At 68.3% G+C, this 57,671-nt stretch carries 44 protein-coding genes and 1 pseudogene (1 of these 45 running past the window's edge); 26 read left to right on the forward strand and 19 right to left on the reverse strand.

All coding sequences use genetic code 11. The features are described from left to right. A pseudogene (locus tag C3Y15_RS18515) lies at positions 1 to 209 on the forward strand (phosphomannomutase/phosphoglucomutase); the annotation flags it as partial. Between the two features lie 151 nt (positions 210 to 360). Continuing rightward, entirely contained in the window at positions 361 to 669 is a 309-nt protein-coding gene (locus C3Y15_RS18520; protein WP_011880553.1) for an H-NS histone family protein, read from the forward strand. A gap of 135 nt (positions 670 to 804) precedes the next feature. On the opposite strand, the gene C3Y15_RS18525 is transcribed toward C3Y15_RS18520, so the two are convergent. Next, positions 805 to 1,275, reverse strand: a complete 471-nt coding sequence (locus C3Y15_RS18525) for a MaoC family dehydratase (protein WP_045579865.1) — start codon at positions 1,273 to 1,275, stop codon at positions 805 to 807. A gap of 62 nt (positions 1,276 to 1,337) precedes the next feature. After that, a complete protein-coding gene (locus tag C3Y15_RS18530; RefSeq protein WP_045579864.1) occupies positions 1,338 to 2,420 on the reverse strand; it encodes a carboxymuconolactone decarboxylase family protein in 1,083 nt (360 codons plus the stop codon). Between the two features lie 216 nt (positions 2,421 to 2,636). Between C3Y15_RS18530 and C3Y15_RS18535 the strand changes: the two genes are divergently transcribed. From C3Y15_RS18535 to C3Y15_RS18555, 5 genes are all read left to right on the forward strand, one after another. Beyond that, positions 2,637 to 3,395: a glucose 1-dehydrogenase gene (locus tag C3Y15_RS18535; protein ID WP_045579863.1), complete on the forward strand. Its 759-nt coding sequence runs from the start codon at positions 2,637 to 2,639 to the stop codon at positions 3,393 to 3,395. 74 nt (positions 3,396 to 3,469) lie between these two features. Further along, positions 3,470 to 4,747 (forward strand): crotonyl-CoA carboxylase/reductase, encoded by a 1,278-nt coding sequence (gene ccrA, locus C3Y15_RS18540; protein WP_045579862.1) that lies wholly within the window; start codon positions 3,470 to 3,472, stop codon positions 4,745 to 4,747. 32 nt (positions 4,748 to 4,779) lie between these two features. Beyond that, positions 4,780 to 8,676 (forward strand): type I polyketide synthase, encoded by a 3,897-nt coding sequence (locus tag C3Y15_RS18545; protein ID WP_124260138.1) that lies wholly within the window; start codon positions 4,780 to 4,782, stop codon positions 8,674 to 8,676. Positions 8,677 to 8,745: 69 nt separating this feature from the next. Beyond that, complete coding sequence (locus tag C3Y15_RS18550) at positions 8,746 to 9,075, forward strand: acyl carrier protein (RefSeq protein WP_224019924.1); 330 nt, start codon at positions 8,746 to 8,748, stop codon at positions 9,073 to 9,075. Positions 9,076 to 9,145: 70 nt separating this feature from the next. Further along, positions 9,146 to 10,138 (forward strand): beta-ketoacyl-ACP synthase III, encoded by a 993-nt coding sequence (locus tag C3Y15_RS18555; RefSeq protein ID WP_124260139.1) that lies wholly within the window; start codon positions 9,146 to 9,148, stop codon positions 10,136 to 10,138. Between the two features lie 68 nt (positions 10,139 to 10,206). Here the strand turns inward: C3Y15_RS18555 and C3Y15_RS18560 are convergent, their stop codons facing one another. Next, on the reverse strand, positions 10,207 to 11,007 hold the full coding sequence (locus tag C3Y15_RS18560; RefSeq protein WP_045579858.1) for an EAL domain-containing protein: 801 nt from the start codon (positions 11,005 to 11,007) through the stop codon (positions 10,207 to 10,209). 684 nt (positions 11,008 to 11,691) lie between these two features. On the opposite strand from C3Y15_RS18560, the gene C3Y15_RS18565 reads away from it, so the two are divergent. Then, complete coding sequence (locus C3Y15_RS18565) at positions 11,692 to 13,374, forward strand: HAMP domain-containing sensor histidine kinase (RefSeq protein ID WP_224019923.1); 1,683 nt, start codon at positions 11,692 to 11,694, stop codon at positions 13,372 to 13,374. A gap of 72 nt (positions 13,375 to 13,446) precedes the next feature. Here the strand turns inward: C3Y15_RS18565 and C3Y15_RS18570 are convergent, their stop codons facing one another. The 4 genes from C3Y15_RS18570 to C3Y15_RS18585 form a co-directional block, all read right to left on the reverse strand. After that, on the reverse strand, positions 13,447 to 14,256 hold the full coding sequence (locus tag C3Y15_RS18570) for an NYN domain-containing protein (protein ID WP_166677056.1): 810 nt from the start codon (positions 14,254 to 14,256) through the stop codon (positions 13,447 to 13,449). A 261-nt stretch (positions 14,257 to 14,517) separates the two neighbouring features. Then, a complete protein-coding gene (locus tag C3Y15_RS18575) occupies positions 14,518 to 15,312 on the reverse strand; it encodes an OmpA family protein (protein ID WP_059494738.1) in 795 nt (264 codons plus the stop codon). A gap of 109 nt (positions 15,313 to 15,421) precedes the next feature. Beyond that, positions 15,422 to 18,997: a YadA-like family protein gene (locus C3Y15_RS18580; protein WP_124260141.1), complete on the reverse strand. Its 3,576-nt coding sequence runs from the start codon at positions 18,995 to 18,997 to the stop codon at positions 15,422 to 15,424. A gap of 1,036 nt (positions 18,998 to 20,033) precedes the next feature. Next, on the reverse strand, positions 20,034 to 20,771 hold the full coding sequence (locus C3Y15_RS18585; RefSeq protein ID WP_045579855.1) for a response regulator transcription factor: 738 nt from the start codon (positions 20,769 to 20,771) through the stop codon (positions 20,034 to 20,036). A gap of 461 nt (positions 20,772 to 21,232) precedes the next feature. Here C3Y15_RS18585 and uvrA point away from each other — a divergent pair, with 461 nt between their 5' ends. Next, positions 21,233 to 27,127, forward strand: a complete 5,895-nt coding sequence (gene uvrA, locus C3Y15_RS18590; RefSeq protein ID WP_034193663.1) for an excinuclease ABC subunit UvrA — start codon at positions 21,233 to 21,235, stop codon at positions 27,125 to 27,127. Between the two features lie 207 nt (positions 27,128 to 27,334). Here uvrA and C3Y15_RS18595 read toward each other — a convergent pair whose 3' ends face one another. The 5 genes from C3Y15_RS18595 to C3Y15_RS18615 all read right to left on the reverse strand — a co-directional run bounded on the left by C3Y15_RS18595 (position 27,335) and on the right by C3Y15_RS18615 (position 33,292). Further along, positions 27,335 to 27,784, reverse strand: a complete 450-nt coding sequence (locus C3Y15_RS18595; protein WP_124260142.1) for a GtrA family protein — start codon at positions 27,782 to 27,784, stop codon at positions 27,335 to 27,337. Next, positions 27,781 to 29,289: an NAD(P)/FAD-dependent oxidoreductase gene (locus C3Y15_RS18600; RefSeq protein WP_124260143.1), complete on the reverse strand. Its 1,509-nt coding sequence runs from the start codon at positions 29,287 to 29,289 to the stop codon at positions 27,781 to 27,783. The genes C3Y15_RS18595 and C3Y15_RS18600 overlap by 4 nt, the downstream gene beginning before the upstream one ends. A gap of 101 nt (positions 29,290 to 29,390) precedes the next feature. Beyond that, the gene (locus C3Y15_RS18605; protein ID WP_059461684.1) at positions 29,391 to 31,427 is read right to left on the reverse strand and encodes a hypothetical protein; all 2,037 of its coding nucleotides are present in this window, start codon (positions 31,425 to 31,427) and stop codon (positions 29,391 to 29,393) included. A gap of 182 nt (positions 31,428 to 31,609) precedes the next feature. Continuing rightward, a complete protein-coding gene (locus tag C3Y15_RS18610) occupies positions 31,610 to 32,218 on the reverse strand; it encodes a hypothetical protein (protein WP_124260144.1) in 609 nt (202 codons plus the stop codon). A gap of 168 nt (positions 32,219 to 32,386) precedes the next feature. Further along, positions 32,387 to 33,292, reverse strand: a complete 906-nt coding sequence (locus C3Y15_RS18615; RefSeq protein WP_011880547.1) for a LysR family transcriptional regulator — start codon at positions 33,290 to 33,292, stop codon at positions 32,387 to 32,389. Positions 33,293 to 33,412: 120 nt separating this feature from the next. Here C3Y15_RS18615 and C3Y15_RS18620 point away from each other — a divergent pair, with 120 nt between their 5' ends. Further along, positions 33,413 to 34,006, forward strand: coding sequence for a flavodoxin family protein (locus C3Y15_RS18620; protein WP_059461681.1), 594 nt, complete (start codon positions 33,413 to 33,415; stop codon positions 34,004 to 34,006). Between the two features lie 72 nt (positions 34,007 to 34,078). Then, positions 34,079 to 35,134, forward strand: coding sequence for an aldo/keto reductase (locus C3Y15_RS18625; RefSeq protein ID WP_059461680.1), 1,056 nt, complete (start codon positions 34,079 to 34,081; stop codon positions 35,132 to 35,134). A gap of 69 nt (positions 35,135 to 35,203) precedes the next feature. Here the strand turns inward: C3Y15_RS18625 and C3Y15_RS18630 are convergent, their stop codons facing one another. Together C3Y15_RS18630 and C3Y15_RS18635 are read right to left on the reverse strand one after the other, a co-directional pair. Further along, positions 35,204 to 35,932, reverse strand: coding sequence for an ABC transporter substrate-binding protein (locus C3Y15_RS18630; protein WP_011880544.1), 729 nt, complete (start codon positions 35,930 to 35,932; stop codon positions 35,204 to 35,206). 145 nt (positions 35,933 to 36,077) lie between these two features. Next, positions 36,078 to 36,371 (reverse strand): antibiotic biosynthesis monooxygenase family protein, encoded by a 294-nt coding sequence (locus C3Y15_RS18635; RefSeq protein ID WP_011880543.1) that lies wholly within the window; start codon positions 36,369 to 36,371, stop codon positions 36,078 to 36,080. Between the two features lie 205 nt (positions 36,372 to 36,576). Between C3Y15_RS18635 and C3Y15_RS18640 the strand changes: the two genes are divergently transcribed. Continuing rightward, positions 36,577 to 38,022, forward strand: coding sequence for an HD domain-containing phosphohydrolase (locus C3Y15_RS18640; RefSeq protein WP_059461679.1), 1,446 nt, complete (start codon positions 36,577 to 36,579; stop codon positions 38,020 to 38,022). 66 nt (positions 38,023 to 38,088) lie between these two features. Beyond that, entirely contained in the window at positions 38,089 to 39,861 is a 1,773-nt protein-coding gene (locus C3Y15_RS18645) for a histidine kinase (RefSeq protein WP_124260145.1), read from the forward strand. Between the two features lie 22 nt (positions 39,862 to 39,883). Here C3Y15_RS18645 and C3Y15_RS18650 read toward each other — a convergent pair whose 3' ends face one another. The 5 genes from C3Y15_RS18650 to C3Y15_RS18670 form a co-directional block, all read right to left on the reverse strand. Continuing rightward, complete coding sequence (locus C3Y15_RS18650) at positions 39,884 to 40,960, reverse strand: alpha/beta fold hydrolase (protein WP_059461678.1); 1,077 nt, start codon at positions 40,958 to 40,960, stop codon at positions 39,884 to 39,886. 338 nt (positions 40,961 to 41,298) lie between these two features. Then, positions 41,299 to 41,682, reverse strand: a complete 384-nt coding sequence (locus C3Y15_RS18655; protein ID WP_011880539.1) for a GtrA family protein — start codon at positions 41,680 to 41,682, stop codon at positions 41,299 to 41,301. Between the two features lie 16 nt (positions 41,683 to 41,698). After that, on the reverse strand, positions 41,699 to 42,742 hold the full coding sequence (locus tag C3Y15_RS18660) for a glycosyltransferase family 2 protein (protein WP_059461677.1): 1,044 nt from the start codon (positions 42,740 to 42,742) through the stop codon (positions 41,699 to 41,701). Positions 42,743 to 42,766: 24 nt separating this feature from the next. Further along, positions 42,767 to 44,146, reverse strand: a complete 1,380-nt coding sequence (locus tag C3Y15_RS18665) for a glycosyltransferase family 87 protein (RefSeq protein WP_059461676.1) — start codon at positions 44,144 to 44,146, stop codon at positions 42,767 to 42,769. Next, a complete protein-coding gene (locus C3Y15_RS18670) occupies positions 44,143 to 45,381 on the reverse strand; it encodes a glycosyltransferase family 87 protein (protein ID WP_059461675.1) in 1,239 nt (412 codons plus the stop codon). The genes C3Y15_RS18665 and C3Y15_RS18670 overlap by 4 nt, the downstream gene beginning before the upstream one ends. 1,039 nt (positions 45,382 to 46,420) lie before the next feature. Between C3Y15_RS18670 and C3Y15_RS18675 the strand changes: the two genes are divergently transcribed. The 13 genes from C3Y15_RS18675 to C3Y15_RS18735 all read left to right on the forward strand — a co-directional run. Next, positions 46,421 to 46,603, forward strand: coding sequence for a Flp family type IVb pilin (locus C3Y15_RS18675; protein ID WP_011880534.1), 183 nt, complete (start codon positions 46,421 to 46,423; stop codon positions 46,601 to 46,603). Positions 46,604 to 46,773: 170 nt separating this feature from the next. Next, the gene (locus C3Y15_RS18680) at positions 46,774 to 46,980 is read left to right on the forward strand and encodes a Flp family type IVb pilin (protein WP_011880533.1); all 207 of its coding nucleotides are present in this window, start codon (positions 46,774 to 46,776) and stop codon (positions 46,978 to 46,980) included. A gap of 31 nt (positions 46,981 to 47,011) precedes the next feature. Further along, the gene (locus C3Y15_RS18685) at positions 47,012 to 47,551 is read left to right on the forward strand and encodes a prepilin peptidase (protein ID WP_014726178.1); all 540 of its coding nucleotides are present in this window, start codon (positions 47,012 to 47,014) and stop codon (positions 47,549 to 47,551) included. A gap of 32 nt (positions 47,552 to 47,583) precedes the next feature. Further along, on the forward strand, positions 47,584 to 48,984 hold the full coding sequence (locus C3Y15_RS18690; protein WP_011880531.1) for an ATP-binding protein: 1,401 nt from the start codon (positions 47,584 to 47,586) through the stop codon (positions 48,982 to 48,984). Between the two features lie 35 nt (positions 48,985 to 49,019). After that, positions 49,020 to 49,865: a Flp pilus assembly protein CpaB gene (cpaB, locus tag C3Y15_RS18695; protein ID WP_011880530.1), complete on the forward strand. Its 846-nt coding sequence runs from the start codon at positions 49,020 to 49,022 to the stop codon at positions 49,863 to 49,865. 112 nt (positions 49,866 to 49,977) lie between these two features. Beyond that, positions 49,978 to 51,912, forward strand: coding sequence for a type II and III secretion system protein family protein (locus C3Y15_RS18700; RefSeq protein WP_034193650.1), 1,935 nt, complete (start codon positions 49,978 to 49,980; stop codon positions 51,910 to 51,912). A 20-nt stretch (positions 51,913 to 51,932) separates the two neighbouring features. Continuing rightward, the gene (locus C3Y15_RS18705) at positions 51,933 to 52,226 is read left to right on the forward strand and encodes a hypothetical protein (protein ID WP_034193649.1); all 294 of its coding nucleotides are present in this window, start codon (positions 51,933 to 51,935) and stop codon (positions 52,224 to 52,226) included. A gap of 26 nt (positions 52,227 to 52,252) precedes the next feature. Beyond that, positions 52,253 to 53,524 carry a TadE/TadG family type IV pilus assembly protein gene (locus tag C3Y15_RS18710; RefSeq protein ID WP_124260146.1) on the forward strand — a complete coding sequence of 424 codons (1,272 nt, stop codon included), beginning with the start codon at positions 52,253 to 52,255 and terminating at the stop codon, positions 53,522 to 53,524. Positions 53,525 to 53,567: 43 nt separating this feature from the next. Beyond that, positions 53,568 to 54,071 (forward strand): TadE/TadG family type IV pilus assembly protein, encoded by a 504-nt coding sequence (locus C3Y15_RS18715; RefSeq protein WP_174479799.1) that lies wholly within the window; start codon positions 53,568 to 53,570, stop codon positions 54,069 to 54,071. Then, entirely contained in the window at positions 54,068 to 54,511 is a 444-nt protein-coding gene (locus tag C3Y15_RS18720; RefSeq protein WP_011880525.1) for a TadE/TadG family type IV pilus assembly protein, read from the forward strand. The genes C3Y15_RS18715 and C3Y15_RS18720 overlap by 4 nt, the downstream gene beginning before the upstream one ends. Positions 54,512 to 54,531: 20 nt before the next feature. Beyond that, positions 54,532 to 55,740: an AAA family ATPase gene (locus tag C3Y15_RS18725; RefSeq protein ID WP_011880524.1), complete on the forward strand. Its 1,209-nt coding sequence runs from the start codon at positions 54,532 to 54,534 to the stop codon at positions 55,738 to 55,740. Positions 55,741 to 55,759: 19 nt separating this feature from the next. Next, a complete protein-coding gene (locus C3Y15_RS18730; RefSeq protein WP_124260147.1) occupies positions 55,760 to 57,127 on the forward strand; it encodes a CpaF family protein in 1,368 nt (455 codons plus the stop codon). A gap of 17 nt (positions 57,128 to 57,144) precedes the next feature. Then, positions 57,145 to 57,671, forward strand: the 5' portion of a protein-coding gene (locus C3Y15_RS18735; protein WP_045579836.1) for a type II secretion system F family protein. 451 nt of this gene lie beyond the right edge of the window; 527 of the gene's 978 nt are visible here — the first part of the coding sequence; its start codon is at positions 57,145 to 57,147; the stop codon falls past the right edge of the window.

Consider the following 57,671-nt stretch of genomic DNA (forward strand, 5'->3'; position numbering starts at 1 on the left):
CGAAGTTCGACGGCGCGGACGAGGTCGTGACGATCGACGGGCTGCGCGTCGAGTATCCGGACGGCTTCGGCCTCGCGCGCTCGTCGAACACGACGCCGGTGGTCGTGCTGCGCTTCGAGGCGGAGACGCAGGAAGGGCTCGAGCGTATCCAGGCGGACTTCCGCCGCGTGCTGACGGCTGCGAAGCCGGACGTCGGCCTGCCGTTCTGACGAGCACGAGCGTGCTCGTCAGCGGCACTTCGGACAGGCGCGAACGGCGCCGCGCCGCGAGCGGCACGATCGTTCATCGAGCACACGACGAACCGCTCGCGGCGCGCGCGGTTCGGATTTTCATCGCATCGGAACACTTTGGAGAAAAAGGATGTCGGGTTACCTGGAACTGAAGGCGCAAGCCGATGAACTGATGCTGCGTGCCGAGGAGGCGCGGCAGGCCGAGCTCGAGACCGTTCTGCAGGAGGTGCGCGCCCGTATCGCCGAATACGGGCTGACGGCCCGGCAGATCTTCGGGCGTCCGGGCCGTGCCGTCAGGGCATCGACGCGCACGCCGACCGGCGCGCCGAAGTATCGGGACCCGAGCACCGGGCGCACGTGGACAGGGCGCGGGCGTGAACCCGCGTGGATCAAGGGCAAGCGCCGCGAGCGTTTCCTGATCGAGCGCCAGGAAGGCTGATTGCCGGTCCCGCGCACGCGCCGGGCAGGACATTTCGAGCATCTTGACGGCGTGTGCGCGGGCCACACCTCGCACCCGACGCGGCAGCGCTAGTCTTGTGCGGCACCGACGAACCCGGCGGCCGCGGGCCTGCGGTCAAGTCGTCTGTCCTTGCGGGATTGCCACTGCGTTTGCGCGTTCCGCAAGTGTCGTCGGCATGACGACAGCCGTCCCTTCCACCACGACGAGCCCGTCCACTTCGCAGCGGGTCTCCAGCACCACCCGCTTGCGGTTCGCGACGATCTCCTTGACGGTCACCGTCGCGCACACCGTTTCGCCGAGCTTGACCGGCCGCCTGAACTGCAGGTCCTGCGACAGATAGATCGAACCGGGGCCGGGCAGGCGCGTCGCGATCGCCGCCGAGATCACCGACGCCGACAGCATGCCGTGCGCGATGCGGCCACCGAAACGTGTACGCTTCGCGTAGGCCTCGTCCAGATGCACGGGATTGCGATCGCCGGACGCGCTCGCAAACAGGAAGATGTCGCGCTCCGACAGCGTCTTCCTGAAGTCCGCGCTCATGCCCGGCAACAGGTCTTCGAGATCGTAGCCGCCTTCGTGGTTCATGGTCTGCTCCTGATGGGTTCGTATCCGGGGGGCGTCGCGCATGCATCGAGCACGCTCGTCGGTCATGCCGCCGCGTTTTCGCGTTCGGCGGCGGGATGCGAGCCGGTCGACGCGAACAGTCGCTCCGCCTCGGCGAGCGCCGATTGCGCGGCCGGTACGCCGGCGTAGGGCAATGCGCCGGCGATCGCGTCGACGATCTCGTCTCGCGACGCACCGAGCGACAGCGCTTCGCGCATGTGCATGACGAGTGCGTCGGCATCCGCGTTGCGGGACAGGCAGGTCAGGCACGCGATGGCCGTCAGCAACCGCGCCTTCGCGCGATCAAGCGCTTCTTCATGCCGCGATGCCGGCGCGTGCGACGCGTCGAGATACCGCGCGAGTTCGGGCGGAATGCCGTCGAGGTCGTCCGGCGTATCCGGCGTGCAGCACATGCCTGCGTCGTTCGAGGCGGCGCGGCGCTCGATGTCGCCCAACACGTCGAGCGCGATGCGCGTCACGGGGAGCACGAGTGGCCAGCCCAGATAGCCGGTGAGCTGAATCAGCACTTCGGTCAGTTCGCTGCGCGTCCAGCCGAGTCTCAGGCACGCGTTCAAATGCCGCCGAACCGCATCGTGCCGATTTTCCAGCGCGATCACGATCGCCAGCGTTGCGAGCGCGCGCTCCTTCGGCGTCAGCGCATCGAGTGGCTGTTCCGGATCGTCGAGCATGCGCGCAACGGTCGCGTCGCACGATGCGGCGGTACACGCATCGAATCCGGCGTCGACGCCATGCGCGCGCAGCAACATGAACACGTTTCGCAAGCCGGCCATGGCCACCGGCATTCCCGCATATCGGCGCGTCAGCCACACCGTCGCGAGCACGGCTTGCGGCGCCCAGCCGGTATTCAGCATGCCGCCCGCATGGTATTTGAGCGTGGCTTCCGTATTGCCCATCACGGTCAGGACTGCGACGGTGATGAGCTCGCGGTGCTTCAGCGCGAGATTGGGCCGGGCAATGATGTCCGCGTACGCGCCCTCGATCAGCAGGCGCCTGAAGTCGGGATCGAGCATGTCGAGCGCCGCGCTGAGTTGCGCAAAGCCGTCGCTGCCGATCGCATGGATCACGGACATCCCGAGGTCATGTCTGGAGATCGCCTTGTCGCGCATGGTGTGTCGAATCAATCGAACAGGAGTATCGATGCTGTCGATGATATTCGCGCGATTGACGAGCAATTCTGAACTTTTATGAACTGTCATCGACACTCGATTCCCGCCGACTAGAATCGGCTCCATTACGCGATCACGACGACGTTCGCATGCATCGAGCGACGTCTGCGCATCGCCGAAAAGCATCCGTTCCATCAACGTAACCGGGAGAACGCTGTGCTGAAGCTTCAAGACAAGATCGCCCTCGTCACCGGCGGCAGCTCCGGTATCGGCCGGGCCGCGGCGTTGCTGTTTGCGCGAGAAGGCGCACGGGTCGCGGTCGCGTCGCGCCGCATCGAGGAAGGGCTCGCGGTCGTCGAGGAAATTCACGGTGCGGGCGGCCACGCCATGTTCGTGAAGACCGATGTGTCGATCGCCGACGATTGCAGAAATGCGGTGGCGCAAACCGTCAACACATTCGGCAGGCTGGATATCGCGTTCAACAACGCGGGCGTCGAGGCGTTCGGCAATCCGGTGGCCGATACCGACGAATCGACCTGGGATTTCGTCGTCGACATCAACCTGAAAGGCGTATTCCTATCGATGAAATACGAAATTCCGGAATTGCTGAAAGCGGGCGGCGGCTCGATCGTCAATATGGCGTCGGCCTATGGTCTCGTCGCTTCGGCATTCGGCGGCTGCAGCTATCACGCGTCGAAGGCCGGCATCCTCGGGCTGACGCGCGCCGCCGCGCTCGAATACGCGCAGCAGAACATTCGCGTCAATTCGATCTGCCCCGCGTTCGTTGCGACGGCGATGGTCGAGAAGTTTCTCGCCGAGACGAACATGACGGATCAGATCAAGCGTTTTCATCCGGTGGGCCGCCTCGGCACCGAGGAGGAGATCGCCCAGGCCGTCGTGTTTCTTGCAAGCGATGCGTCGTCGTTCATGACCGGCACGACGCTGACCGTGGACGGCGGCATGACCGCGGCCTGACGCCGCGTTCGTGTTCGCGTGGCGCCCGGCGCGAGCACCGGGCAGATCGAATCAGACACTGCATGGATATCAATATGGATGCCAAAACACTAGACGTCGTGGTCGAAGCGAGGCGGGAACCGGTTGAATTGTTCGACGTCGGCGCGCCGATTCCATTGGGGCTCGTGCCGAGCCGGATGCATGCGTGGACGATCCGCCGGGAAAACCACGGCGAACCCCATCAGGCGTTCACGAAGGAGATCGTCGACGTGCCGTCGATCGGCCCCGACGACGTGCTGATTCTCGTCATGGCGGCCGGCGTCAACTACAACGGCGTGTGGGCCGCGCTCGGGCAGCCGTTTTCGGTGCTCGACCTGCACGACGATCCGTATCACATCACCGGTTCGGATGCGGCAGGCGTCGTGTGGGCCGTCGGTTCGAACGTGAAGAAGTGGCAGGTCGGCGACGAGGTGGTCGCGCATTGCTCGCAGGTCGACGGCGACGACGAGGAATGCAACGGCGGCGACCCGATGCTGTCGCCCTCACAGCGGATCTGGGGTTACGAAACGTCCCACGGATCGTTCGCGCAATTCGCGCGCGTGCAGTCGACCCAGTTGATGCCGCGTCCGAAGCACCTTACGTGGGCCGCGAGCGCGTGCTACACGCTTACGCTCGCGACCGCGTACCGGATGCTGTTCGGCCACAAGCCGCACGTGCTGTCGCCGGGGCAGTCGGTGCTCGTGTGGGGCGCGGCGGGCGGGCTCGGGACGATGGCGATCCAGCTCGCCGCGCTGGCCGGCGCGCGCCCGGTTGCCGTGGTGTCCGACGACGCGAAGGTCGAGTTCGTCAAGCGTCTCGGCGCGGTGGGCGTGATCAACCGCGCGAACTTCTCGTGCTGGGGCGCGCCGCCGCCCGTCGATGCGAAGGTCGAATACGCGGCTTACGTCGACGGCGTCAAGAAGTTCGGCAAGGCGATCTGGGACGCGCTCGGCGAAAAGCGTGACGTCGACATGGTGTTCGAACATCCGGGCCGCAACACCTTCGCGCCGTCCTGCTACGTCGTGAAGCGCGGCGGGATGGTCGTGTTCTGCGCCGCGACCAGCGGCTATGACCTGACCTGCGATGCGCGCTACATCTGGATGCGGCAGAAGCGCATTCAGGGCAGTCACTTCGCGAGCCTGAAGGAAGCGGCGCAGGCGAACCGGCTCGTGGTGAGCGGCAAGATCGATCCGTGCCTGTCCGAAGTGTTCCCGTGGAACCGGCTGCCAGACGCGCACGAGAAGATCCGCACGAACCAGCACCTGCCGGGCAACATGGCCGTACTGGTCCAGGCGAGCAGCCGCGACGACCTCGACGCGGCGCGCCGCCACTAGGCATGAAGCCTTTTTCCATCTGCGAGAACGGTATGGACCGGTCAACACCACCTGCGCAACGGGTTGCCATCATCGGCATGTCGTGCCGCTTCCCGGGTGGCGCATCCTGTGCGTCGAGCTACTGGGCGCTGCTGAATTCGGGGCGCACGGCGATTCGGGAGACCCCGCGCGAGCGCTTCGACATCGACGCGTTCTATTCGCCGGATCCGGACGCGCCCGGCACCACGTATTCGCGCGTGGCAGGTTACGTCGACGATCCGTTCTGCTTCGACCGCGGGCTGTTCCGCACGTCGGCGGCCGAGGCGCTCGAGATGGACCCGCAGCAGCGCTGGATGCTCGAACTGGCGTGGCACGCGCTGGAGAATGCGGGCATCGCACCGGGACGCTTGCGCGGCAGGAACGTCGGCGTGTTCATGACGACCGGCGAAGCCGATTACGGCCGGCGCACCGTGTGGTCGGGCGACCCGACGAAGATCACCACCTATTCGAAGCTCGGCAATCTGCGCGCGATGGCGCCCGGACGCGTGGCGCACATCCTCGGCCTGAGCGGGCCGGCGATCTTCGTCGATACGACCTGCTCGTCGTCGCTGGTCGCGGTGCATCTTGCCGCGCAGAGCTTGCAGGCGGGCGAATGCGACGTCGCGATCGCCGCAGGTGCGAACCTGATCCTCGGGCCGGAGGAAACCATCGGCGTCGCGCGGCTCCAGGCCATGTCCGCATCGGGACAGTGCCGCCCGTTCGATGCAAACGCCGACGGTTATATCCGCGGCGAGGGCGGCGGCGCGCTCGTGATGAAACGGCTCGACGATGCGCTGTCCAACGGCGATCGCGTCGACGCGGTGCTGGTGGGCTCGGCCGTCAACAGCGACGGCGCGAGCAACGGCCTCACCGCGCCCAACGGGGCGGCGCAGGAAGCGGTGATCCGTCGTGCGATGGCGCGCGCGTGCGTGCGCCCGGAAGCGGTCGCCTATGTGGAAGCGCACGGCACCGGCACGGCGCTCGGCGATCCGATCGAGCTGTCCGCGCTGCGCAACGTCCATGCACGCGCCGGCTCGCGCGACAAGCCGGTCCTGGTCGGCTCCGTCAAATCGCAGCTGGGGCATCTGGAGGGCGCCGCGGGGATGGCGGGCATCATCAAGGCGATGTTGATTCTTCGGCATCGTCATGTCCCCGCACAGGTCAATTTCGCGACGCCGAATCCGCGCTTTCGCTGGGATGGCGCACCACTCGAGATTCCGCGCGTAGGCACGCCGCTCGGCGAGGGCGACCGGTTGGTCGGCGTCAGCGGCTTCGGCATCACCGGCACCAACGTACACGTGATTCTGGCTGCGCCCGCCCCGGCGCCCGACACCGCTGCGCCGGCGGCGCGCGAGCGCGTGTTGACGCTGTCGGGGCGCTCCGCGCAGGCGCGCCGACGCGTCGCGTCGGCGTGGCGCGCGTGGCTCGCCGATACGTCGACGCCGATGCGCGACGCCTGCCACACGGCCAGCGTGCGGCGCGATCACTTCGAGCACCGGGTCGCGCTGGTCGGCACCACGGCGGCCGATTTCGTCGCTGCGCTCGATGCGTTTCTCGCCGCGAATCCGACGGGGCAATGGCACGACGGCGCGCCGCCGAGAATGCCGCGGCTCGCGTTTCTGATCCCGGGGCAGGGCGCGTGGCAACCGGGCGTCGGGCGCACGCTCTACGACGAAAACGGCTTGTTCCGCACACACGCGGATGCATGCCTGGCGCGGCTCGACGCAGCGACGGCACGCGACGTGCTCGATGCGATTGCGGGACGCGGTGGCGAAAGCGTCAGCCATCATCCGGGGCAGCTCGCCCATTTCGTCGTGTGCTATGCGCTGGCGCGCACCTGGATGGAACTGGGCGTGCGGCCCGATGTGCTGATCGGGCATTCGCTCGGCGAGCACGTGGCCGCCGTGATCGGCGGCGTGATGTCGCTCGCGGACGGACTGAAAGCCGTCGAGGCGCGCGGCCGCCTGTTCGATACGGCGACGCCGGCGGGCGCGATGCTCGCCGTTGCCGCCGCGGCGCACGAACTCGAGGCGCGCTTCGCGTTCGGCACCGAGCTGTTCGTGGCGGGCATCAACGGACCGGAGCAGACCGCGGTTAGCGGCACGCCGGACGCGGTCGCGCGCGTTCATGACGCGATGGTCGCGGCCGGCAAGCGCGTGTCGATGCTCAAGACCTACGGCACGCCCGGCCATTCGCCGCTGCTGCGCCCGATGCGCGAAGCGTTCCGGCAGGCGCTCGCGCCGCTGACGTTCGCGCAGCCGGCGATTCCGATCGTCTCCACGCTGACGGGCGCGGTCGTGACCGCGGCGATCGCCGGCGTCGACCATTGGCTGGACCTCGTCGAGCAGCCGGTGCGCTTTCATCAGGCGCTGCTCGCCGCGTCCGACGGCAACACGCTGTTCGTCGAAGTGGGGCCGGGCGCGGCGCTGTCGAAGCTCGCGCGCGCCGCGGCGGGCGGCGACTGGCAACGGGCGGTTTCGTCGCTCGCGGACGGACCGGACGGCGACGAGGAGGCGGAAACGACCGGCTTCGCGCACGCGTGCGCGCGGCTGTACTGCGTCGGGCAGACCATCGCGTGGAACCGGCTCTACGGTCATGCGCCGCGTCCCGCCGAAGCGCCCGGCTATGCGTTCGACCGCGATCGCTTCGAATTGCCGTTCGCCAATAGCGTGCATGTGCCCGTTGCGCCCGGCGGCGTATCGCAGCGACACGACGGTGCGCGTGCCGACGCATCGGACCAGCCGGCTTCGCTCGTCGGGCATTCGAGCGCCGCAGTCGCCAAGCCAGATGCCCAGCACGTGCTCGCCGCGATGCGCACCATCGCGGCAACGGTCGCGCCGGACGGCATCGTGGTCACGGATGATCGCTCGCTCGTCAGCCAGGGTCTCGACTCGCTCGCATTGACCGAATTGCGCGTACGCATGCACCAGCACTTCGGCAGGATGCCGCCGATCTCGATGCTGGCGCGCGGTGCGTCGCTCGCGACGCTGGCGGAGTGGTTCGGGGCGTCGAGCGGCAGTACGCCGAGCGCATCGCGCGCATCGGCGGTCGCGCCGGACGCGGCGACGCCCGGCGGCCACGATCCTGAACTGGTCGTCACGTTGCGCCCGGGCACCGGGCCGTTGGTCGCACTCGTGCATCCGGTCGGCGGCAACGTGCTCTGCTATCAGGAGCTGGCGGACGCGTGGCCGGGCGACCCGACCGTCGTCGGGATCCGTCATCCGTATGCGGAGGAGGGCCATGCGCCCGCATACCTGTCGATCGAGCAACTGGCGTCACGCTATCGCGCGGCATTGCTCGCCGCGCATGGCCGGCTGCCAGACGTGCTCGGCGGCTGGTCGTTCGGCGGCATCGTCGCGCATGAAATGGCGGCACAGTGGGAAGCGGCGGACGCGAGCGCGCCGCCTTTGATGATGATCGACAGTCCGCTGCACGACGGCGACTTCACGACGCGATTGCGCGCGCTCGCGCGCGATTTCGTCGCGCTGGATCCGTCGCAGGCCGTCGAGTCATGGCTCGACGATCCCCGCTTCGATGCGATGCTCGATCGCGACTTCTACCTCGCCGACGTGCGACGCCGCGCGCCCCCCGACCTGTTCGCCCGTCTGTCGCAGCTGCATGCGATGAGCGCGGTCGCACTCGCGCGTCATCGGCCGCAACAGGTGCGCGCGCGCATCGCGTATGCACTGGCTACACGGACCGCGGGGGCCATGACGGACGCACAGGCCACGCGCGAGTTGCGGCTTCTGACGCGCGGCGGCATCGCGGTGAGCGTATTCGACGACGACCACAACTCCATCGTGCGTGGCGCGTCCGCGCGTCGCGTCGCGGGTTTGCTCGACGGCGGCGCCGAGGCCGCGGAGCCGCAGCCTCAGCCGCATTCGACGTCCGCGCAGGCGAAAGTGTGCTGATTCAGCCGTACCGTGCCCGGTGCTTGCGCCGGGTCATTTTCGTCCATCCGACTTTAGGGAATCGATGCCATGAGCGAACAACTTCAAGCTGCAACCGTGAACGGCTCCGCAGTCACTGCGCAAACCATCCTCGCATGGATCCAGGAGTGGGCCGAAGCGAACCATCTGAAGGTGCCGACTGATCTCGAACAGACCTTCGCCGACGCCGGCTTCGATTCGATGCATTCGGTGGAACTCGCGTTCTTCCTCGAGGAGCGCCTCAAGATCAAGATCGACGACACGGTGCTCTACGACCATCCGACTTTCATTTCGCTGGCCGAGCATCTCGTGTCGCTCGGCGGGCATGACGCGAGCGCAGCGGCGGCGTCGAACGATGCGGCCGGCACCGGCAACTGGTAATTCGCGCGCGCCGGCTTCGGAGCGGTTCGCCGTCCGGCGCGCGTCACCGATCTTCACCGGAGGACGAAAGATGGCGGACTACCTATGCGCCGGCGCCCGCATGTCGCGCGTCGTCGGTTGCGGCTCGGCCCTGCCCGAGCGGCGCATGACGAATCACGACATCGCCCGCATGGTCGACACCACGGACGAGTGGATCACGCAGCGCACCGGCATCGTGGAGCGCCGCATCGCGGCGGACGGCGAGCATACGTCCGACCTTGCGATCGGCGCGGCGCGCGCTGCACTCGGGCACGCCGGCATCGGCGGGGCCGACGTCGACCTGATCGTGCTCGCCACCTGCACGCCCGATCGCACGATGCCGGCAACGGCGGTACGCGTGCAGGAAGCCATCGGGATGCGCGGCGGCGCGGCGTTCGACGTGCAGGCCGTGTGCTCGGGCTTCGTGTTCGCGCTGTCGGTCGCGGACAACATGATCCGGCTGGGCCAGGCCCGCACCGCGATCGTGATCGGCGCCGAAACGATGTCACGCATCGTTGACTGGCAGGACCGCAATACCTGCGTGCTGTTCGGTGATGGCGCGGGCGCGGTGGTGCTGCGCGGCGATCGCAGCGACGGCGACACGCCGCGCGGCGTCCTCACCACGCATCTGCACTCCGACGGCCGGTATCACGACAAGATCCATACCGACGGCGGCGTATCGTCGACGCGCGATGCCGGCAAGATGCATCTGGAAGGACGCGACGTGTTCCTGCATGCGGTCGTCAATCTCGCCGAGGCATCGCAGGAAGCGCTCGCGTCGCAAGGTCTCAAGCAGGACGACGTCGACTGGATCGTGCCGCACCAGGCGAACCAGCGCATCGTGCAGACGCTCGGCGTAAAGCTGAACCTGCCGATGGAGAAGGTCGTGGTCACGGTCGACAGGCATGGCAACACGTCGGCCGCGTCGATTCCGCTTGCGCTCGCCGAAGCGGTGGCCGACGGGCGCATCAAGGAGAACGATCTCGTGCTGACGCCGGCGATGGGTTCGGGCTTCACGTGGGGATCGGCGCTGATCCGCTGGTAGCGCGCAGCGCGCGGATGTGCCGGCCGTGCGGGCTACACGCGCAGCGCCGAATGCGCGTCGGCCGACCGCTAGCCGCCGGGGTTGGGGGCGTGGCCGGCGATGAAGGCGTCGACTTCGGTCAGGCAAAGCGGCGCGCCGAGATAGAAACCCTGCGCTTCGATGCCGGCCAGTCCGCGGGCCCATTCGAACTGCTCGGCCGTTTCGATGCCCGTCACCACGGTCTGCTTGCGATGGACTTTTGCAAGATGCACGAGGGTCTCGAGCACACGCATCGCTTCGTCGTTCTGCGCGACGTCGCGCAGCAGCGATCGATCGAACTTGACGATGTCCACCGGCAACTGCTGCAGCAGCGTCAGCGCGTTGAAGCCCGCGCCGAAGTCATCGAGCGCGACGCGCACGCCGATCGCCTGCACCGCGTGAATGGCCTCGACCAGCCAGTCGAGCCGCGCAGGCGGCACGACGTCGGTCAGTTCGATTTCGAGGCGATGCGGGTCGACGTCGAGCGTATCGAACAGTGCGGCGAGGCGCGCGGGGAAATCCGCATGTCCGAGTTCGAGCGGCGACAGGTTGATGGAGATCGACAACGCGTGATGGCCGGACGCGGCCCACTGCGCGAGCATTCGGGTGGCCCGCTGGGTCAAGAGATCCGTGAATTGTCCGGCGAGCCGCGAATCCTCGACCATGCTGATGAACGCGCTCGGCTCCAGCACGCCGCGCGAGGGATGTCGCCAGCGCATCAGGTATTCGAAACCGCTGAGCGCGAGCGTCTGCAGCGTGAATTTCGGTTGCAGCAGGAAGAAGAATTCGTCCTCGCGAAGCCCGCGTTCGGCGTCATTGAGTGGATGGTTCATTGCGAGCGTGCGATTCATGAATATTCCATATCGGCTGAACCGAAGACGTGCTGGTTCGTGATGAGGGGATTTTATTGGCCGGATATGTGAATTACAACTTTCAAAAATAAACAAATGTAAAATTGTTTAATCGTTTGGTGGTTTTGCGGTGATATTTATTTCCTTAAAAAGGCGAGTCTTTCGTCGTTATGAAAAATTATGAAAGCTCGCACTTTCGAATCTGCCTGATTGGCTGTAATTGGCTTGTGTCGTGGATTTTGTTGGTTGTTCGTGGGGAGTTGACCGAGAGCGGATTCGCAATTTTCGAGACCGTAAGATTGTTTTGATACATGATTACAGTTCGAAAAAATGTGATATGTGGACGGTAACGGTTGATTTCAATGTCTAATGATTTACATGTATACTGGCGGCGCATGAGAGGATTTTTTTTGTGTGTTTTTCGTCAGAGCCTGCGTGAATGTTTCCAGATATCGTGTTTCCGGGTCGACGCTTGATGTTTCCACATATTGGGCAGGTCATGTTCGAGATTCGCGGGGCGAGTTCGCGGAATTCGAGTTCGTCGCTGCGAGCGACGTGTAGCGCGATAGCTTGAAGCATCGTCGAATCGGCATGATCGGAAAATTCTTCGCATCGAGATCGCGTCGCGCACCGGACGCGGGCTTCGATCTTGCGAGAGAGTGGGCGTACGTCACGATAGCGTTCATGCTGCTCGCCGCGGCGCTGACCGCGACACCGCTGCTGCATCGCATCGACCGGGCATTGTTCGACCTTGCAGCGCCATCTGTCGTTGGTGCGGCAGGCGGTTCACCGGCTGCGACCGTGACCGATGCCCGCAACGCGGCCGCCGGGCGCCCGGCGAACGACGACGCACGCATGCCTTCGCGAGCGGCCGCGATGCCGCCGATGATCGGTTTCGCCGGGCGGCTGCTGTTCAACGAGGCGGTCGTCGTGCTGATTGGCGTATTGCTCTACCGGCTCGGTCCGAGCGCGGGCGTGATCGTGTCCATCGCGTTGCCGGTTGCGATCGCGGCCGTCGCGGCTGCCCTGTTCCAGTATCAGCATCGCTGGTTGCCACCTGCTCCGGGCATGTTCGTTTGCGTGCTTGCCGGCCTGCTGTGGTCATGGCGACGTCTACGCGCGTTGCTGCGCTTCGTCGTTCGACTGGCCGACCGTCTCGCCGCCGAGCCGTCGCTGCACGCCGAGACGCGCGCCGTTTCGCATGGCGCCGACCCGGTTCGGCGCGCACTCCAGCGGGCCGCCGCGCTGGACGCACAGGTGCGCGGGTATCGCGCGTTGATCGACGCATGGGTCGACAGTCTGCCGGAGGCAACGCTGATTGCGTCGGCCACCGGCACCGTGCTGCTGGCGAACCAGCGTGTCGCCGCGTTGTGTGCGGACCCCGACGCGGCCGCGCCGCCTTCGCCGGCCGGGCGCTCTGTGTCCGACGTGTTGTTTCAGATCACCGCATCGCATCGCGCGATCGAGTTTGCCGCTCAGGCGCTGACGAGTCTCAATCACCCGTCGGAAGGGCACGATCTGACGGCGCAGACGAAATCGCGGCTGGACCAGGGCATCGAGATCGCCAATTCGCGAGGCGGCCGCTCGCTGCTGATCAAGTGCGCGCCGATCCAGCCATCTGCTTTTGGCGAGCGCGCGCTCGTATTCCATGTGGCGGACGTTTCATCGGTGCGGCTCGCCGAGCGACAGCGGGACATGGCGTTGCGTTTCCTGTCGCACGACATGCGCTCGCCGCAGGCGTCCATACTCGCGCTGGCGTCGCAGATCCGGCGCGATCCGTCACGCTACACGCCGCAGCGCTTCGCCGAACTGGTTTCGCAGTATGCGACGCGCGCGCTCAGCCTGTCCGACGACTTCCTGTTTCTCGCCAAGGCCGAGAGCCTGCCGCCGAAGCTGGCCGCGGTGGATCCGGCGCTGGTGCTCGGCGATGCGGTCGACGATCTGCTGCCGCAGGCGAGTGCGCGCTCGACCACGGTCAACCTGATGGCCGAGCCCGGTCTCAGCACCATCGCGGACGTGCAATTGCTGCGCCGCGCGTTCGTCAATCTGATCGGCAACGCGATCAAGTTCGGTCGCGAGGCGTCCACGGTCGATGTGGAACTGTCGGCCACGGAGCGGCACGTGAAGATCGCCGTGACCGATTACGGCATCGGCATCTCGGAGCAGGATCGGGAAAAACTGTTCCGGGAATTCACGCAACTGGACGGCCATGCCGGATCGTCCGGACACGGTCTCGGCCTGGCATTCGTGAAGACCGTCGTGGATTCGCTTGGCGGCAAGCTGCAGGTGCGATCGACGCTCGGTGAGGGCACGACGTTCTTCATGTTCCTGTCGCGCCACCATCACGACGCCGCGTTGGGCGGTTGAGCGCGCTCGATGCGGTGACGCGCGCCGGCGCGGCGTTGCGCGAACGCAGCTGCGGCTGCCGCGGCAGTCGCGCTATGCGCCCGAAACGATCTGGATCCGGCGCGCTTCGGGCGCGCCGTTCTGTTTGGCCGGCGTGGCCAGCTCGAATTCGAGGACCGTACTTCTGGACGGCAGCCGCAACAGCACCGACGGATCCTGAACGCTGCTGCTGCGGAAATAGGCGGGGCTGGTCTCCGCTGCGGCGAGCAGCGGCGTGTCGGGCAGCGACGGCCAGAACGCGATGAAGCCGTAGCCGTCGTCCGGCTCGAAGCGATTGCAGATGCCACGCACGCGCGAGCCGACTTGCCCCCACGCCGGCCCGCCCGCACCCCAATCGCGCACCGGCAGAAGCCCGGGCACCAGATAGCCGCTGATGAATTGATCGGCGGCGTCGCGCAGTTCGGCCGCGACGTTGTTGAATCCCAGCACCTCGACGCGGCAGCCTTTTTTCTGCAGCGCCCGCACGACTTCCGCGAAATCGCCGTCGCTGGTCGCGATCAGCACCGTGTCGAGCCGGTCCGATTCGGACAGCGCGTCGATCGCCATGCCGAGATCCGAATTCGATTTGATCGTTTCCGTGCCGTCTTCGTCGGCATAGTGCCTGAGCGCCTTGACCGTGACCCGGAAGCCCTTGTCGCGCAGCGCCGCCTGATAGGCTTTCATCCGCGTGTCGTAGTCGGGCGAGCGGGACGCGCGGCGTTCGTCGAAGCTCAGATACGCATGCAGTCGCTGGATCGTGGCGCCTGCGCGACCGGCCAGCGCGCGCAATACCTCGTAGCGCATCATGTGACCGCCGTTCGCGTCCATGCTGCTGCCATCCACGTACACGCCGACCCTTCTCATCGTCGTCATCCGGATTCCTGCTGGTTTCTCGATCAGGTGACGGATCGACGCCGCCGCACCACGTCACGGGGATAGAAGTATTGGCATGCGCCCGGCTCGCGCGCAGCGGGCGGCACGGGCGACCGGGCGCCGCATGGAGCGCCGCGAGCGCGCGCCGCGCGGCACCCGGTCGCCCGGAATTGCGGCGGCAGCGCCCATTGGCCGGCGGGCGACGCGCCTCACGCGGGCGAGGCGTGAAGCGCGTCGCCGGCTTCGCTGCCGTCAGTTGCGCCCGCTCACGGTGATCGCTACGCGGCGATCGGGCTGCAGGCATGCGATCACGGCGCTGCTGCGGCCCGGCGGGCAATGCGTGACCGGCTCGCTCGACCCGACGCCTCGCGCTTCGATCACGCTGCCGTCGAGGCCATGCGAGATCAGGTAAGCGCGTACCGTCTGCGCGCGGGCGCGCGACAGCGGCTCGTTGACCGAGGCCGGGCCGATACGGTCGGTGTGGCCGACCACGACGATCCGCGTGATCTCGTTGTGGCGCTTGATGCGCTCGACCGCGTCGTCGAGCTGCGCCTTGCCGGCCGGCAGCATCGAATCGAGGCTCGATTTGCCGAAGGCGAACAGCGCGTCGCTTTGCAGCGTGAACTGCTCGAGCGTCGCGGCCGGCGCGGCGGCTGCGGCCGCAGGCGCGGCGGCCGGTGCGCGGACGAAATCGGCGCATGCGGGATCGCGCCAGTAGGTGTTGCTCACCTTCATGTGCTCGTCGTATCGCACCTGATACTGGCAGGTGACGACTTCATTGCCGCGGCGGAAATCGAACAGGTAGTTCCACGTGTGGCTACCGACGAACCACTCGTTGAAGTGGGGCGGCCCCAGCAGGTCGAACATCTGGTCCTTGTTCAGGCCGGGGCCGACGTTACGCAGATTGGCTACGTTCACGAAGGTGCCGCCCTTCGGGCTGGCCGATTGCGGATCGGGGAATCGGGGCGGGCCGTCGACGGCGCAGCCTTCGAGGGAAACAACCGAGAGCAGGCTGACAGACAGCGCAAGTGCCCATTGGATTTTCATGATCAGTTTCTCGCATCGTATGAGGAGCGGCGCGCCGGGCAACCGCGGCAACGCTCGATGAAGCGTTGCGCAGCCCGGAGCGGCACGGTTGCATGTCGGGTTCTCGCGATCACCACTGATAGCCCGCGCCGATCACGGCACCGTAGTCGTTGCGCGTATTGGTCGTGACGGCGGCCTTGTAGATCCAGTGATTGTTTTCCGAGATCGTCGAGATGCCGAGGGCCTGGCCCGACTGGCTGTGGTAGTAGCTGCCGGCGATCGCCACCATGCTCTTGCCGGGCCCGGAAGGCTGCGGCAGACCGGCGACGGCCATTGCGCTCGCCGCACCGGCGTCCGCGTCGCGCCGCAGCCCCTGGATCTTCGCGTCGGTGTAGGCGTTCGCGTTGCCGACCGCGGCATTCAGCTGCTGCACGTTGACGCCGTCGGTCGGGGCGGTCCCTGCCGCGACGTTCGTGAGTTGGCGCGTCGAGTTGGCCGTGCCGATCGAGACGACGTTGTTGCGTCCTTCGTCGTTGCTGCCGGCGCCGATCGCGACCGAGCCGTTGCCGGAAGACGTCGAGCCTGCGCCGATCGTCGTCGAACCCGTGCCGGATGCCGTCGAACCGTTGCCGACCGCGGTGCTGTTCGAACCCGACGCGACGGCGCCGTTGCCGCCGGCCGACGAGTTCGAGCCGGTCGAGGCGGGCGGCGTGGACGAGCCGGGTGTCGACGGGAAGCCGCCGTTGGTGTTGCTGAGGTTCTGGATCAGCGTCGTCAGGTTCTGGTTGACCGCGTCGAGCTGGCTGACGTTGACCGCATCGGTGCCCGCGGAGCCGGCCGCGACGCCGGTGATCTTGCGGTTGCCGAGGTTCACTTCGCCTGCCGACGACTGTGGGCTGCTCAGTCCGTATGCGATGTAGTTGGACTGCGCGCCGACCGTCGTGACCGAACCCGCGCCGATCGCGACGCTGTTCGCGAAGGTCGCGCTCGCGCCGGCGCCGAGCGCGAGCGTATCGGCGGCGCTGCTGTTCGAACCCGAACCGATCGCGATGCCGCCCGACGCGCTGGCGACGGCGTTGGCGCCTTGCGCGATCGATTGCGGGCCGGTCGCGTTCGCGCCGCTGCCGAGCGCGATCGCATCGGCCTGCCCGGAATTCGCGGCCTGTCCGATAGCGACGCCGCCGGGCGCCGTCTGCTGGACGACCGCGCCGTTGCCGATCCCCACGCCGTTGTCGCCGTTGACGACGGTCGTCGGGCCGACCGCGACCGACTCCGCGCCGACGGCGAGCGAATCGGCCGCCGTCGAATTCGCGTGGAAGTACATCGTCGGCGTGACCGAGAACGATTGCAGCGCGCCGGTCAACTGCCGGACCGTCACCGCGTCGTGCGCGCTCGTGCCGTCGGCGACGTTGGTCAGCTGACGGTAGGTGTTCCCCGACGCGCTGCCGAACGACACGGAGCCGAGCAGCGTTGCGTCCGACGTGTTGAACGGCACGGTGTGGCTGCCGGCCGGAATGGTGCCGCTGCCCGCCGCGACGGCGCGGTCCGCCACCGAGCCCGAGCCGATCGCTACGCTGCCGGCGATCGACGCGGTCGTCTGCGCGCCGAGCGCCATGCCGTTTGCGGCAGTCGACTGCGCGCCGGTGCCGGCCGCGAAGCTGTCGGTCGCGCTGGCGAGTGCCTGAGGACCGACGGCAATGCTGTCCGTGCCGGTTGCCTGGCTGTCCGCAAGCGTCGAGTTCGCATGGAAGTATTTGATCCCTGCGCCGTTGTTGATGTTCGAAATCGCGGTCGTATTGGCCGTGACCTGCTCGTTGGTGGCGAACAGTTGCGAGCCGTTGACTGCGTCCGTGCTGGTGCCGCTCAACTGGCCGGCCGCGACGTTCTGGATCTGCCGTTCAGCGCCGGCCGAGCCGACGCTCACCACGCCGGCCGGCGCCGTGCCCGCGAAGGTATAGGCGACGCCGCCGATCGTCGCGCCGGGCGTCGGGGTCGCCGCGGTGGTGGTCGATCCGGCGCCGAGCGCGACGCTGTTGGCCACGCTCGCGATTGCGCCCGAGCCGAGCGCGAGGCCGTTGGTCGCGGCGGCCTGCACGACCGCGCTGTCGCCGAGCGCGACGCCGCCCGCGACGTTCGCCTGCGACGCGTTGCCGAGCGCCACCGCTCCCTGGCCGTTCGCGACGTTGGTATTGCCGAGCGCGACCGCGCCGTTGCCGCTCGCGGTGTTGTTGGCGCCCATCGCCACTGCGCCGTTGCCGGTCGCGGTGTTCGGATCGCCGATCGCCACCGCGCCGTTGCCGTTCGCGGTCTGGCCTTCGCCGAGTGCGACGGCGCCCGTGCCGCCCGCGACCTGCGAGTTGTGGCCGCCGGCGATCGAGCCGGCGCCCGCGGCGGCCGCGACCGTGCTGGTGTCGCCGAATGCTACTGTCGAGCCGGCGAGCGCCTGCGAGTTGGTGCCAAGCGCGACGCCGCCGTAACCGGCCACATGCGAATTCACGCCGACGGCCACCGAATTGTCGGCGCTCGCGGTCGCGCCCGCGCCCACTGCCGTGGCCGAGATACCGGAAGACGTGGCGAGGTTGCCGATGGCGATGCCGAACAGCGTGGCCGCCGTGGCCGTATTGCCGAAGGCCATCGAGCTGGTACCGCTCGCCGTCGCCTGGTTGCCGAAGGCCTGCGCATAGATCGCGCCGGCGAGCGCGTTGTTGCCGATCGCGACGGCCTGGGCGCCCGTCGCCTGCGTGCCTGAACCGGGGACGCCGGCCGTGCCGCCCGGCCCGATCGCGATCGAACTAGCGGCCGATACGCCGCTATTCACGCCGATCGCGATGCCCGACGCGCCGCTGACCGACGCGCCCGATCCCAACGCGACACCCGCTGCCGCCGCGGTCGTCGTGATCGACTCGAACCCCGTCGCGACCGAATAGGCGCCGGCCGCCGTCGCCTGGGTCGACAATGCCGTCGCGTGATCGCCCGATGCGGTGCTGTTCGCGCCGAGCGCCGTGGCAAAGGTGCTGGACGCCGTCGCCGCTTGCCCGAATGCGCTCGCGCCGGTGCTGCCCGCGACGGCGCTGGTGCCGACCGCTGTCGCCGCGGTGTCGGTCGCTGCGGCCAATCGCCCGAGGGCAACGGCGTATTGTCCGGTTGCCTGCGCGTTGGGGCCGACCGCCGTCGCCATCTGCGCCGAGGCTATGGCCGCGGGACCGAGCGCCGTGCTGGTCTGCCCGGACGCCGTCGTGTTGACGCCCATCGCGAGCGAGTTCCCGCCGGATGCAAGCGCATTCGCGCCCATCGAGATCGCGCCGGCGGCGGACGAATGGCTGTTCGTGCCGACCGCTACCGCGTTCAGCCCCGTGGTCGATGCGCCGCCGCCGATCGCGACGCCCAGGCCGCCGCTGGCCGAGGCCGCTGCGCCGCCGGGGCCGGAGATCGCGACATCGCCCGTCCCGGTCGCGCTGCCGGTGCCCGCGGCGTACTGCGCATGGGCGAGCTGCCACGACGCGCCGAGCCAGACGGGAATCGCCAGACCGACCAGCAACCGGATTTTCCGTTGATGTGCGGCCGCGACGCTTGGTTGCGCGCAGCGGTCGTCGCATATGGTCGCCGCCCCGCCGGCGCTGCCTTTGCCGCGCGCCTTGCCAAGCTCGGATGCGGCGACGAACGCGCCCCGCGCGTTGCTCCATATGACTTTGTGCACTCTGTTCATCTCGATGCTCCGTGTGGAATAAGCACTTCTCTATCGGCGTTGATTGGGTCGTAGTGCGAAGCGGGACCGGTGAATGAAAGGAGAGTCATGACCGGTGTGGAGGGGACTTGGGGGGCGTCGAGCGTTTGCGGGCCGCACGGATGTCGTTGCGCGACGGGGTCGGCGAGCGCGGCGACCGCACTCGACGTGGCAGAGAACGCCGCATTGCCGTGCGTCGGTGCGAACGCGTTCGATGGCTGTCGGTGCGTCGCGCGCAGGTGGGCCGTGCGGTGGTCCGACGTGCGCTCCGCGCGCGCAGGCATTGCGAGCTGGACCGCGACGCGTGTGCGTCGTGAGGGATGGGACGGCGCCGATCGCGACGCGACGCTATTGGCGCGCAGGGGCCGCCTGAATGCTGCGTGGCCGGATATTCGGACGGCGGTAGATCGTCTCGGCGAATTCGACATTTTTCAATCTCGATATAAGTAAAGCGAAATCGGCGATATATCGCCGCTACTCTATTGAATGTCAGATGCTATATATGGGTCTTTGTCGTTTGAATTGCATCGCGATACGTCCGCGACCGCGATTCGAACGGGTACGGAAAAGCCCCGGCTAAATCGGCTCGATGCTCGATGGCAGAGTCGCTTTGGCCGGCTATAAAGGTCACCGATAGAGGTACTCGTCCGTTATCTGCTTCGTATACCTATTCTGCTTTGAATTTGCGGTTATTAATTTTGCCGATCTTTTCGATGGCTAGATGTTAGGAGAGGAAGTCGCAATTAAAAAGTGAACATTTGTCACTTCAAAGAAGCGTGAAAATTTACAAAATTTCGTTTTAAATGAACGGGCTGGACGCGCATTGAAAAGAGGAGGCCGAACCATTTCTGACGAATGGTTGGGGGAGGACGAGCGAAGACTCGGCAGCGCGAAACGACCGGGCTGTCGTTTCGCGGATTTGTGAAGGTGTGCGCGATGCCCGGTTCGGCAGCGCGAAGCAGGATCGTCGGGGGATCGTGGAGCAACGCACGCTGCCGCGCGCGGCATCACCCGCTGCTCACACGCGACTGTCGATCAGCGCCGGCTCGTTGAAGTGAAGCTCCGTTGAAGCCCGGGTCTGATCGAGTCGATATCCCAACGTGTAGATGGCCGACAGCCGCAAGCCGTTTTCGATGCTCAGCTTGAGCTTTTGCCGGATTCTGTAGATGTGCGTGTCGAGAGAACGCGACTCCGTTCCGAGTTCCCGGCCCCAGGCCGTCGTCGCCAGCTGCTCGCGCGACATGATCTTGCCGATGTTGTTGAACAGGCACGCGACGAGCTGGAATTCCTTCGTCGTCAATTCGATCGTGTCGTCGCGAAGCCGCACGGTGCGATGCACGGGATCGAGCACGTATTCGCCGGCGCGAATCGGCTCGTCGCGCTTCACCTTCCGCCCGATGCGACGCAGCAGCGCATTGACTCGCGCCGCCAGTTCTTCTGCGCGGAACGGTTTGCTCAGGTAGTCGTCGGCGCCGGCTTCCAGCGCTCTGACGACGTCGAGCTCCTGCACGCGGCTGGTCAGGAACAGCACGCCGTATTCGACGTCGGCGCGGGTCCGGATCCAGTTCAAAACCTCGATGCCGGTGAGGCATGGCAAGTGCCAGTCCAGCACGACCGCGTCGACCGACTCGGAGCGCAGGAACCGCAGCGCCTGCTCGCCGTCGACGACGACCTTGATCGTGTGACAGAAAGGGGCCAGTGCGCTTTGCACTTCTTCGGCCTGAACGGGATCGTCCTCAACCACCAATATGCGCATTCATGCACCCCGGATACCTTGGTTGGCTTGATCGCAAACGCGGCGCGGCCGATGCGCAAACGTTTGCCTTTCGATGCGTGTGGAACAAACGGTTAGGGAATATAAATCATGGGTAATGAACGCGATTGTGACATTTTGTGAATTCATCGGATGAATCGCGCGACCGGTAAGAAGGGGCCGAAAGGACGTGACACTGCCGAATTTTTTACCTGCCCGCGCTGTGTATCGGCACCGGGAACGACGCGCGTGGGCCACGCAGCGCTCGCCGATTGCGTGACCGTACGATGCCGTTGTGCCGGGCGTAGCCCGCATTGGAAAACTGTATGAATGTACAGTATAGTATCCGCCGGACGCGCGCCGCCCAGGCATGACCCCTGCGACGCGTGCGCCGTGCCTGCGGAGATCCGCCGCAGCGCCGCGGCACCGTGATTCCGGCTAACTCCTTCAGACGGGCAGGCAAATTGTCATCCAGCAATCTGATCCGCATTCGCGGAGCACGTCAGCACAACCTCAAGAATCTCGACCTCGACCTGCGCACCGGCGAAATGACGGTCGTCACCGGCCCGTCGGGCTCAGGCAAGTCGAGCCTCGTGTTCGACACGCTGTACGCGGAAGGCCAGCGGCGCTACGTCGAGACGTTCAGCGCGTATGCCCGGCAGTTCCTCGACCGGATGGACCGCCCGCAGGTCGAGCGCGTCGACGGCGTGCCGCCCGCCATCGCGATCGACCAGACCAACCCGGTGCGCAGCTCGCGCTCGACGGTCGGCACGATGACCGAGCTGAACGACCACCTGAAGCTGCTGTACGCGCGCGCGGCCGAGCTGTTCGACCGCAAGACCGCGCGCCAGGTGCGCCACGACACGCCGGAGACGATCTACGCGCAGCTGCTCGAGCGCACGCGCGCCGACGATCCGCGCGTCGTCGTCACGTTTCCGGTCGAGCTGCCGGACAGCGCGTCAGACGAAGAGGTCACGCAGTGGCTGTCGGCGAGCGGCTACACGCGCGTGCAGGCGCAGCGTGAAGTCGCGTCGCCGACCGGCCCGCGCAAGCTGCTCGACGTGGTGGCCGACCGCTTCCGCGTGCAGCAGGCCGACAAGGTGCGCGTGGTCGAGGCGATCGAGGCGTCGCTCAAGCGCGGCGGCGGCCGCGTGAACGTCTACGTGCTGCCGGCGGATGCGCAGGACGCCTCGGCCGAGCCGCAGCTGTGGCGCTTCTCCACCGGGCTGCACGACCCCGACAGCGATCTGCGCTACGCGGAGCCGCAGGCCGCGCTGTTCTCGTTCAACTCCGCATACGGCGCATGCGAAACCTGCCGCGGCTTCGGCCGCGTGATCGGCGTCGATCTCGGCCTCGTGATTCCCGACGCGCGCAAGACGCTGCGCGGCGGCGCGATCAAGCCGATGCAGACGCCCGCATGGAAGGAATGCCAGGACGACCTGATGCGCTACGCGGCGAAAGCGGACATCCGCCGCGACACGCCGTGGTCGGATCTGACGGAGGCCGAGCGCGACTGGGTGATCAACGGCTCGCCCGACTGGAACGGCAAGTGGCAGAGCCAGTGGTACGGCGTCAAACGCTTCTTCGGCTATCTGGAATCGAAGGCGTACAAGATGCACATCCGCGTGCTGCTGTCGAAGTACCGCAGCTACACGCCATGCGAAGTCTGCGGCGGCGCGCGCCTGAAAACCGAATCGCTGCTGTGGCGGCTCGGCTCGAAGCCGAATGCCGACGCGGTGCTCGCGCCGGCCGATCGTTTCATGCCGCGCGGCGTCGAATGGACGCGCGCGCAACTCGACGCGCTGCCCGGTCTGACGGTGCACGACCTGATGCTGCTGCCGATCGAGCGGATTCGCCGCTTCTTCGACGACATCGAGCTGCCGAGCGCGCTGCTCGACGATGCGCTGAAGCTGCTGCTCGCGGAAGTGCGTACGCGCGTCAAGTATCTGTGCGACGTGGGGCTCGGCTACCTGACGCTCGACCGGCAGAGCCGGACGCTGTCGGGCGGCGAAGTGCAGCGGATCAACCTCACCACGGCGCTCGGCACGTCGCTGACCAAAACGCTGTTCGTGCTCGACGAGCCGAGCATCGGCCTGCATCCGCGCGACCTCACGCGCATCGTCGACGCGATGCAGCGGCTGCGCGACGCCGGCAACACACTGGTCGTCGTCGAGCACGATCCGTCGGTGATGCTCGCGGCCGACCGGCTGATCGACATGGGCCCCGGCCCCGGCGAGCGCGGCGGCACGATCGTGTTCGACGGCACGCCGGGCGACATCCGCTCGGCGCACACGCTGACGGGCGAGTATCTCGGCGGCCGCAAGCACGTCGCGCATGCGTCGGACTGGGCGCGCCGCCCGGTCGACGCCGACACGCCGCGCATCGTGCTCGAAGGCGCGACCGAACACAATCTGCGCGACGTGACGGTCGAGATCCCGCTGCAACGGCTCGTCTGCGTGACGGGCGTGTCGGGCTCCGGCAAGTCGACGCTGCTGCAGGACGTGCTGTATCCGGCGCTGGCGCGCCATCACGGCAAGGCGACGGAGTCGCCCGGCGCGTTCCGCAGTCTGGCGGGCGCCGATCAGGTCGGCGACGTCGTGTTCGTCGATCAGTCGCCGATCGGCAAGACCACGCGCTCGAACCCGGCGAGCTACGTCGGCGCGTTCGACGAGATCCGCAAGCTGTTCGCGAAAGCGCCGCTCGCGCTGCAACGCGGCTACGGCGCCGGCACGTTCAGCTTCAACTCCGGCGACGGCCGCTGCCCGACCTGCGGCGGCTCCGGGTTCGAACACATCGAGATGCAGTTCCTGAGCGACGTGTATCTGCGTTGCCCCGATTGCGACGGCAGCCGCTACCGCGCGGAAATCCTCGAAGTGCGGATCGAGCGCGACGGCCGCGCGCTGAACATCGCCGACGTGCTCGACCTGACGGTCAGCGAAGCGGTCGGCTTCTTCGCGACGGACGCCGAGGTGCTGCGCGTGCTGCAGCCGATCGTCGACGTCGGGCTCGAATACGTGAAGCTCGGCCAGCCGGTGCCGACGTTGTCCGGCGGCGAAGCGCAGCGGCTGAAGCTGGCCGGCTTCCTCGCCGAGTCGGCGGCGGCGGCCGGCGGGCGCCGTGTCGCGAGCGAGGAGGCACGCATCGCGCGCGCGAAGCTGTTCATGTTCGACGAGCCGACCACCGGCCTGCACTTCGACGACATCGCGAAGCTGATGCGCGCGTTCGGCAAGCTGCTCGCGGCCGGCCATTCGCTGATCGTGATCGAGCACAACCTCGACGTGATCCGCGCGGCCGACTGGCTGATCGATCTCGGCCCGGAAGGCGGCGACGGCGGCGGCCTGGTGCTGTGCGCGGGCACGCCCGACGACGTGAAGGCGTGCGCGCAATCGCATACGGGCGTCGCGCTGCTGCAGTACGAGCAGGCGATGGACGGCAACGCCGCAAGCGCCGACGAAGGCGTGCCGCTGCAGGTCGCGCTGAACGCGGCGCGCGCGCGGCGCGCGATCGAGGGCGAGGACGTCGTGCGGATCGTCAATGCGCGCGAACACAACCTGAAGGCGCTCGACGTCGACATTCCGCACGGCAGGTTCAACGTGATCACCGGCGTGTCGGGTTCCGGCAAGTCGACGCTCGCGTTCGACATCCTGTTCCACGAGGGCCAGCGCCGCTACCTCGAATCGCTGAACGCCTATGCGCGCTCGATCGTGCAGCCGGCCGGGCGGCCCGAGGTCGACGCGGTGTACGGCATTCCGCCGACCGTCGCGATCGAGCAGCGGCTGTCGCGCGGCGGCCGCAAGAGCACGGTCGCGACCACCTCCGAGGTCTGGCATTTCCTGCGTCTGCTGTACGTGAAGCTCGGCCTCCAGCATTGCATCCACGACGGCACGCCGGTCACGTCGCAAACCGTCGAGTCGATCGCCGCGCAGCTGCTGCGCGACCATCGCGGCGAGCACGTCGGGCTGCTCGCGCCGCTCGTCGTCAACCGCAAGGGCGTGTACACCGATCTCGCGAAGTGGGCGAAGGCGCGCGGCAGTACGCATCTGCGCGTCGACGGCGAATTCGTGCCGGTCGATCCGTGGCCGAAGCTCGACCGTTTCCGCGAGCACACGATCGAGCTGCCGGTGGCCGATCTCGTCGTGTCGCCCGACGACGAAGCCGCGTTGCGGCGCGCGCTCGACGACACGCTCGAGCTCGGCAAGGGCGTGATGCATCTGCTCGCGCCGCTCGACGGGCTGCAGCAGGCGCTGCAGAACGATCGCTCGACCGCGGGCGTCGGGGCGGTCAAGGTGCTGTCGGTGAAGCGCGCGTGCCCGGTGTGCGGCACCAGCTACCCCGAGCTCGATCCGCGCATGTTCTCGTACAACAGCAAGCACGGCTGGTGCACGACGTGCGTCGGCACCGGCGTCACGCTCACGCGCGAGCAGCGCGCCGCTTACGACGACACGGTGTTCGCCGGCGACGAACGCGGCCGCGAGCAGACCTTGCCGTCGGACGAGCAGGAGCCGGAAGGCGTCGGCAACGAGCCGTGCCCCGATTGCGGCGGCACGCGCCTGAATCCGTCCGCGCGCGCGGTGACGTTCGATGCGCACTCGATCGTCGACGTCGCGCAATGGACGGTGTCCGACACGCGCCGCTGGATCGATGCGCTCGAATTGACCGGCCGCGACGCGCAGATCGCGCGCGACATCGTCAGCGAGATCGGCAGCCGTCTCGCGTTCCTCGAGGAAGTCGGGCTCGGCTATCTGAGCCTCGATCGCGCCGCGCCGAGCCTGTCGGGCGGCGAAGCGCAGCGCATCCGGCTCGCCGCGCAGCTCGGCAGCAATCTGCAGGGCGTGTGCTACGTGCTCGACGAGCCGACCATCGGCCTGCATCCGCGCGACAACCGGATCCTGCTGGACGCGCTGCGCAAGCTCGGCGACAAGGGCAATACGCTGGTCGTCGTCGAGCATGACGAGGACACGATCCGCCGCGCCGATCACATCATCGATATCGGGCCGGGCGCCGGCAAGCGCGGCGGTACGCTGGTCGCCGAAGGCGCGGTCGCCGATCTCGCCGCGCAGCCCGATTCGGTGACGGGCCGCCTGCTCGCGCATCCGATGACGCATCCGTTGCAGCCGCGCCGCCCGGTGAACCCGCGCGGCCAGCACGGCGCCGACGCGGTGCCGGACGGCTGGCTCACCGTGCATCGCGCGACGCTGCACAACCTGCGCGACGTTACCGTCGACATTCCGCTGGCGCGGCTCGTCGCGGTGACCGGCGTGAGCGGCTCCGGCAAGTCGACGCTCGCGCGCGACGTGCTGATGACGAACCTGCTCGACGCGGTCGGCCGCTCGGTGCTGTCGTCGCCGGCCACGCGCCGCGCGCGCAAGGCCGCGCAGCTGGACGCGCCGGCGACGAAGCGCCGCTCCAGCGTGCTCGCGCGCAGCGCGCCGCGGCCGGCGCTGAGCGTGACCCACGCGTGGCAGGGCTGCGCGTCGCTGAGCGGCTGGGAGAGCATCGACCGCGTGCTCGAAGTCGACCAGACGCCGATCGGCAAGACGCCGCGTTCGTGCCCGGCCACCTACATCGGCGTGTGGGACACGATCCGCAAGCTGTTCGCCGACACGCTCGAAGCACGCGCGCGCGGCTACACGGCGTCGCGCTTCTCGTTCAACACCGGCGACGGGCGCTGCCCGGCGTGCGAAGGGCAGGGCGTGCGCACCATCGGGATGAGCTTTTTGCCGGACGTGAAGGTGCCGTGCGACGTGTGCCACGGGCAGCGCTTCAACCCCGAAACACTCGCGGTCACGTGGCGCGGCCGGAACATCGGCGACGTGCTGACGATGGAGATCGACGAAGCGGTCGCGTTCTTCGCGCCGATCTCGAACATCGCGCATCCGCTGCAGCTGATGAAGGACGTCGGCCTCGGCTATCTGACGCTCGGCCAGCCGTCGCCGACGCTGTCCGGCGGCGAGGCGCAGCGGATCAAGCTCGTCACCGAGCTGACCAAGGTGCGCGACGACATCACGCGGCGCGGGCAGAAGGCGCCGCACACGCTGTACGTGCTCGACGAGCCGACGGTCGGCCTGCACATGGCCGACGTCGCGAAGCTGATCCGCGTGCTGCACCGGCTGGTCGACGGCGGGCACAGCGTCGTCGTGATCGAACACGACCTCGACGTGATCGCGGAAGCCGACTGGATCATCGATCTCGGCCCCGAAGGCGGCGTGGGCGGCGGCACGATCGTCGCGGCGGCGCCCCCGGAAAGGCTCGCGAAGGTGAACGCGAGCCATACCGGACACGCGTTGAAGCCGGTGCTCGCGCGCACGGCCTCGGACGGCGGCGACGCGGTGCGTGACGGCGTGGCCCAGGCCGGTTGATCAGCGGTGCTGCCGCTGACTGGCGCTTTCGTCCCGCGCCAACGCGGGCACTGCGTGTCGGGGCGAAACGCAGCGTTGCCGAGGCCGCCGCCGGCGTTCGGATCGGACGTCGGCGCCGGTTTTCGATTCGGGCAGTGCGATCGATCGCGCGTCCGACACGCGGGCGGACGCGCTATGCACGCGCTCGACCGTTATCCGCCCACGCGGTCAACGAACCGTCGCCTCGACGTGCGCGCTCGCGCCGGCTTCGCGGTGCGCGGCCCCCGCCGCATCCCCTACGCGCACGTGCGCCGTCCTGAATACGACGATCCTGCGCACCAGATACAGCGTGACGAAGCTGACGGCCACTGCGATCCATTTCGCGGCGACCGTGCCGACCCGCGCCGACGCGACGTGCACGATGCCGCCGGTCAGCAGCGAGCCGAGCGCGCAGCTCGCCGCGAACAGCAGCGCTTCGCCGAGCTGCCGGCGGCCGGTCGCGTCGGAGCGGAACACCACGCGGCGCGACAGCAGATAGTTGACGACACCCCCGCCCAGGTACGCGAGCCACGCCGAGATCCCCGCGTCGATCGGCATCGTCGCCTTCAGGACGACGAACAGCGCCCAGTCGACGCCGAGCGACACCACGCTGACGACGCAATAGCGCGACAGCATCATGTCCGCCTCCACTGAACGGTGCGGGCCGGCACGGCGCGCAGGCCCGCTGCGCCGGTTTGCGGTTCGGCGCCGCTCTCGTGATATTCGGCGTCCTCGTTGACGGCCCATACGTCGCGAAGCCGATGCCCGGCGACGATGTTCTCGACGGTCAGCATCGCCGTCATCATCGCGTGGTCCTGGTTGTTGTACTTGTGCATGCCGTTGCGGCCGACGAGATGCAGATTCGGAAAGTGTTCGGCCAGATCGGCCCGGATCCGCTCGACGATCGCGCGGTAATCGTCGTCGTACACCGGATACGCCTTCGGCTGGCGCACGACGCGCGCGCCGCGGATCTGGTCGCGCGTCGCCAGGCCGATCTGTTGGAGCTCGCGGATCGCGAGCGCGGTGATGTCGGCGTCGCTGCTCTCCCACATCGCATCGCCGTCGAAGCAGAAGTACTCGAGCCCGAGGCAACCGCCCGTCGCGGCGTCGGGCACCATCTCGGGCGACCACGATGCGAAGTTCTGGATGCGCCCGACCTTGACCGACGGGTCGTGGATGTAGATCCAGTTGTCCGTGAACGTGGCCGGCCGGTCGAGTATCAGCGCGACCGTGATGAAGTCGCGGTACTGGAGCCGCGCGGCGGCATCGGCGGACGACGGCCGCGGCGAAATCGCGTTGATGGTTTCCCGCAGCGGCGCGGTGCACACGACGTCGCGCGCGCTGATGCGATGCGTCTGTCCGTCGGGGCCGATGGTTTCGACGAGCCAGCGCCGCGCGTGGCCGTCGTACTGCAGTGCGCCCGCTGCGTGGCCCATCATCAACCGTCCGCCTTGCTGCTCGAACTTGCGCGCGGCGGCTTCCCACAGCATGCCGGGGCCGCGTCGCGGGTAGTGGAACGATTCGATCAGCGACTTGACGTCGGTCCGGCGCGACCGGATCCCGAGCGACCGCTTTACCGCACCGGCGATCGCGGTGGACAGGCTGAGCCCCTTGATGCGCTGTGCGGCCCAGTCGGCCGAAATTTCGTCGCAGGACATGCCCCACACCTTTTCGGTGTAGGTCTTGAAGAAGATCGAGAACAGCCGTTCGCCAAACTGATTGGCGACCCATTGATGAAACGACGTCGGGTTGCGGCACGGCCGCACGCGCGCGGCGAGGTACGACAGCACGCAGCGCGCGCTTTCGACGATGCCCAGGTTCATCAACGCTTCGAGCCCGTCGAGCGGATAGCGGTAGAACTTGTTCCGGTAGAAGATGCGCGAGCTGCGCGGCCGCTCGATGAAGTCGTCCGGCAGCAGCTCGTGCCATAGCGCGACGACCTCGGCGGACTTGGAGAAGAAGCGGTGCCCGCCGATGTCGAAGCAATGGCCGTCGAACCGTTCGGTGCGACTGATGCCGCCGACATAGTGGGGATCCTTCTCGACGAGCGCGACCGACAGCGCGGTCTGTTTGGTCAGCAGGTAGGCGGCGGTGAGGCCGCCCGGCCCGGCGCCGATGATCAGTACGTCAACCGATTGATCCATGATGTCACCCCGAGTGTCGAGTCGCTGGTTTGTCGTGTGTCGTCTCTGCCGTTCCAGCCGGACGGCGAGCCGTGATGTCGAAGCGGTTGCGGGCGTCCGGCTCAAGCGCCGTCCACGCGCGCGTCGTCACGCGCGGGCGGGCCGGCCTGCGCTGCAGCGGGCATTCGCTCGTGAATTGCGTCGGTGTCGGTGCGCGGTTGCGCATGTACGGTCAGCGCGTGCGCGGCCGCGCCTGCCGTCCTGATGCGGCCGCAGTCGTACAGCCAGAAGGTGCTTGCGGCGTCGGGCGACCACGCGTCGCGCGTCGCCAATGCCGGGTAGTGCCGACGCGACACGATGAAATCGAGCACGGGATCGGCGCACACGCGCCGGATGCCGGCCGCGGTCAGCGCGACGTAGTCGTAGGTGGACACGAAGACGTTCGAGTGCTTGTCCGCAGCGGCGGCGGTGGCGCCGCCGCGCGGCGGCCGCGCGGCATACGGGTCTCGCCGGATCAGCTCGACGCGCCGCACGGCCTCGAAGGTGGTGCGGCGGTTGAAGATCAACCCGGCCGCCTGCGCCGACGAGTAATAGCTCGACGTCTTCATCAGGAACCACGGGTAGACGACTTCGTCGCCCGGGCCGTCCCAATACACGATGTCGCCGCGAGCGACCGTGCGGGCGAACGGCGCGAGCGCCGGGCGGTCGGCGCTCGCTTCGACGAGCGTCGCCGCCGCGGAGCGCTGGTCGAGATTGACGAATCCATACGCGGCGAGCGCGGCCAATGTGACGGGAAGCGCGGCGGCCGCGAGTCGCGTGCGAGACAGGTGGAGCGCGACCAGCAACGCGACCGGCACGATCGCCAGATGCGTGTGAATCAACGCCTCGAGCCACCCGATGTCGAGCGCGACCTTGCCGGTCGGATAAGCGGCGCGCGCGACCTGATACGCGCACTGGAATACGAACCAGACGATCGCGGCGATCAGCGTGGTTCCGATCCATGCGGCGCGGTGCACCGTACCGAGGTCGCGCAGCTGCGTGACCGGCACCGCAGCGGCGGGCCGGTGCGCGCCCACGTGCAGCGCGGCGGCGGCGGCCAGCGCGATGATCCCGCCGCCGACGTCGAGCAGCAGCCAGCAGATCGCCAGCAGCCAGACCAGTGTCGGCCGCACGCGTGCTTCGCGCCGCACGAGCAGGATGGCGGCCGGCCATTGCATCACCGAGAGCAGCCACAGCGTGCGCCACGGCTGCAGCTGGATCCACAGCGCGTCCTGGCCGGTCAGGTCCGCGATCGTGGTCGCCGCGACGCCCGCCACGCCGATCAACGCGAGGTTCGACCACAGCGCGCGTTGCGGCTGCGCCGGGTCCGCCGATAGCGCCGCGGGAAGCGCGATCGCCCAGCACAGCTTGCTCCATGCGGTGAGTGACCACAGGGTCGGGAACAGGAACGGCACGTTGTAGCGCGCGATCGCTCGCCATTCCGGATCGAACGGATCGAGGTGGAGCGCGTGGAAGGCCGGCATCTCGACGACGGCGAACGCGATCAGCGCGATCGGCAATAGCCGCCACCACGCGACGCGCGGCAGCCGCACGAGTGCGACGAACGCCAGCGCCGCGCCGCCGATCAGCGGATGAACGGCGGCGGCGACGACGGTCAGCGCGAGCGCCACGCGATACCGGCGTTCGAGCAGCGACGCGATCGCCCACAGGCCGAGCGCTTCGGCCGGCAGCCGCGCGGTGACGAAGCCTTCGTCGTACGAGAAGATCAGGCCGGCGCCGTAATCGGCCGGCATGCACGCGACGAACAGCAGCGCGACCCAGTGCCACGGCGTGGGCAGCAGCTGGCGGGCGAGCCGCCAGATGCCGGTCCACCACAGTGCCTGAGCGGCGATCAGGCACGCGAGATTGCTCGCGCGCAGGCCGAGCGCGGACACGAGCAGCGCGAACATCCGCCCGTAGATCGTCCAGCGATCCTGCGAGCCGTACTGGAAGAACAGGTCGTGCGCAAAGCTGTCGGGATGGAGGTTGTGCAGCGCCTGCGCGGTGTACAGAATCGCGTCGTGCCGGATGCCCGTGTAGGGATGCGCGACCACGAACAGGACGGCCAGCGAAACCACCAGTGCGATGTCCGAACGGCCGGGTTTCTCACTCGGATTCATGATGGAATGGCAGGCTCTTGTCGACGGGATTGCGTGCGCTTGCCGGCTGCCGGCGGTGCAACGAGCTGTCGGGCCACCGGGCCATCGGGCCATCGGGCCATCGGGCCATCGGGCGCCGGCCGCCGCTGTCGGCGGCGCGCGCGGACGGCCGCGGTGCGTCCGAATGCAGCGCCGGCTGGCGCTCAGCGTGCGGGTTGCGGTGCGCGGCCGGCGGTGGGCCGGCCGAACCTGCGGACGCCGGCGCTGCGCGCGGCCGCACGCGGCGCGCGCGTGCGCACGGGCGTCGCCGGGTTCGCGTCGAGCGCGTCGGCGCGATGAAATGCGCGAGATGCGGCGGCCAGCGGCCGCGAAGGGAGCGTTGCTGTGCTGCTGTCGGCGCGCGCAGCCGCGCCGATCGAGACGGTCGTGTTCGTTTTCATCGTGTCCCCCGATGCGCCGTGCACCGGAGAACTCATCGACGGGTGCGCCGGACGCGGACTTATTCGAAATATTGTGTGCGCGCCGATACGGTGGGTCCGGCGTCTCTGGCGTGAACGCATGGAGCGTGCCACGGCCGTCGATGCGCGCGGGCAGGCGGCCGGCGGCGCGCCCATGCGGGTCGGGATGCTCGCCGTCGCCGGAAATGTGTCGATCCTGAAACGGTCGCGCGCCGCGAATCGGCTCGGCCGTCGTTCGTTGCGTTGGCGAATGCCGGCCGCCATCTCGGCGCGGTCGCGCTCAACGCGAAGGCGACGGCGCCGCGCTGCGATCGCGCAACCGCGCCGCACCGCGCACGCGCGGATATCGGGCAAGCCGCGAGGCAGCGTCGGGAGCGTATGCCGCAGTACAGACCGCGCCGACGCGCGCCTACCTGCGTCTGACGAAACCGGGCGACCGCACCGCGGTTCAGGTTGCAGATCTGAAACGTCGCAACGGGTCGTTGGCGGCGAGGACGGCCGCTCGCGCGATGCCGCGTGCGCTCAATCGAAGTACGGTTGCAGCACGCGTTCGATCCAGTCCATGAATGCGCGCACGCGCGGCGACAGATTGCGCCGATGCGCCACCACCAGCGACGCGGCGAGCGGTTCGGGCCGCAGGTCGGGCAGCACCTCCACCAGCGCGCCGCTCGCGATGTGCGGCGCGACGCCCGAATAGCCGGCCTGGATCAGGCCGATGCCGGCCAGCCCGGCCGCATGATAGGTCTGCACGTTGTTCACCTGCATCGCGCTCGGCAAGGCGAGCGTCGCGTAGCCGTCGCCCTTCGGGTATTCCCATCCGGCGTGCCGCGCGCCGAGCGTCAGCGAGTAGTGGACCATCCGGTGCCCCTGGCCGAGCAGATCGTCGAGCGTATGCGGTACGCCGTGCCGCGCCAGATAGTCGGGGCTCGCCGCATTGATCATCCGCAGGCGGCCGAGCGGCCGCGCGATCAGCGTGTCGTCGATGATCGGGCCGAGCCGCACGACGCAGTCGAACCCTTCCTGCACGAGATCGACGCGCCGGTCGGTGCTCGACAGTTCCAGCTCGAGTTCGGGATGCGCGGCCATCAGCTGCGGCAGCGCCGGCACCACGACGCTGCGCGCCAGCTCGGTCGGCATGTCGACGCGCAGCCGCCCGCGCAGGCGCGTGCCGCTGCCCGAAAACATCGACTGCAATTCCTGCACTTCGGCCAGCAGATCGCGGGCGCGCGCGTAAAACGCGCGGCCGTCCTCGGTCAGTTGCACGCTGCGCGTCGTCCGGTGCAGCAGCGCCACGCCGACGTCGCGCTCCAACTGGCGGACGACCATCGACGCGCGTCCCTTCTGGATCCCCAGGCTCTCGGCGGCACGCGTGAAGCTCGTCATCTCGGCCACCCGGGCGAAGATCAGAAGCGCATCGAGGTTTTGCATTGTTCTCTCCGGGGGTAACAGAACGTTCAAAGGTCGCCCATTTATAACGCATTTGCGACTCAGTAAAGTGCGTTCCCATGTCGTCGCCCGACGGCAACCCGAACCAAAGGACGCTCAACCATGACGCAATCGACTTCCTCCGCGGCCGGCACGGTCGTCGTCTACCACTCCGGCTACGGCCATACCGAACGGATGGCAAAGGCCGTCGCCGACGGCGCGGGCGCCGTGCTGGTCGCGATCGACGCCGACGGAAACGTCGCCGACGACGCGTGGCGCACGCTTGCCGCGGCCGACGCGATCCTGTTCGGCTCGCCGACCTACATGGGCGGCCCCAGCTGGCAGTTCAAGAAATTCGCCGACGCCACGGCGAAGGCGTGGTTCGAAGGCGCGTGGCGCAACAAGCTGTTCGGCGGCTTCACCAACAGCGCGAGCGTCAACGGCGACAAGCTGAACACGCTCGAGTACTTCGTGTTGCTGGCGGGCCAGCACGGCGGCCTCTGGGTCAGCATGGACCTCAAGCCGGCGAACCTGAAGGCGTCGCAGCGCGACGACCTGAATCGCATGGGCTCGTATCTTGCGCCGATGGCGCAGACGCCGGCCGATGCGTCGCCCGACGAAATGTCGCTGGGCGATCTCGAGACCGCCCGCCGCTACGGCGAGCGCGTCGCGACCGTCGCCGCGCAGTGGCGCGCGGGGCGCGCGCAGATCGGCTGAATTCGCATCCGGCGCGCGACGCGTGAGCGCGCGCCGCCGCATGCGGTGTTGGCGAACCGGAAAGGAACCAGGATGAAATACAAGCAATTGGGCCGCACGGGCCTGTACGTCTCCGAGCTGTGTCTCGGCACGATGACGCTCGGCGGCAATGCGGACGCCGGCATGTGGGCGGCGATCGGCGCCGTCGGCCAGCACGACGCGAACCGGCTGATCGAACGCGCGCTGGCCGGCGGCATCAACTTCATCGATACCGCGGACGTCTACTCGTTCGGCCAGTCCGAGCGCATCGTCGGCCAGGCGCTGAAGGACCTCGGCGTGCCGCGCGCCGACGTCGTGCTGGCGACCAAGACGGCCGGCGCGATGGGTCCGAAGCCGAACGATCAGGGCGCGTCGCGCGCGCACATCATGGATTCGGCGCAGCGCAGCCTGGAACGGCTGCAGGTCGACCATATCGACCTCTACCAGATCCATGCGAACGATCCGGTCACGCCGATCGACGAGACGCTGCGGGCGCTGGACGACCTGACGCGTCAGGGGCTGGTGCGTTATGTGGGCGTCTCGAACTGGCGGGCCGGCAAGATCGGCAAGGCGCTCGGGCTCAGCGAAGCGCTCCGCGCGACGCGCTTCGAGACCCTGCAGGCCTATTACTCGATCGCCGGACGCGACGTCGAGCGCGAGCTGGTGCCGCTCGCGCGCGACGAGCAACTGTCGCTGCTGGTCTGGTCGCCCCTCGCCGGCGGCCTGCTGTCGGGGAAGTTCGGGCCGGGTGCGCCTACCGATGCCGGTGCGCGCCGTGCGCATTTCGATTTCCCGCCGGTCGATCTCGAGCGCGCGTGGCCGTGCGTGGCGGCGATGCGCACGCTCGCCGACGCGCGCGGCGTGTCGGTGGCGCGGATCGCGCTCGCGTGGCTCCTCGCGAAGCCGCATGTGACGAGCGTCATCGTCGGCGCCAAACGGATCGAGCAGCTCGAAGACAATCTCGGCGCGCTCGACGTCGTGCTGAGCGCGGACGAGCTGGCGCATCTCGACACGGTGAGTGCGCTGCCGTCCGGCTATCCGGACTGGATGATCGAGCGTCAGGCGGCGGGGCGGTATCCGCGGCCGTTCGTGCCGGCCGCCGCGGAGTAATGCCGGCGCCTCCGTCCGCACCGAGGCCGCCGCCGCCATGCAGCGCGGCCGGCGAGTGGCCGGTCAGCGTTACGGCGCGACCGACGCGCCGCTGATCCCGTGCCGCCGCAGCGCATCGGCGACGAAGCCCGACGCCTTCATCTCCTCCACGAATGCGCCGAGCAGCGCGGCGGCCGCTTCGCCGCGACTCTTCGGCACGCCCATCGCCTGCCGGATCACCATGAAGCGCTCGCCGAGCAGCCGCAGGCCGGGCGTCTTCGCCGCATCGGCCTCGAGCTGCTGCTTCACGCCCGCCGCGACTTCGAGCCGCTTGTCGACGAAGGTCGGCACGACGTCCGCCGAAGTCGGCGCACGCACGATCTGCGCGGCCTTCAGCTCGCGCGTGAGAAACAGGTCGTACGCGCTGCCCTTGCCGACCGTCACGCGGTTGTGCGGCTGATCGACGTCGGCATTGCTGCGGATCGGCGAATCGTCGCGCACCAGGTAGTAGCCCTCGATCAGCACGTACGGCTCGGTGAACGCGACCGTCTCGCCGCGCAGCGGATCGATCGCGAAGAAGCCGAAGTCGGCGCGCTCGTCGGCGAGCGCCTGCACCGATTTGCCGGCCGCGTCGAACACGACCAGTTCGAGTTCGGCCGACAGGCGCTCGGCGAATGCGCGCGCGAGGTCGATCGACACGCCGAACGGCTCGCCGGTGGCCGGGTCGCGGTTCGCGAGAATCGGGTTGCCGAGATTGATCGATGCGCGCAGCTTGCCGGTCGGCGTGAAGGCGGCGAGGACGGAAGGGTCGATGGTCATTGCGAAGGCTCGTAGAGGATCGGTTGCGCGAGGTGCGCGGGATGCGGCGTTGCGCTCACGCGCGAACGGCGCGCGCGAGTGCGCGTGCGCGTGCGGGCGCGACGCCGCCTATGCGGGGCGGCGCGCCGCTCGCGTGTCGCGGCGCTCACTTCACCGCGACTTCCGTATGCACGACCTGCGGCGGGCTCTTGAAGAACGGGCCAGCCAGCTGCCGCCACGCCTGGAAGTCGTCCGACTGGCGGAAATGCACCATGTGGTCGTCGACGGTTTCCCATTCGACGACGAGCAGATAGCCGCCGCTGCGCTCGATCACGCGATGCAGCTGCGCGCCGCCGCAGCCGCGCGCCCGCGCGAACAGCGGCAGTGCGGCGCGAACCGCCGCTTCGAATTGGGCGGCTTGCGCCGGATCGATTTCGAGCGATGCCATTTCCAGGATCATGCGTGCTCCATAGGTTGAATGAGTGTGCAGCCGGCGCGTGCCGCGCTCGGCGCGCCCCGCCACGATACCGGAAGCCGGCGCGCGTCGCAGCCAGCTGCGCCGCCAGTCGGCTGCGCTGCATCAGCGTTTTCCCCGATACGGAATACGCGCCGCCGGCCGTTCTCACAGAGGAGAGGTGGTGAAGACAATTGATCCGAGGCCGATTATGACGATTTCCGCGACGAACGGAACAGACGCAACCGATTGCGCGACCGGCATGACTGCCGCGCTGCCTGAAACGATCGGCGCAACGGCGGACGGCGAGCCGCGCCGCACCGCGTCGATCCTGCTGGTCGACGACGAGCCGAACGTGCTGTCCGCGCTGCGGCGCGTGCTGCGGCCCGCGAATTACGAAGTGTTGACGGCCGACAGCGGGGAGGCGGCGCTGGAAATCCTCGCGACGACCGAAGTCGACCTGATCGTGTCCGACATGCGGATGCCGACCATGAGCGGCGCGGCGTTTCTCCGCCGTGCCCGCGCGCTGTACCCGGAGACGATGCGGGTGCTGCTGACCGGCTATTCCGACATCGCGTCGATCGTCGAGGCCGTCAACGAGGGCGGCGTGTATCGCTACCTGAACAAGCCCTGGGACGATCAGGACCTGCTGATGACGCTCGAGCAGGCGCTCGAGCAGCGGCGCCTGCGCGCCGAGGCCGCGCGGCTCGCCGCGTTGACCGAAGCGCAGAACGAAACGCTGCGCCGGTTCAACGCGGAGCTGGAGACCCAGGTGCGCGCGCGCACCGAGGAGCTCGCGCAGACCGTGCTGTTCCTCGAAGCCGCGCAGCAGGACCTGAAAAGCAGTTTCACCGCGATGGTCCAGGTCTGCGCCAGCATGATCGAGCTGCGCTGCGGATCGGCGAGCGGTCATGCGATGCGCGTCGGCGAGATCGCGCGCCGGCTCGCGCTGTCGGCCGGGATGAGCAGCCTGCACGCGCAGGACGTGTATTACGCGGGGTTGCTGCACGGGATCGGCAAGCTGTCGCTGCCCGACGAGCTGCTGCACAAGCCGATCGTCAAGATGACGACCGACGAACACAGCCTGTTCCAGCAGCACCCGCTGCGGGCGCAGATGGTGCTGACACCGATCGCGCAATTGCACAAGGTCGCGTCGATCGTGCTGCACCAGTACGAGCGCTTCAACGGACGCGGGACGCCCGACGGCCTCGTCGGCGACGCGATTCCGCAAGGCTCGCGGATCGTCGCGATCGCGCGCGACTTCGAAGGGTTGCGCAACGGCGAAATCGGCGCGCCGCATTCGGTCGAGCAGGCGATCGACGTGCTGCGCTCGCAGGCCGGCGTGCGCTACGACCCGCTGCTCGTCGCGCGCTTCATCGACCTGATGCGCGATCCCCAGAACCTCGGCATCGCGGCGTCGGTGGCGGAGATCCAGTCCGCGCAGCTGCGCGAGGGCATGCAGCTCGCCGACGATCTGCGCACCCATCGCGGCGTGCTGCTGATGACGAAGGGCAGCGTGATGACGGCGCACCAGATCGAACTCGTGCGCCGCTTCGAGGCGCGCGAAGGCACGTCGTTCGACATCCTCGTGGTGGCCGGCGCGACCGGTGCGACGGGCGCGGGCGCGGCTGCGGCGAGCCACGCGCCGCCCGCCTGAGCCGGCGCGCGGCTGCACGGCCCTCGCACGCGAGGGCCACGCGTTCAATCCGACCGAGGCGCAATCATGCATGGCACCTACAATCTGCCGCTCGTCCTGCTGTCGCTCGTGATCGCGACGCTCGCCTCGTACACGGCGCTCGACCTCGCCGCGTTCATCTCGCTGCTCGAGAAGCGGACGCTCAGGCGCGCCTGGCTGGCAGGCGGCGCGGTCGCGATGGGCACGGGGATCTGGTCGATGCACTTCGTCGGCATGCTCGCGCTGTCGCTGCCGATTCCGCTCGGTTATGCGCTGACCGATACGGGCGCATCGCTGGCGATCGCCGTGCTCGTGTCGTACTTCGCGCTGACCGTCGTCACGCGTGCGCGCCTGGGCGGCGCGCGGCTGCTGGCCGGCGGCATGCTGATGGGCGCGGGCATCGTCGGGATGCACTACACCGGGATGGCGGCGATGCGCATGACGCCCGGCATTCGCTACGATCCCGCGCTGTTCGCGGCGTCGATCGGCGTGGCGGTGATCGCGTCGACGGCCGCGCTGTGGATGGCGCAGGCGTTGCGCGCGCAGCACGCGCGCCATGCGAGCGCGCTGCGGATCGGCGCGGCGCTCGTCATGGGCATCGCGATCACCGGCATGCACTACACGGCGATGGCGGCCGCGCATTTTGCGCCGGACGCGCGCTGCGGCGCCGCGAACGGGATCGATGCGCCGTGGCTCGCGACGACCATCGCGATGTTCACCACCGCGACCTTGACCGTCACGCTGCTGGTGTGCCGGTTCGACGCCCGCACGACGTTCCTGCGCGGCATGACCGACACGCTCGAGTGGCTGGTGCGCGTGCGCACCGCGGAGCTCGAGACCGCGTTGCGCCGTTACGAGCAGACCACCGCGATGCTGCAGCGCACGCGCGAGAACATGGCGACCGAGATCGACGAGCGCCGTGCCGCGCAGGCGCGGCTCGAGCAGGAGAAGGACGAACAGCGGCGCCTGTTGCGCGCGCTCGAGGACACCCACGTGCAGCTGCTGCAATCGGAAAAGCTCGCGTCGATCGGCCAGCTCGCGGCCGGCGTCGCGCACGAGATCAACAATCCGATCGGCTTCATCAGCGCGAACCTCAACACGCTGCGCACGTGGGTGCGCAGCCTGCTCGACGTGCTCGCCGCGCACGACGCGCTGCTGCCGCAACTCGAGCCGGCCGCGCGCGACGCGCTGGCGGCGCAGCGCCGCGCGGCCGACCTCGACTACGTGCGCGACGAGATCGTCACGCTGATCGACGAGTCGATCGACGGCGCGGTGCGCGTGCGGCGCATCGTGCAGGACCTGCGCGATTTCTCGCGGCCGGGCAGCGGCGAGTGGAGCGTGGTCGATCTGCACGCGGGCCTCGACAGCACGCTGAACGTGGTCCACAACGAACTGAAGTACAAGGCCGACATCGTGCGCGAGTACGGTGACGTGCCGCCGGTCGAATGCCTGCCGTCGCAGTTGAATCAGGTGTTCATGAACCTGCTGGTCAACGCGGCGCACGCGATTCCGACGCGCGGCGTGATCACGATCCGCACGTCGAGCGACGGCGAATGCGTGTCGATCGCGATCAGCGACACCGGAACCGGCATGGCGCCGGACGTCGCGCGGCGGATCTTCGATCCGTTCTTCACGACGAAGCCGGTCGGACAGGGTACGGGGCTCGGGTTGTCGGTGTCGCACGGGATCGTCGAGCGCCATCGCGGCACGATCGACGTGACGAGCGTGCCGGGGCAGGGCACGACGTTCTGCGTGCGGCTGCCGATCCGGCGGTCGCACGCGGACGCGAGCGACGCGACGGCGATCGCGCAGCGCGCGTGAGCCGTGCATGCGCGCCGCCGCGCTAGCGCTTGCGCCGTCGCCTGCGGAAGAAATTCCAGAACATCGCGGTCGCATCCGGCCCGGTCGCGGAATGGAACGCCTCGCGCGGATCGCCGCCGCTCCACGCATGGGCGAGGCCGTGCACGATGCAGACGCGCACGATCACCCGGCCGCCGTGCAGATAGTCGGTGTAGCGCACGCCGTCGTGCGTGTACGTGCGCTGCTCGCCGACGCGCGGCTCGCCTGCCTCGTCGATCAGCCGATTGAGGCGCGCGAACGCGACGCCGAGCTGCACCGCGTTCTGCTCGGCGACGACCGTGTCGAGCCCGCCGTGCACGATCAGCGCGGGCATGCCGGGGTAATGACGCGTGTCGACGCAGGTGTCGACGGTGCGGATCGGATCGTCGCGCAGCCCGCGCCGCATCACGCTCATCGCGGCCATCGTCGACAACGGCGGCGCGATGGCCGGGCCGGAGTGCAGCCCGACGGCCGCGAACCGGTCGGGATAGTCGAGCGCGAGCCGCGCGGCCAGCCCGGCGCCAGCCGACATGCCGGCCAGATAGACGCGGTCGCGATCGAAGCCGCGTTCGCGCACGATCGCATCGACCAGCGACGCGATCGCCGGCGCTTCCGACAGCGATGCATCGCCATGCCAGTTCCAGCAGCGGTGCGAGTGCGCCGTCTTGGCCTGCTCGGGCAACAGCACCGCACACCCGGCGCGCGCCGCGACGCGGCAGATGCGCGTGCCGGCCGCGAACGATTCGGCGGTCTGCTTGCAGCCGTGCAGCATCACGACGAGCGGCATGTCGCGCGTCGTCGCCGCCGCGGCGGGCAGGTACAGCGCATAGGCGAGATGGTTGACGAGGCGGCCGGCGGCCGGGCGCGCCGAATGGAACGAACGCAGCCACGCGCCCTGCGTCTCGCGCGGCGACGTGCGGGCCGCGGGCGCGGCGGGGCGGGCGGCGCGCGCCGTCTTGGTGGCGGCGCTACGCTTGACCGACGCGGCGGGCTTCGCGGTTTTACGTTTCGGCCGCGTGCTGGTGGCGGCGGCAAGCAGGTCGAAAGGCCGGAGCCAGAGGCTGGATTTTTTCCTGGGCATGGACGAGTCACGAGTCTCGTGCCGACGGCGCGTAGCGCCGAAGCCGGCGTCGAATGGGAGGCGGGTGCGCACCGAGCACGATTCGTGCCGCGCAGCGTGCGAGCGTCGCCGCCGTCCCGCGGCGGACATGCCATCCTAGCAGGCGTCGCGCCGATCGGCTGCGACGGTTCGATGACCGTTCGATGAACGTCGCGACACGGCCGCGCGTGCGGCGCATGCGATCGGATGCGAGCGGTAGACCGAAGCAGCGGTATCGGCGGAAGCGGTGCAAGCCGCCGCATCGCCGTCTCATGCAACGATTGGATGCAGGCCACCGGGCCTCGCACGACGCCGACGCGTCAGCGATACGTCCACGCGCGGTGCATCACGAACATCGTCGGCGGGATCAGCAGCGCGATCGCGACTATGGCCGCGCCGCGCGAAACGTCGAGCAGTTCGGCGGCGCGCGCGAGCAGCATTGTTTCGATGAAGCCGGCCGTTGCGACGGTGAGGTAACGCAGCAGGTTGCGCGAATGCAGCGTCGACGAGAAGCTCCACAGCGTGTTCGCCAGATACGAGAACGCGGTCGCGCAGACGAACGCGGCCGCGTTCGCGGCGACCTGCGTCGCATCGAACCAGGCATACAGCGCGGACGCGACCAGCACGTGCAGCGCGGTCGAGCCGAGCCCGGTCACGCCGAAACGCGCCAGCCGCGCACGTTCGGCATACAGCAGCGCGAACATCGGCGCGCCCCGCGGCTCAGCGCGCGCCGACCCGCACGCGCGCCGGCTGCACGCGCCGGCGTGCGCCGGCCCGCCGCGCATCGCGCGCGACCGGCAGCTCGATCACCTTCGCGTGCGCCTGATAGCGGCGGCGCACCAGATAGACGGGCCGTTGCTTCGTCTCGTCGTAGATGCGCCCGACGTACTCGCCGACGACGCCGATGCCGATCAGCTCGATCCCGCCGATGAACAGCATGATCGACAGCAGCGACGGATAGCCGAGCACCGGATTGCCGAACAGCAGCGTGCGGGCGATGATGAACGAGCCATACAGGAACGCGAGTGCGGCGATGCACACGCCGATGTAGGTCCAGCTGCGCAGCGGCACGGTGCTGAAGCTCGTGATGCCTTCGAGCGCGAGGTTCCACAGCTTCCATCCGGAGAACTTCGAGTGCCCGGCGCTGCGCGCGTCGCGCTGATACTCGACGATCACGGTGCGGTAGCCGACCCACGCGAACAGCCCCTTCATGAAGCGATGCCGTTCGGGCAGGCCGCGCAGCGCGTTGACGACCTTGCGGTCCATCAGCCGGAAATCGCCGACGTTCTCCGGCAGCTTCACGTCCGACAGCAGGTTGTGCACGCGGTAGTAGATCGCGGCGGTGGTGCGCTTCGCGAACGAATCGCAGGCGCGGCTGCTGCGCTGCGCGGCTACCACTTCCGCGCCGTCGCGCCAGTGTTCGATCATGACGGGGATCAGGCTAGGCGGATCCTGCAGGTCCGCGTCGAGCGGGATCACCGCGTCGCCGGCCGCTTCGTCGAGGCCGGCCGTGAGCGCCGCTTCCTTGCCGAAGTTGCGGGTGAGGTCGATGATCCGCACGCGCCGATCGCTCATGCTGGCGCGGATCAGGCGGTCGAGCGTGTCGTCTCGGCTGCCGTCGTTCACGCAGACGATCTCGAAGCGGATCGCCTCGATGCCCGCCATCAGCGGAATCACGACGTCGAAGAAGCGTTCGACGGCTTCGCCTTCGTTGTAGAACGGCACGACGAGCGACACGAGCGGTGTGTAGAGCGATTCGCGCATGACGGGTTCCCCTGTAATGACATATCAGCGATCGGCGCCGAACAGCGGGCGGCCGATGCGGCGCAATCCGTGCGTCGAGCGGTGATGCGACCGGGCCGGATGCGTGAAGCCGGTGTCGGTCGAGTGATCGTGCGCGTCGGGCATCGACGGCACGTCGCGTCGTTCCTGTGCGATCCGGGCGGCGAGCATCGCGAGCGACGCGAGCGTGACGAGCGGCATGAACTGGAACGACAGATGCGGCACCAGCACGAGGCCGGCGAGCGGCATGACCCACATCAGCAGCAGCCACTCGCGATCGAAGCGCCGCCAGCCGTGCGTCCACGCATAGCGTGCGTACCACGCGATCACGAGGCCGTACCACGTGAGGTCGTAGTCGAACAGATACGGGCTGACCAGCAGGCAGGCACAGGCGAGCGTCGCCGCGCGCAGCGCGTACGAACACGCGCCGCGCCACGCGTACCCCACGACGAGCGCGGCGGCCGCGCCGGACAGCAGCTGCAGCGTGCGCGCCAGCGCGGCCGGCCATCCGGCGTACGCGGCCAGCGCGAACACCGTCGGCATGCGCGCGAGCTGCGCATGGCCCGCGTCGACGTTGCGGTATGCGTCGGCGATCCCGTGTCCGAACGCGATCCACGTCTCGAAGCCGAACGCGAGCGTCGACAGCACGACGCCCGCGGCGAGCGTCGCGGCCCATGCCGCGAGCGCGCGCCATTGCGCGGCGCACAGCAACGCGAGCGGGAACAGCACGGCGATCTGCGGCTTGACCGTCAGCAACGCGAAGCAGATGCCCGCCGCGACCGGGCGCCGGTTCAGCGCCAGCAGGCCGAGGCCCGCCAGCGCCGCGCTCGCGAGGCTCGTCTGTCCGGCGAGCAGCGCGACGAACGCGCCGGGAAACGCCAGCGCACACAGCAGCGCGGCGTCGCGCTGCACGGTCGCGCGGATCGTCGCTGCGAACAGCATCCACGTGAGCCCGAGCCAGATCGCGAGCGCGCCCGGATACGGCAGCCAGCCGAGCGGCGCGACCAGCAGCAGCATCGTCGGCGGGTAGAGCCACGGTGCGGAGCCGCCGGCGAGATTCAGCGTCGGAATCGCCAGCCGCTCGATCGCGAACAGCGACGGAAAATGCCACGCATCGAGCGCATGCCCGTGCACCGCGAGCCGCGCGGCGCTCCACAGCGGCGCGAAATCCTGCGCGAGCGGCTCGGGCACCGACGTATGCGAGCCGTGCACGCGCGCGAGATAGACGCAGACGAACAGCAGCTCGGTCAGCAGGGCCGCCCCCGCATACGTGCGCACGCGATCGCGATTGAGCCAGTGCGGATGGCGGCGCGGGCCGGCGATCGGCAGCTCCGGATGAGCATCGATCGCCGAGCCGCCATGCAGCAGGAAGCGCGGCGCCTTCATTGCCGTTCCCGCGGCGGCAGCGCGACGCGCCGCACGATGATCAGCAGCACGGCGAGCAGCACGACCGGGCCGATCTGCGGCCACTTCGTGATCCGGTTGAACACTTCGAACACCGGCAGCAGCCACGCGAGAACGATCACGATCTGGTCGCCGGGCAGCCAGCCTTCGTCGAGGCCGTGCGCGATCAGGCAAAACACCGCGATGCCGAGCCAGGTCAGCTCGTATTGCCACAGGTACGGCGTCGCGAGCAGCGTCGCGACGGCCAGCACCGCGCCGCGCAGGCGCATGTCGGTCGTGCGGCGCCACACGGAGACGGCCGCGGCCATCGCGAGCAGCGCGACGGCGCCCTGCACCGCGAGCGACACCGCGATGGACGCACCGGCGAGCCGCATCGCGGCGAACGGCGTCGGCGACACGAACCAGTACGCGGGAAGCGTGAAGTGCATGCCGCGCACGATCGACAACGCGTGAGCGAGGCCCTCCAGCGAGCCTGGGCCGGTCAGTGCGAAACCGGCCGCGGTGAACAGCGTCGTCGTGACCGCCGCCGCGCCGAACGCGCGCCATGCGCGCGTCGCGATCAGCACGAACGGGAACACCGTCGCCATCTGCGGCTTGATGGCGAGCAGTCCGATCAGCACGCCGGCTACGATCGGGCGCGGGCCGAGCAGGTGCAGCGCGAGCGCCGCGATGCCGGCGGTGAGCAGCCCGTTCTGCCCGTACAGCACGCACGCGCAGACGGCCGAGTAGCCGAGCACGACGAGCACGGCGGCGCGCGGCACGGGCAGGTGCGCACGCAGGCCCGACAGTCGCAGGACGGCGTACGCATAGCATAAAAGACTGCCCGCAAAAAAGAGGATGTACGCGGGCAGGAAAGGCACGAGGGCGACCGGCGCGATGAACAGCAGCATCGTCGGCGGATAGAGCCAGGGCAGCGACTGGTGACCCATGTAGGCACCGAATTTCGCGACCTCGGCCCGTGAGAAGAACACGGGATCGTAGACGGCTGCGGCATGACCGTGCAGCACCAGATGCGATGCACTCCAGAACACGGAGAAGTCGACGCCGGGGCGGGCGGTGGTTTGCGCCGTGAACGCGTCGGTGGTGACGGCCCATGTGATCACGAAGCCCACGCACAACAGCAGCATCACGCAGCTGTACGGAACGATTCGGTCGGCCGTCAGCCATTGAGCACAGCGTGTCGCGCGATAGCGCATTCCATCATTGGCCGTGTACATGATGCCCCGTGTCTGGTGAATGCCGCGTGGTGTGCGCGCGGCTTTTCGTGTTGTCGTGTATCCGGATCGAATCGCATTCGATGGCGCTGTCCGGTGAATGCATTGTTGGAGAAAAAATCGCACGACGCAAACCGCGGCCGGAAACGCGCGATGTCGATGCGGCAGTTCTTCGGCCGAAAACGGCGTTTTTACGTCAGAGAAATCGGTCGCCGCGCAATTCATGTTTCTCGCTTGAAACATTCCGCGTTTGTCGCTGCTTCGGGACTGCATCGAATACGCGTCGGATGAATGGCGTCGCGGGTTCGGGAAAGTCCCGAGAAAATTTTTCGAACCGCCCTGGCAGCGCGCCTGCGCCCGGCCGACGCGCGCCGATGCCCGCCGCGCATATATCAAATCTGAAACATTTCGGGTGTCGCACTGCCGCCGGCCCGGCGCATGGATCGTCGGAATCCTTGCTGCGCCTCGATTGTCGGTCGGCTGGCCTGCTCTTTGCGTCTAGGGCCGCACGGCAGGCGACGATGCGAGCCGCGACCGGTTGACGCAGCAGAACATACCGGAGCGCCTCACCCGTGCAGGACGATGGACCGCAAGCGCGTCGGGGAATACGGCGTAGTGGTCCACGCAGCGGCGGGCAGCATCGTCGACCGATCGATCGAGCGAGCGTCAGCATCGTTCGCGCAATAAGAATCAGATGACAGCATTGGGGAATAAAAATGACAGACCACAGCACCACGCGGCTCGCATGCCGCGACGGGAACCTTCAGCAGTATCGACGCGCTTGCGTCGGTCATTCAATCCGCGGCCTTGTGCAGGACGGCAGCCGTGCCGTCCGGTTCGATCGCGATGTATCGCCGATCGGTCCACGCATGTGCAGCGCACACACCAGCTCACCGACGTCTCCAGGTCCGGATCGGCTCGCAGCCGGCCGCACCCGTCGCTGAGCCTCGGCTCCGAGTTTCTTTGTAGTACCGGTGGTACCCGCTCCCCGCGTCTATTCCAGACCACGGGGTTTTCGTAGCAGTGCAAAAGGAGAGTAGCCATGTCCACGTTCATCCAGAAGGTCCGCGGTTTCGTTCAAGACGAGCAAGGCGTGACGGCCATCGAATACGGCCTGATTGCCGCGCTGATCGCAGTCGGCCTCGTTGCCGCGCTGACGCTGGTCGGTAACGACCTGAAGACTGTGTTCAACACGATCGCAGACGACCTCAACGCGGCGATCTGAATGACGGGGCGACGAACGGCTGGTCCGGCCCGTTCGTCGCCATGTCGTCCGTCGAGCAGGGCCGGACATACCAAGCAACGAATGTCTGATGGACCGAATGGCGGATGGCTCGGCCGGTGCGCTCCGCGAGCCGTCTCCCGCTCGGTCGATCAACCGGATCGGAGGCCGTCATGCGCGCCAGGGTACTTGCAGTAGCGGTATCGCGATGGATAGACGACGAGCGAGGGGTGACGTCGATCGAATACGCGCTGCTCGCAGCGGTGTTCGCGACCGTCGTGCTCGGCGCCGTGGTCGCGCTGAAGGGCTCGGTTCAAGGCGCGTACGACGCGATCGCGTCGATCGTGACCGCGGCGGTGAATACCGCGCTCGGGCAGTAATCCAGATCGTTTCATTTGACCGAGGTTCGCCATGTTGCCAGTTGCGCCGCCTTATCCGGTTCCGTTGTGCGTGACGCTGCTCGTGATCGTGGCGGCCAGCACGGACCTCGCGAGCCGCCGCATCCCGAACCGGCTCGTCGTCGCAGGGCTCGCCGGTGCGCTGGTCGCGCAATGTGCGCTGCACGGCGTGCCGGCCGGCGTGCTCGCGTGGCTTGCCGGCGCGGCGACCGGCCTCGGGCTGCTGCTGCCGTTCTATCTGCTGCGCGGCATGGCCGCCGGCGACGTGAAGCTGATGCTCGCGATTGGCGCATGGGTTGGCGCGCAGATGACCTTCTACATCGTGCTGGCCACCTTCGTCGCGGGCGGCGTCGGTGCACTCGGCTTCGCGCTGCTGCGCGGCCGCATGCGCCGGATGTGGACCAACGTGTGGATGCTGGTCGCGCATCGCGCCGCCGCGCCGCTTGCAGGGGCAACCGACGGCCCCGTCGAATCCGCGTCGGTCGGCGCGTTGCCGTATGGCGTCGCAATCGCCGTCGGCACGCTGGGCATGCTGTTCGCATCGTGCGCATAGCGCGGCGTATCCGCAACGAGGATGGAACGAACATGAACACGAATCCCACCGAACCGAAACGCGACGCGCAGGTAGCGCATCTGCCGCAGCCGTCGCCGCAGCGGGAAGCGCATGCGAAGCCCGACGCGCAGCTGCCGCCGGCGCCGCGCTCGATCGCGGAAACCGGGCTGAGCCAGACCTTCGTGGCCGGGCTCGTGCTGAAGGCGACGCTGGTGCTCGGCCGCCCGTCGTACGGCGATCTGATCGAGCGCCACTGTCTGCCGCTCGCGGTGCTCGACGACGTGTTCGCGTTCCTGGTGCGCGAGCACCTGGTCGAGCTGACCCATCGCGGCACGACGGACCTCGACGTGACGTTCCGCCTGACCGACGCCGGCCGCGTCGCGGCGCTCGAAGAGCGCGCGCGCAGCAGCTACAGCGGGCCGGCGCCGGTGCCGCTCGATGCGTATCTCGCCTGCATCGACGCGCATTCGGTGCGCAAGCTGCGCGTCGCGCAGAACGACGTGTGGGCCGTGTTCGACGGCGTGATCATGGACACGTCGATCCTCGACGCGGCCGCCGCCGCGCTGAATGCCGGGCGGCCGCTGCTGATCCACGGGCCGGCCGGCAGCGGCAAGACCTATCTCGCCGAGCGGCTCGGCGCGCTGATGGCCGGTCATGTGCCGGTGCCGTACGCGATCTGCGCGGCCGGCGAAGTGATCCAGATCCACGATCCGCTCGTGCACATCGACGCGCCTTCGCAAGGCGAAGGACAGTCGGTCGATCGCCGCTGGCGACTCTGCGAGCGGCCGGTCGTGATGTCCGGCGGCGAGCTGACGCTCGACGAGCTCGACCTGCGCCGCGACGACGCGGCCGGCTTCTACCAGGCGCCGCCGCACATGAAGGCGAACATGGGCATGTACATCGTCGACGATCTCGGCCGCCAGCGCGTCGAGCCGCGCGATCTGCTCAACCGCTGGCTGCGCCCGCTCGATCGCGGCGTCGATTTCCTGACGCTCGATTCCGGCACCCGCTTCGTGCTGCCGTTCGACGTGTGGCCGGTGTTCTCGAGCAACCTCGCGCCGGAGCAGTTCGCCGACGAAGCGTTCCTGCGCCGGCTCGGCTCCAAGCTGCACGTCGGCGCGATGTCGATCGAACACTACCGCGCGGTGTTCGACGCCGCGTGCGAGTCGCTCGGGCTGGTGTCGTCGCAGGACGCCTTCGACTACCTGCTGCACCGGCTGCACCTGCCGACCGGCAAGGCGTATCTCGCGTGCTACCCGACCGACCTGCTGCGCCTCGTCGCCGCCGGCGCGCGGTATCGCGGCGATCCGCCCGAAGTGACGCACGACGCGCTGCATGACGCCTGGGCCAGCTATTTCGGCGCGGCGCCGGAGCGCGACGGCGGGTATCTGCCGCCGGGCGAGCGCGGCGGTCGCACGCACGTCGCCGGTTGAGTTGTTTCTTTCACGATTCGTCGAGGAGCATTGCCATGAAAAACAGTCGAGCAATCTTGATGCTGGTGGTCGCGATGGTCGCGGGGCTTGCCGCGGTCGTGTTCGCGTCGCGCTGGCTGATGAACACGTCCAACGGTTCAGTCACGTCCGTCGCGGTCGCGACCACCGACCTGAATCTGGGCGAGCCGCTCGGGCCGAACCAGATCCACATGGTGAGCTGGCCGGCGGGCAGCGTGCCGACCGGCGCGTTCACCGACACGAAGGAACTCGAAGGGCGCGTCGTGCGCACCAGCCTCGCCCGCGGCGAGCCGGTGATCGAGTCGAAGCTCGCGCCGGTCGGCACCAAGGGCGGGCTGTCCGCGGTGATCGCCGACGGCAGCCGCGCGATCACGGTGCGCGTGAACGACGTGGTCGGCGTCGCGGGCTTCGCGCTGCCAGGCAACTACGTCGACGTGATCGTCAACACGCAGGAGCAGCAGGGCAAGACCGACGGGCAAAGCATCTCGAAGATCGTGCTCGAGCACATCCTGGTGCTGGCGGTCGCGCAGCAGGTGAGCCGCGACGACACCGCGCCGAAAGTCGTCAACGCGGTGACGCTCGAAGTCACGCCCGACCAGGCCGAACGCCTCGACCTCGCCCGCAGCGTCGGCACGCTGTCGCTGGTGCTGCGCAACCAGGTCGATCACAAGACGCTCACCACCGACGGCGCAACCAAGATGACGCTGCTCGGCAAGGCACCGGTGCCCGATGCACCGCCCGCGCCGGCACCGGCCCGCGTGCGGACCGTGCGCGTGCACGTCGCGTCGCACGCGTCGTCGGAGGCACGCCGCGATTGCATCGGCGTACTGACCGGCGTGCACGGCAGCGTCGAGTGTTTCTGAAGCCGCACGACAGGCCCACACAACAGATTAACCAGATCGGCCGCCGTCAGGGCACGGCGGCCTTGGAAGTCGACAACCGGCGCTGCGCCGGTCACTCGGGGGATCAGACGAAATGAAGATCAATCCGCAACACTCAGGTACCGGCCCGGTGCGCACACGTATCGCACGAGGCGCGATGATGGCCGCGATCCTCTGTACCGGAACGCTGACGGTATACAGCGCACTGGCGCAGGAAGCCGCCGAATCGGCGGCATTGACGAAGGGCGGCGCGAGCGCGCCGGCCGCCGTCGCGAAGGGACCGATGCAGATGACGATCAGCATGGCGCCGGCGATCGCCGCCGCGCCGGCCGCGGCTGCCGGGCCGCTGCGCGGGCCGAACTGCGTGGGCGCGGTGCGCGATTCGACCAGCGTCAGCGTGCCGCTCGGCAAGTCGTTGCTGGTGCCGATGCCGGAGGCGGTCCGCAATCGCACCATCGGCAATCCGGCCGTTGCGCAGGCAACCATGGTATCGCCACAGACGCTCTACATCCTCGGGCTGTCGGTCGGCACGACCAACATGATCGTGCAGGGCAAGAGCGGCGCGTGCCGCGTGATCGACGTGGCGGTCGGCGCCGATGCGGGCGGCCTGCAGGCGTCGCTGCTGCAACTGATGCCGGCCGAGCGCGACATTCACGTATCGACCGCGGCCGGCACGATCGTGCTGGCGGGCACCGTGTCGAACTCGCAGGCCGCGCAGCAGGCCGTGCAGATCGCGCGCGCCTACAGCGACAGCGCCGGCGGCGGCGAAGGCGGGACGGCCAAGGGCGGCGGCGTGCTCAACATGCTGTCCGTCACGTCGCCGCAGCAGGTGATGCTCGAGGTCAAGGTGGCCGAGGTGTCGAAGACGCTGATCAACCAGATGGGCAGCGCGCTGAACATCCAGGGCGGCTTCGGCTCGTGGAGCGGCGCGCTGGTCAGCAACCTGCTCGCCGGCGTCGCGAGCGCCGCGGTGTTCAACAAGGCGAACAACAAGCCGTTCAGCATCGCGGCCGACGCGCAGAACACCGACAACCTCGTGAAGATCCTCGCCGAGCCGAACCTCGTGACGATCAGCGGCCAGGAGGCGACGTTCCTCGCCGGCGGCAAGATCTTCATCCCGGTGCCGCAAAGCAGCGGTACCGGCGTGTCGACGATCACGCTGCAGCAGGAGGAATTCGGTGTCGCGCTGAAGTTCACGCCGACGGTGCTCGCGAACGGCCGCATCAGCCTGAAGGTCGCGCCGGAAGTGTCGGAGCTGTCGCAAACCGGCGTCACGCTGAGCGCGACCAACATCGGCGGCACGTCGATCCTGCCGCTCATCACGACGCGGCGTGCCTCGACGACGGTCCAGATGAGCGACGGCGAGTCGTTCGCGATCGGCGGGCTCATCAAGGACAACGCCACCGGCGCCCTCAAGGCGATTCCCGGCGTCGGCGAAGTGCCGGTGCTCGGCGCGCTGTTCCGCAGCACGTCGTTCCAGCAGGACCGCACCGAGCTGATCTTCCTGATCACGCCGCACCTGGTGAAGCCGCTGCAGAGCGCCGACCAGCCGATGCCGACCGACAGCTTCTCGAAGCCGAACGAAGCCGACGTGTACGCAACCGGCAACATGGAAGGCCGCCACGGCGTGCGCCGGCCGGCCGCGCAACCGGCGAACGGCGCCGCGGATGCGCCGCAGGCACCGGCGCCCACGCCCGCGCAGCAATCGGCTGCGCCGGCGGCGGCCGCGCCCGCACCGCGTGCCCCGGCGCCCGCCGACGCACCGGCGCCTGCCGCGGTCCAGCCGGAGAACGCGGCGGCAGCCGCACCGGCTGCGGCCGGTGCGGTGAGCGCGGCGCCGGCCGTCGCGCAGCCGCCGGCCGATGCGGCCAACGCAGCCAACGCAGCCCGTGTCGCACGCATCGAAGCCGCCGCGGCGCGTCTCGCGGCGGCCGCGGGCAGCACGCCGCCCCAGAAGCCCCGGCTGCCAGCCGCCGCCCACGCGCAGGTCGCGCGGGCGAACGCAGGCCCCCAGTCCACCGATCGTTGAAGCCATCCAAGGGGAAGCTCATGAAATCCTCCTACCTCGTATTCGTGCGCCGCGCGGCGCTCGCCGCACCGCTCGCGTTCGCGCTGGCCGGCTGCATGTCGTCGACGCCGGTGTGGGACACGCGCTTCGGCGACTCCGTGCGCGCCGTCACGCAAGCGCAGATCATCGATCCGCACGCGGCCGAACACGCGTCGCAGCCGGTGGTCGCGGGCAGCGCCGCCGCGTCCGCGCTCGACAACTACGACAAGTCGTTCAAGCAGCCGGAGCCGAAGGGCAATGCCTTCGTGATCGGCATCGGCAAGTCGGCGCAATAACAACAGGCAAGCTCAGGGAGAACGCCATGTCCAGCGCAGCTCGTCATCCGAAACTCACGCGCCGCAGTTTGCATCGACAGCGCGGTACCGTCGCGATCGTCGTCGGTCTCGCACTGGCGGTGATGATCGGATTCGTCGGTCTCGCGCTGGACCTCGGCAAGCTGTACGTCACGCGCAGCGAACTGCAGAACAGCGCCGATGCCTGCGCGCTGTCCGCCGCGCGTGACCTGACTTCGGCGATCAGCCTGTCCGTCGCGGAGGCGGACGGCATCGCCGCCGGTCACGTCAACTTCGCGTTCTTTCAGAAGAGCGCGGTGCAGATGCTGACCGATTCGAACGTCACGTTCAGCGATTCGCTGACGAATCCGTTCCTGACGAAGACGGCGGTTTCGACGCCGGCCAACGTCAAGTACGTGAAATGCACGGCCACGTTGAGCGGCATCGCGAACTGGTTCGTCGGCGTGTTGAACACGATGCCCGGCGTACAGGTCGCGAACGCGACGCAGGTGTCGGCGAGCGCGATCGCGACCGTCGCCGCCGGGCAGACGACCTGTGCGATTCCGGTGTTCGTGTGCCGCGCCTCGTCGGCCGCGCCGTACAAGGTCGGCGACTGGATCTCGTCGCCGTCCGGGTCGTCGTCGACCTACGGGCCGGGCAACTTCGGCTGGGCCGCGCTCGATGGCTCGACCAACGAGACGACCATCGCGAGCGAGCTGTCGGGCAACACCTGCAACATCACGTCGCCGCCCGATCTCGGCTCGACCGGCTTGAAGTCCGCGTCGCTGCGCGCCTGGAACACCCGCTTCGGCATCTATACGAACGGCGCGAACGGCTCGAGCGGCCAGCCCGACTTCACCGGCTATGCGTACGTCGGGCCGAAATACGGGCCGCCCGGCACGCCGGGCATCGTCGGCGATGCGTACACACAGTTCGTGCTCGATCGCGCCAGCTTCAAGTCCTACCAGGGCGACGGCGCGCCGCCGGCCGGCAGCGGCATCGCGACCAACGGGACGGCCACCGCGAGCAACTATCAGACGTACGGCGGCGATCGCCGGCTCGCGCTGGCGCCGGAGGGCGACTGCTCGACGCTGTCGGGCAGCAGCAGCAAGCTGCACGTCACGCAGTGGGACTGCGTGCTGATGCTCGATCCGTTGCCGTTCAGCCCGGGCGCGGGCGGCGTGGTCGCGCACCTCGAATATCTCGGCTCGACCGCATCGGGCTCGACACCTTGCGCGACGCACGGGCTGCCGGGCGTCGGCAGCTCGGCGGGCGTCAAGGTGCCGATGCTCGTTCAATAGAGGAGACGCGATCATGAAAAGGCTTCCGATGCACCGTTCGCGCATGCGCGGCGTGGCCGCCGTGGAGTTCGCGCTGGTGCTGATCCCGTTGATCGTGCTCGCGACCGGCGTGGCCGAGTTCGGCCGCGCGATCTACCAGTACGAGACGATCACCAAGGCGACCCGCAACGCCGCGCGCTACCTGTCCGTCTATCTGCCGAGCGACGCCGCCTATCCGCTTGCCGCGGCGCAGTGCCTCGTCGTCTACGGAAACACGACGTGCGGCGCGGCCGGCACCGAGCTGGTGCCGGGGCTCACCACGTCGATGGTGATCGTCTGCGACGCCGCGCACACGCCCGACTGCGCCGATGCGTCGGATCCGCCGCAGTTCGCGAACCTGCCGACCTACGACTCGAGCAACAACGCGCCGAGCGGCACCGCGACCGGCAGCATCAACGTCGTCGAAGTGAAGGTGAAGGGCTACACGTACCAGCCGATCCCAGCCTACCCGGGGCTGTCGTCGATCACGTTCGGCAACATCGTCACCGTGATGAGGCAAGTGTCATGAACGCACGCCATGTTCCGCTGTCGCGCCGCCGCGGCCAACGCGGCGCGACCATCGTCGAGTTCGCGTTGATCTCGTCGATTCTCGTCATGCTGCTGTTGGGCATCTTCGAATTCGGCCGGGTGCTGTTCTACTGGAACACGGCCACCGAGGCGATGCGGCTCGGCGCGCGCACGGCGATCGTGTGCGACGTGAACGCCGCCGGCATCGTCAAGCGCGTGAAGTCGATGCTGCCGATCCTGGCCGATGCGAACGTCGCGGTGACCTACACGCCGTCGGGCTGCGACGTGAGCAGCTGCTCGTTCGTGACGCTGAGCATCACGAACCTCACCGTCAAGACGATGGTCCCGTTCGTCAACGTCGCGCTCACTATGCCGCCTTTCACGACGACGCTCACGCGCGAAAGCCTGAATTCCTCGACCGGCGGATCAGCCTGTCAATAATTGCACGACGAGGCACAGTCATGATCAATATCCTCGTAGCTTCCGACGACACGGCCCGGCTCATGCGGATCGCGCGTCTCGTCAGCGACGCCGGCCGCTACCGCGTGACGCGCGCGGCCGGCCGTCCGTCGCAAATCGAGCATCGCACCGACGGGCTCGACTCGTTCGACATCCTGCTGATCGACAGCGGGCAGATCGATGCGGCTGAGCTGGCGGCGCTCGAACGCATCTGCCGGCAGCATCCGGGCCTGACCGGCATCCTGGTGAGCGCCGACGCATCGCCGCAGATGCTGCTGGACGCCATGCGCGCTGGCGCGCGCGACGTGCTGCAGTGGCCGATCGACACGGCCGCGCTCGCCCGTGCGCTCGAACGCGCGGCCGCGCAGAGCACGCGGCGCGACGGCGACGATACGCGGATCATCTCTTTCACGTCATGCAAGGGCGGCGCGGGCACGAGCTTCGTCGCGAGCAACGTCGCCTACGAGATCAGCGAGCAGTTCAAGCGGCGCGTGTTGCTGATCGACCTGAACCAGCAGTATGCCGATGCCGCGTTCCTCGTCAGCGACGAGACGCCGCCGTCGACGCTGCCGCAGCTGTGCGCGCAGATCGAACGGATCGACGGCGCCTTCCTCGATGCGAGCCTCGCGCACGTGACGCCGACCTTCCACGTGCTCGCGGGCGCGGGCGACCCGGTCAAGGCCGCGGAGATGCGCGAGGACGCGCTCGAGTGGATTCTCGGCGTGGCGGCGCCGCGCTACGACTTCGTGATCTTCGACATCGGCGTGAGCATCAGCGCGCTGTCGATGGTCGCGCTGGACCGCAGCGACCAGATCCAGCTCGTGCTGCAGCCCGCGATGCCGCATGTGCGCGCGGGGCGCCGGATGCTGGAAATCCTCGTGTCGCTCGGCTACTCGAGCGACCAGCTGCGGCTCGTGGTGAACCGGATGACGCGCACGGGCGAGCGCACCCGCACCGCGCTCGAGGAAGTGCTCGGGCTGCACGCGAGCACCACGATTCCGGATGACGCCGACACCGTGCGCGAAGCGATCGACCAGGGCTATCCGGTGTCGCGCCTGGCGCGCACCGCCGGCGTCGCGCGCGCGGTGCACGCGTGCGCGAAGCAGATCGTCGAAGGCGACGTGCGCACCCAGCCCGACGCGGCCAGCAGCGAACCGTTGATGTCCCGGCTGTTCGGCCGCAAGGCCACGCCGAAGCTCAAGTCCATGTGAATCTTTCGGGGAAACCATCATGTCATTGCGCGAACAGATGTCGTTGTATCGGACCCTGGCGCCGGCAACGGGCGCGGAGTCGGCCGGATCGGGCCATCCGTCGGTACGCGACGCGTATCAGAAGCTGCGCCGCGAGATTCATCTGGCGGTGCTCGAGCGCGTCGAGCTGGAGCGGCTGTCGCGGCTGCCGCAGGAGCAGGTCCGCCACGAGATCTCGGCGCTGATCTCGCGCATCCTCGACGAGGGGCGCATGCCGGCGAACGACATCGAGCGCCGCCAGCTCGCGATCGACGTGTACGACGAGATGTTCGGCTTCGGCCCGCTCGAGGCGCTGCTGCGCGACCCCGGCGTGTCCGACATCCTCGTGAACACGTACCGGCAGGTCTACGTCGAGCGCGGCGGCCGTCTGGAGCTGACCGACGTGACGTTCTACGACGACGCGCACCTGATGAAGGTGATCGAGAAGATCGTGTCGCGCGTCGGGCGCCGCATCGACGAATCGAGCCCGATGGTCGACGCGCGGCTGCCGGACGGCTCGCGCGTGAACGCGATCATTCCGCCGTCGGCGATCGACGGGCCGCTGCTGTCGATCCGGCGCTTCGCGGTCGACCCGTTGAAGATCGACGACCTCCTGCGCTTCCAGAGCCTCACGGAGCCGATGGCCGAGCTGCTCGAGGCGCTCGCGAAGGCGAAGGTGAACGTGCTCGTGTCGGGCGGCACCGGCAGCGGCAAGACGACGCTGCTCAACATCCTGTCGGGTTTCATTCCGCGCACGGAACGGATCGTGACGATCGAGGACGCGGCCGAGCTGCAGCTGCAGCAGCCGCACGTGCTGCGGCTCGAGACGCGGCCGCCGAACATCGAGGGCAAGGGCGAGATCACGCAGCGCACGCTGGTGCGCAACGCGCTGCGGATGCGGCCGGACCGCATCATCCTCGGCGAAGTGCGCGGCGCGGAAGCGCTCGACATGCTCAACGCGATGAACACCGGCCACGAAGGCTCGCTCGCGACGATCCACGCGAACACGCCGCGCGACGCGCTCACGCGGCTCGAGAACATGATCAGCATCGCCGGGCTGTCGCTGCCGCCGAAGACGATGCGCCAGCAGATCGCATCGGCGATCACGGTGGTCGTGCAGGCGTCGCGGCTCACCGACGGCAAGCGCAAGATCGTCAGCATCCAGGAGCTGACCGGGATGGAGGGCGACATCATCAACATGCAGGAAATCTTCACGTTCAAGCGGACCGGCATGAACGGCGACGGGTCGGTGCGCGGCTACTTCTGCGCGGCCGGCGTGCGGCCCAAGTTCGCGGAGCGGCTGCAGTCGTTCGGCATCAACCTGCCGGACGCGCTGTACGACCCGACGCGGCACTACGAGACGAACTGACGACGGCCGGAGGCCTCATGGACTCGATCTTTTACGGTTTTGTGATTCTCACCTTCGTCGCGGTCGTGCTCGCGATCGAGGGCGTCTATCAATGGTGGAACGCGCGGCACGGCAATGCCGCACGCCGGATCGAATCGCGCTTGCGCGCGATGTCGGCCGGCGGCAGCGTGCAGCAGGAGCGGATGTCGATCCTGAAGAAGCGCATGCTCGACGACTCGAAGCCGTTCGACCGGCTGCTGCTGCGCGTGCCGCGCGTACAGTCGCTCGATCTGGTGCTGCAGCAGTCCGGCCTCGACTGGACGGTCGCCAAGCTGGTCGTGCTGAGCGGTGCGTTGTGCGCGGCCACCGCGCTGGTGCTGAGCGTCACGCCGCTGCCGCTCGTCGCGGTGCTGCCGGTCGCGCTGTTCGCCGGCTGCATCCCGACGCTGTACGTGACGCGGCATCGCCGCCGCCGCATGCTCAAGCTCGAGCGGCAACTACCGGACGTGTGCGACATGATCGCGCGCGCGCTGCGCTCGGGCCACTCGTTCACGAGCGCGCTCGG

The sequence above is a fragment of the Burkholderia sp. B10 genome (genome assembly GCF_004368385.1).
GTDB classification, from domain to species: domain Bacteria; phylum Pseudomonadota; class Gammaproteobacteria; order Burkholderiales; family Burkholderiaceae; genus Burkholderia; species Burkholderia vietnamiensis.

What these genes read in the sequence shown, in the direction of transcription:
- C3Y15_RS18520 (WP_011880553.1), top strand. Translation starts at nt 361, where the DNA reads ATGTCGGGTTACCTGGAACTGAAGGCGCAAGCCGATGAACTGATGCTG.
- C3Y15_RS18525 (WP_045579865.1), bottom strand. Translation starts at nt 1,275, where the DNA reads ATGAACCACGAAGGCGGCTACGATCTCGAAGACCTGTTGCCGGGCATG.
- C3Y15_RS18530 (WP_045579864.1), bottom strand. Translation starts at nt 2,420, where the DNA reads ATGCGCGACAAGGCGATCTCCAGACATGACCTCGGGATGTCCGTGATC.
- ccrA (WP_045579862.1), top strand. Translation starts at nt 3,470, where the DNA reads ATGGATGCCAAAACACTAGACGTCGTGGTCGAAGCGAGGCGGGAACCG.
- C3Y15_RS18545 (WP_124260138.1), top strand. Translation starts at nt 4,780, where the DNA reads ATGGACCGGTCAACACCACCTGCGCAACGGGTTGCCATCATCGGCATG.
- C3Y15_RS18550 (WP_224019924.1), top strand. Translation starts at nt 8,746, where the DNA reads ATGAGCGAACAACTTCAAGCTGCAACCGTGAACGGCTCCGCAGTCACT.
- C3Y15_RS18555 (WP_124260139.1), top strand. Translation starts at nt 9,146, where the DNA reads ATGGCGGACTACCTATGCGCCGGCGCCCGCATGTCGCGCGTCGTCGGT.
- C3Y15_RS18560 (WP_045579858.1), bottom strand. Translation starts at nt 11,007, where the DNA reads ATGAATCGCACGCTCGCAATGAACCATCCACTCAATGACGCCGAACGC.
- C3Y15_RS18565 (WP_224019923.1), top strand. Translation starts at nt 11,692, where the DNA reads ATGCTGCTCGCCGCGGCGCTGACCGCGACACCGCTGCTGCATCGCATC.
- C3Y15_RS18570 (WP_166677056.1), bottom strand. Translation starts at nt 14,256, where the DNA reads ATGAGAAGGGTCGGCGTGTACGTGGATGGCAGCAGCATGGACGCGAAC.
- C3Y15_RS18575 (WP_059494738.1), bottom strand. Translation starts at nt 15,312, where the DNA reads ATGAAAATCCAATGGGCACTTGCGCTGTCTGTCAGCCTGCTCTCGGTT.
- C3Y15_RS18580 (WP_124260141.1), bottom strand. Translation starts at nt 18,997, where the DNA reads ATGAACAGAGTGCACAAAGTCATATGGAGCAACGCGCGGGGCGCGTTC.
- C3Y15_RS18585 (WP_045579855.1), bottom strand. Translation starts at nt 20,771, where the DNA reads ATGCGCATATTGGTGGTTGAGGACGATCCCGTTCAGGCCGAAGAAGTG.
- C3Y15_RS18595 (WP_124260142.1), bottom strand. Translation starts at nt 27,784, where the DNA reads ATGATGCTGTCGCGCTATTGCGTCGTCAGCGTGGTGTCGCTCGGCGTC.
- C3Y15_RS18600 (WP_124260143.1), bottom strand. Translation starts at nt 29,289, where the DNA reads ATGGATCAATCGGTTGACGTACTGATCATCGGCGCCGGGCCGGGCGGC.
- C3Y15_RS18605 (WP_059461684.1), bottom strand. Translation starts at nt 31,427, where the DNA reads ATGAATCCGAGTGAGAAACCCGGCCGTTCGGACATCGCACTGGTGGTT.
- C3Y15_RS18615 (WP_011880547.1), bottom strand. Translation starts at nt 33,292, where the DNA reads ATGCAAAACCTCGATGCGCTTCTGATCTTCGCCCGGGTGGCCGAGATG.
- C3Y15_RS18620 (WP_059461681.1), top strand. Translation starts at nt 33,413, where the DNA reads ATGACGCAATCGACTTCCTCCGCGGCCGGCACGGTCGTCGTCTACCAC.
- C3Y15_RS18625 (WP_059461680.1), top strand. Translation starts at nt 34,079, where the DNA reads ATGAAATACAAGCAATTGGGCCGCACGGGCCTGTACGTCTCCGAGCTG.
- C3Y15_RS18630 (WP_011880544.1), bottom strand. Translation starts at nt 35,932, where the DNA reads ATGACCATCGACCCTTCCGTCCTCGCCGCCTTCACGCCGACCGGCAAG.
- C3Y15_RS18635 (WP_011880543.1), bottom strand. Translation starts at nt 36,371, where the DNA reads ATGATCCTGGAAATGGCATCGCTCGAAATCGATCCGGCGCAAGCCGCC.
- C3Y15_RS18640 (WP_059461679.1), top strand. Translation starts at nt 36,577, where the DNA reads ATGACGATTTCCGCGACGAACGGAACAGACGCAACCGATTGCGCGACC.
- C3Y15_RS18645 (WP_124260145.1), top strand. Translation starts at nt 38,089, where the DNA reads ATGCATGGCACCTACAATCTGCCGCTCGTCCTGCTGTCGCTCGTGATC.
- C3Y15_RS18650 (WP_059461678.1), bottom strand. Translation starts at nt 40,960, where the DNA reads ATGCCCAGGAAAAAATCCAGCCTCTGGCTCCGGCCTTTCGACCTGCTT.
- C3Y15_RS18655 (WP_011880539.1), bottom strand. Translation starts at nt 41,682, where the DNA reads ATGTTCGCGCTGCTGTATGCCGAACGTGCGCGGCTGGCGCGTTTCGGC.
- C3Y15_RS18660 (WP_059461677.1), bottom strand. Translation starts at nt 42,742, where the DNA reads ATGCGCGAATCGCTCTACACACCGCTCGTGTCGCTCGTCGTGCCGTTC.
- C3Y15_RS18665 (WP_059461676.1), bottom strand. Translation starts at nt 44,146, where the DNA reads ATGAAGGCGCCGCGCTTCCTGCTGCATGGCGGCTCGGCGATCGATGCT.
- C3Y15_RS18670 (WP_059461675.1), bottom strand. Translation starts at nt 45,381, where the DNA reads ATGTACACGGCCAATGATGGAATGCGCTATCGCGCGACACGCTGTGCT.
- C3Y15_RS18675 (WP_011880534.1), top strand. Translation starts at nt 46,421, where the DNA reads ATGTCCACGTTCATCCAGAAGGTCCGCGGTTTCGTTCAAGACGAGCAA.
- C3Y15_RS18680 (WP_011880533.1), top strand. Translation starts at nt 46,774, where the DNA reads ATGCGCGCCAGGGTACTTGCAGTAGCGGTATCGCGATGGATAGACGAC.
- C3Y15_RS18685 (WP_014726178.1), top strand. Translation starts at nt 47,012, where the DNA reads ATGTTGCCAGTTGCGCCGCCTTATCCGGTTCCGTTGTGCGTGACGCTG.
- C3Y15_RS18690 (WP_011880531.1), top strand. Translation starts at nt 47,584, where the DNA reads ATGAACACGAATCCCACCGAACCGAAACGCGACGCGCAGGTAGCGCAT.
- cpaB (WP_011880530.1), top strand. Translation starts at nt 49,020, where the DNA reads ATGAAAAACAGTCGAGCAATCTTGATGCTGGTGGTCGCGATGGTCGCG.
- C3Y15_RS18700 (WP_034193650.1), top strand. Translation starts at nt 49,978, where the DNA reads ATGAAGATCAATCCGCAACACTCAGGTACCGGCCCGGTGCGCACACGT.
- C3Y15_RS18705 (WP_034193649.1), top strand. Translation starts at nt 51,933, where the DNA reads ATGAAATCCTCCTACCTCGTATTCGTGCGCCGCGCGGCGCTCGCCGCA.
- C3Y15_RS18710 (WP_124260146.1), top strand. Translation starts at nt 52,253, where the DNA reads ATGTCCAGCGCAGCTCGTCATCCGAAACTCACGCGCCGCAGTTTGCAT.
- C3Y15_RS18715 (WP_174479799.1), top strand. Translation starts at nt 53,568, where the DNA reads ATGCGCGGCGTGGCCGCCGTGGAGTTCGCGCTGGTGCTGATCCCGTTG.
- C3Y15_RS18720 (WP_011880525.1), top strand. Translation starts at nt 54,068, where the DNA reads ATGAACGCACGCCATGTTCCGCTGTCGCGCCGCCGCGGCCAACGCGGC.
- C3Y15_RS18725 (WP_011880524.1), top strand. Translation starts at nt 54,532, where the DNA reads ATGATCAATATCCTCGTAGCTTCCGACGACACGGCCCGGCTCATGCGG.
- C3Y15_RS18730 (WP_124260147.1), top strand. Translation starts at nt 55,760, where the DNA reads ATGTCATTGCGCGAACAGATGTCGTTGTATCGGACCCTGGCGCCGGCA.